Below are 57,671 nucleotides of genomic sequence, written 5' to 3'. Positions count from 1 at the left end.
CGGGCATCTTAATCTTTTCGTCGGCGAAAATCGCCACATGCGGCACGCCATCGGCACCAATCCAACCGCGGTACATGCCTTCGGTATTGAAGGGGAATGCCGCCTTGCCATCAGCAGACAACACGATGCCACCGCCATCGCCACCGAGCTCGGGAATGCGCTTGACGATGACTTCATCGCCGGCCTGTGCCGGCGTTTCCTTCAAGTACTTCATGCGTGCGCATATTTCATGCGCCACCGACAGACGGATGTAGTACTCGCCCCAGCCCGTGCCTGAAACCGCGCACTGGTCGCTGGCATAGGTGCCGGCACCGATGATCGGCGAATCACCCACACGCCCATAGCGTTTATTAGTCATGCCGCCGGTGGACGTGCCCGCTGCGAGCTTGCCCTGGTTGTCCAGCGCAACGGCACCGACGGTGCCGAAATGCTTGGCGGTTTCCAGGTCGGTGTGCGCCTGCCCTGCGGTTTCTTCCTTCAATGCACGCTGCAGCTGCTCCCAGCGCTTTTCGGTGCGGAAGTAGGACGGATCGACCAGCTCGATCTTCTGTTCGGCAGCGAACATCTCCGCGCCCTGCCCCACCATCATCACGTGCGGCGAATGCTCCATCACCGCGCGCGCGAGCAGGATCGGATTCTTCACCGTATGCACGCCAGCCACCGCACCGGCACGCAGCGTGGCGCCATCCATCAGCGAGGAATCCAGCTCGTTCTTGCCGTCATGCGTGAACACCGCTCCACGCCCGGCATTGAAGGTCGGGTCGTTCTCCAGCACGGTGATGGCGGCAGTCACCGCATCCAGCGCCGGCTTGCCCGCGACCAGTGCCTGATGGCCCTGACGCAGCGCCTCGGTCAAGGCCGCACGCGCCGCACGCTCCTCTGCAGCACTGAAGTCCTTGCGCTCGACGCCGGCCCCGCCGTGAATCACCAGCAAGGGAGAAACCTCGGCTGCAGCGGCAGCCCCCGAGGACAGCGACGCCAGGCCCAGCAGTACCGCAGAAGTCAGCTTCATGTTTCTTCACTCCCGAATGGAACCCGATTCTAGGCAGGTGCCAGCCGCTGTGAACAGTGACCGCAGCCACCCGTGCCCACAGCGCCGACACAACCGCAGCCGCAGCGCCGTCGAGAATGGCAACGGGTGCATGACAAGAAAAAAAAAGGGGCCAAAGCCCCTTTTCCTACGCAGCGTGCATCCTCATTCGGGATGCAGCTTCAACTCGCCAGCAACGACGCTGGCCATTGCAGTGAACGCGGCGTTGTCGACCTTGAACCCATCCAGATGCAGGCGGCTGCCTTCCCCTACCCCGGTTACCGGGATAGCACTGAATTCCAGCGGTTCGCCATTGCTGAGCCGGTCGGCCGTGCGCTGCGGCATCACCAACCATGCATAACCATCGTTCAAGGAATACACACGTCCACGGCCATCGGCCTCGACACATAGCGCCGTGTCCTCATCCACGCCGATGCCTACGATGTCGTCCCGCCCCTTGTCCTGCGCGGCGCGGGCCACAAACACGATCAAACGACCCAGCCGGTCACGCTTGGCGAAGTGGGTGTCGGTGACCACGTTGGACAGATAGGGCATGGTCAGGAAATCCCGGTCCATGGTCACCTCGCTGCCCATCGGATCGTTCAGCGCGGTCGGGGAATTGACGCTGCCACCGTCCAGCGCGCCATAGGCGTAGCCACCCAGGATGGCCAGCCCCGCGCTGGTACCGCCGATCGGCTTGCCGGCGCGGATGTGCTCATTGAGCGCGGTATTGAGTTCGGTGCCCTTCCAGAAGCGGATGTAACGCGCCTGGTCGCCACCGGCGATGAAGATTGCATCGGCAGCGCGCACCACCCGCAGCACGGCCGGATCGTCGGCGGCCTTGCGACTGTCGAACACCAGCGTCTGCACCGCAGTGACGCCACCGATGTCGTTGTAGAGCTCTTTCTGCATGTTGTCGTCACCGGAGGCGCGCAGGATCACCACGCGGCCATGCCCGGCACGTTCAACCCACCAATGGAATGCCTCGGGCACCCAGTCGCCGCCGCCCATCAACAGCATCGCCGGCTCGGTCTTGCCGGGACGCGGGGCAGCAAGATCACCCACTTCGTAATACGTGTAGCCGGGCGCGCCAGGACCGCGCGAATCCTGCGCATGGGCCGCACCTGCGGCAGCGATGGCCACCACTACCAGGGCCAGCCGCCCAAGCCAGGAACTCTTACGTTTCATCGCGCACTCCAGCCCACACATGTAACCGCTTCCAGCTGTAATGCCAGACTTTCCGGCAGTGGTCAAGCGTGTAAAAAAGGTGTTAGATGCTGTGGACCCATTCACATTTCAGACAGGGTTGGGCGGCATTCCCTGACAGCCGGATGGGCATCCCAGAACATTCATTAGAGAGCCGATTCATGCGTAAACACGCAATGGTGTGTTCAATCCAACTGGCCCTGTTGTCGATGGCCGCCCCTGCCCTGGCGCAGAACAGCCCCCAAGGCCAACCCCAGCAACTGGACACGGTGCAGGTCACCGGCTCACGCATTCCGCGCGCCCAGGTCGAAGGCCCGGCGCCGGTCACGGTGGTGACTGCTGAACAGATCAAGTCCGCCGGCTTCACCTCGGTGCCCGACGTACTGCGCTCACTGAGCCAGAACAGTGGCAGCACCCAAGGGCAGCAGAACACCACGGGCGCCCAATCCACACCGGGCGCACAGGCAGTGGACCTGCGCGGGCTCGGGCCGAATCACACCCTGGTGCTGGTCAACGGCCGCCGCATCGCCGACTTCCCGCTGCCGCTCAACGGCCGCAGCAACTTCACGGACGTCGGCAACATCCCGCTGGGCATGATCGATCGCATTGAAGTGCTGACCGGCAGCGCATCGGCCGTTTACGGCTCCGATGCCATGGCCGGCGTCATCAACTTCATCCTCAAAAAATCTACTGACGGCACCACCATCGATTACCGGTTTGGCGACACCAGCCGCGGCGGTGGCACCTCGCACAACCTGACCCTTACCACCGGCTTCGACCAAGGCGGCTTCAGCGGCATCGTCGGTGTTGAGCTGATCGATAAGCGTCCGCTCTGGGGCACCGACCGCAGCGTGCAGGATTCAACATTGGATTCACCTGCGGAAGAGCGCCGGTTGCCGCGTCTCATCGCCCAGCTGCAGAACTGGGACGACGATGAAAACATCGCACCGGACGACGGCTGCGCGGCAATGGCTGGCCTCAACGGCGGCACCACCGTGCTCGCCGAGAACGACCTCGGCCCGTATTGCGGCAGCGAGCGCGCAATTGCCTACCGCACCATCCAGAACGAGCGCAAAGGCTTCAATGCCTATGGCTCGTTCGAATACCGCTTCAATGACGCTCTGTCATGGTTTGCCGATGTCCAGCTCGGCCAGCAGAAGGTCAAGCTGCTGACCGGCACCAACAGCAACGATGTCGCCAGCGACCATATGGGCTGGGAATTCCATGACCCGAACTCGTCCGGCAACTACCGCAACAAGATCTTCTACAACGCCACCACCGAGCGTTACGAAAACTGGGCGCGTCAATTCACTCCGGAAGAAGTGGGTGGCCTGCGGAATCGCATGAACACCACCACCCAGAAGACCTTTGCGGTGACCACCGGCCTGAAGGGCATGATCGCCGAGGAATGGAACTGGGAGGCCGCTTACAACCACTCCCAGTACAAGGCTGACGTCAAAATGCCGCGCATCAAGGCGGCTGCGGCCAACCGCCTGTTCCTTGGCGAGCTGCAGGGCTATGACGATGACGGCATTGCGATCTACACCCCGGATCCGGCACGGCTGTTCACGCCACTGACCCAGGCCGAATTCGCCTCGATCGGGGCGATGTCCACCTTCCGTCCGGAAGCCAAGAACGACAATCTCAGCTTTACGGTAGACAACGCGTCGCTGTTCTCGATGCCTGCTGGCGATGTCGGCTTCGCAGGTGCCGTCGAGTACGGCAAGCAGTCCTATGAGATCAACCCCGATCCGCTTGCGCTCACCGAAGATGCCTACTATGGCCCGCGCTATGGTGATGGTCATGGCGATCGCGACCACTGGAGTGCTGCCGGCGAACTGCGCTTGCCATTGGCTTCGAGCCTGCAGGCAAGCGTAGCCGGGCGCTATGACCGCTACAGCTACGGCAACAAGAACCCGGGCAAATTCACCTACAGCGCCGGTCTGGAATGGCGTCCGTTGGATACCTTGCTGCTGCGCAGCTCCTACGGCACCGGCTTCCGCGCACCGGACATGCACTACCTGTTTGCCGGGAACGATTACTACCGCACCCGCTTCGCCACCGACTACTTCCAGTGCCGCACCGCCGAGCCCGGTGTCACTGACGGGTATTGCTATGACGACGGCAGCTATGACGGCAGCACGTTCGATGTCTACAGCGGCAACATGAATCTGGATGAGGAGACCAGCAAGTCGTTCTCGGCCGGCTTCGTCTGGTCGCCGGTGGCCAACTTCGACCTGGCAGTGGATTACTACAAGATCCGGATCGAGAACCAGGTACAGACGCAGGACCGCGAGGAACTGCGCATCACCGAAGCCAACTGCCGCCTGGGCAGCACCGACAGCGGCGCAGCGGTCGACATCAACTCGCCCACCTGCGTGGACGCCTTGGCACGCGTCATCCGCGACGGCGATGGCAACATCACCAGCGTGCGTTTCGGTCCGATCAACATTGCCAACGAGGAAACCTCGGGCATCGATGTGGCCGCCAACTACCGCCTGCAGACAGCAAACGCGGGTGATTTCAGCTTCACCGGCCAGTACAACTGGACGCACCGCCACACCCGCCAGCAGTTCCCGGGCGACCCGAAGGAAGACATGCTCGATGTCAGCTTCAGCGCCACCACGCTGCCACGGGTGAAGTCGAATCTCGGCGTCAGCTGGGACAAGGGTGCGTGGGGCGCCAGCCTGTTCGGCAGCTACCTGGGCCGTGTTGCCAATTACGACAACGATGCATGGACCGAGGCCACCTGGCGCTTCAACGCCGGTGCCCGCTACGACATCACCGACCATCTGCGGGTGTCGTTGTCGGTCAACAATCTGTTCGACAAGATGCCGCCGAAGGATCCGACCTGGTCGAACTACCCGTACTACGACACCTCCTGGTTCGACAGCATGGGCCGCAGCTACTACGTGCAGCTCACCTGGAAGCTGGGCGGCAAGGCGTTGTAAGGCCTGGTCGTATGTAGTGCCAACAAGGCCCGCCAATGGCGGGCCTTGTTGTTTGCGCGAAACAGGAATGTCACCTGCAGAGGCCTGCCGACGCCAGAGGCTTCCGTAGCCTGGGCAAGCCCAGCGCCCCCCCCCCCGGGGCCTTGCGCCCGGCCGCTGCACTGCCTTGCGATGTTCATCCCCCGGGTGCGCTGCGCTTACCCGGGCTACACGGATGATCCGAATCTGTCGACGACGACAGTTCTCCACAGCGGCTGTGTGCAATGGATGGAGAAGGTTGTGGACAACTCCGTGCAGGCCTTGCACTGCAATAGTTTCAAAGCCATGGTGAATTTTTGGCCAGCACACCGGGACGCGCAGAACAGCGCGTGTTTGTAGGAGCGGCGTGAGCTGCGAAGCACGTGGATTGTCAGCTTGCAAAGGCCATCGATACGTCGGCAATACCAGCTTCGGGGCGGGCGCCCCACCCACCAACCAAAGACGCGCCCCCCCTGGGGGTGTGCGGGGAGCACCCAACCCGCCTATGCCGGCCCGCCTTGTGGGAGCGGCGTCAGCCGCGAAGCAGGTAGATCATCAGATGGCATAGCTGCCTGCCGCTTCGGCAATGCCAGCTTCGCGGCTTACGCCGCTCCCACAAACAACTCTGCCAACCTGGCTTCTCCACAGCCGCTGTGTGCAATGGATGGAGAAGGCTGTGGACAACCGTGCGCAGGCCTTGCGCTGCAAGGCTTTCAAAATTGTGGTGAAATTTTGACCAGGCAGCAGATTGCAGATACAACAAGGCCCCGCAATGCGGGGCCTTGTGGCTGCAGCAACGTCGATGTAATCAGACGTTGAAGCGGAAATGCAGCACGTCGCCTTCCTTGACGATGTAATCCTTGCCTTCCAGACGCAGGCGACCGGCTTCCTTGGCGCCCTGCTCGCCCTTGAGGTTGATGAAGTCCTCATAGCTGATGGTTTCGGCGCGGATGAAGCCACGCTCGAAGTCGGTATGGATCACGCCAGCAGCCTGCGGCGCCGTCGAACCGGCGCGCAGCTGCCATGCGCGGACTTCCTTCACGCCTGCGGTGAAGTAGGTCTGCAAGCCGAGCAGCTTGTAGCCGGCACGGATCACGCGGTTCAGGCCAGGCTCTTCCAGGCCGAGATCCTTGAGGAACTCATCGCGGTCGGCGTCATCGAGCTGCGCCATTTCTTCTTCGATGGCCGCACACACCGGTACCACTTCGGCGCCTTCCGCCTCGGCGCGGGCACGCACCAGGTCCAGCAGCGGATTGTTCTCGAAGCCGTCCTCGGCGACGTTGGCGATGTACATCAGCGGCTTCAGCGTGATCAGGAACATGTCACGGATCAACGCCTTCTCATCGGCATCGAGGCCAGCCGAACGCGCCGACTTACCCTGGTCCAGCGCCGACGCCAGCTTTTCCAGCACCGGCTTGCGGGCCAGTGCTTCCTTGTCGTTGGCCTTGGCCGCGCGGGTAGCGCGATCCAGTGCCTTCAATACCGATTCCAGATCGGCCAGCGCCAGCTCGGTATCGATAGTCTCGATATCGGCGATCGGGTCGACCTTGTTGGAGACGTGGATGACGTTGCTGTCTTCGAAGCAGCGCACGACGTGGGCGATGGCATCGGTCTCGCGGATGTGGGCCAGGAACTTGTTGCCCAGGCCTTCACCCTTGGACGCACCAGCAACCAGGCCGGCGATGTCGACGAACTCCATCGTGGTCGGGATCACCCGCTCTGGCTTGACGATGGCTGCCAGCGCGTCAAGGCGCGGATCCGGCACCGGCACGACGCCGGTGTTCGGCTCGATCGTGCAGAACGGGAAGTTGGCCGCAGCGATACCCGCCTTGGTCAGCGCATTGAACAGGGTCGACTTGCCGACATTGGGCAGACCGACGATGCCGCATTTGATACCCATGCTTGAACTCCCGTGAATGGAAAATCGGGAATGGAGAATCGGAAGGGCGTACCGCCGTTCCACTCCCCATTCCCCATTTCCTGCTCACTTGATGGTGTGCAGACGCTTCATTGCTTCGCTGAAATCGCCAGCTACCGCCAGCGGCATTACATCGATGGCCGCATCGATGGCCTGTGCCATCAGCACGGCGTCGTCCGGCGACGGACGGCCCAGTACCCAACCCACCACGCGGTCCTTGTGACCGGGATGGCCGATGCCAAGACGCAGACGGTGGAACTTGCCGTGACCGAGCAGACGGATGGTGTCACGCAGGCCGTTCTGGCCGCCATGACCGCCATCGAACTTGAGCCGGGCCACGCCGGGCGGCATGTCCAGTTCGTCGTGTGCAATCAGGGTTTCTTCCGGCTCGATCTTCCAGAACCGCTGTGCGGCGGTGACCGATTTGCCGGCAAGATTCATGTAGGTGGCCGGCTTCAACAGCCATACCGGCTGCCCAGCAATCTCGACCTTGGCGACTTCGCCAAACAATTTGCTTTCCAGCGCCCAGCGCGCGCCCTGCCGCTCTGCCAGGGCCTCAACGAAATGAAACCCAGCGTTGTGCCGGGTTCGGGCGTGTTCGGGTCCGGGGTTGCCGAGACCAACGATCAATCGCAAGCCAGTCATCTGTCAGATACACCTGCTGCGCCCGCTCCGAAGAGCGGGCGCAACATAGCCGATTACTCGGCTGCTGCTTCTTCTGCAGCGGCGGTCTTGGCGATGACAACTGCGTCGTCATGGCCCTTGCCCAGCTTCAGTGCCGGAATTTCCACGCCAGCCGGCAGCTTCAGGCCCGACAGGTAGATGATGTCACCAGCCTTCAGCTCGCCCAGGTCGACTTCGATCGACTCCGGCAGGTCCTTCGGCAAGCAGGCAATCGCCACTTCCTTCAGTTCGTGGGTGACCAGAACGTCGGCAGCCTTGCCAGCCGGCGAGGTGTCTTCGTTGATGAAGGTCAGCGGCACCGAAGCGTGCAGCACTTCATTTTCGTTCACGCGCTGGAAATCCAGGTGCATGACCAGCTGCTTGTACGGGTGACGCTGCATGTCACGCAGCAGCACCTTGTGGATGGTGCCGTCGAGGTTCAGGTCGATGATGGAGGAGTAGAACCAATCGTTGAACTGGGCCAGCCAGATTTCATTGTGGTTGAACTCGACCTTCACCGGCTCCTTGTTACCGCCGTAAACGATACCCGGGACCACACCGGCATGACGCAGGCGGCGGCTCGCACCCTGACCTTGCACGTCACGACGGGCGACTTTGATTTCGTGGGACTTTGCCATGTTGACTACTCTAGGTTGTTGCACCGCCTCGCGGCGCTGCGTAAAGACTCTTCCGCGACCAGAAGAGCCTGTTGTGATCCCCGGACACGCCGGGGACCGGATCCATCAATCCACGTACATCGAGCTGACCGACTCACCGAAGGCGATGCGGCGCATCGTCTCGGCCAGCATTTCGGCCACGCTGATCTGGCGGATCTTGGGACAGACGCGGGCCACTTCGGAAAGCGGAATCGTGTCGGTCACCACCAGCTCGTCGAGCTGGGAGTTGTTCAGATTGTCCACCGCCGGGCCCGAGAGCACGGCGTGGGTGCAGTACGCGGCAACCTTGAGTGCGCCACGCGCCTTGAGGGCAGCAGCGGCAGCACACAGGGTGCCGGCGGTGTCGACGATATCGTCGACCATCACGCAGGTCTTGCCTTCAACGTCACCGATGATGTTCATCACGGTGGCAACGTTGGCACGCGGGCGACGCTTGTCGATGATGGCCAGGTCGGCATCATCCAGGCGCTTTGCCACGGCGCGGGCGCGTACCACGCCGCCTACGTCCGGGCTGACCACGATCAGGTTGTCGGTGCCGTAAACGCGCCAGATGTCTGCCAGCAACAGCGGCGAGGCATAGACGTTGTCGACCGGCATGTCGAAGAAACCCTGGATCTGATCGGCATGCAGGTCGACCGTGAGGATCTGGTCGGTATGCACGGCCGAGAACATCTTTGCAGCAACCTTGGCGGTGATCGGCACGCGCGAGGACCGCATGCGGCGATCCTGGCGGGCGTAGCCGAAGTACGGCACCACCGCGGTGACGGAGGCGGCGCTCGCGCGCTTGAGCGCGTCGATGATCACCAGCAGCTCCATCAGGTTTTCCGCACTCGGGGCGCCGGTGGACTGGACCACGAATACATCCTGCTTACGCACGTTTTCCTGGATCTCGACCTGAACTTCGCCGTCGGAGAACTTGGAAACCAGCGCCTTGCCCGGTCTTACCCCGAGTTCCTTGCAGATGCTCTGCGCAAGGTGTTTATTGGCATTGCCGGAAAAAACCAGCAGGTTCGGGGAATCTTGCATGACAGCTCTCTCGGGCGGGGGCGAGTAGCAAAGGAAACGTGATTGCTGCAGAGGTGGCGCATATCGGCTTGCTCGCACATCCGGTGCGCTTACAGCTGGAAGGAACGTGTGGCAGGGGCGGTAGGATTCGAACCTACGAATGCCAGGATCAAAACCTGGTGCCTTGGGCCTCTTGGCGACGCCCCTGCATCAAACAATTCCCGTCGTTTCCAGCGCATCAAGCAGTGGCGAGCGATCAACGCCCGCAGCTACCCATGCCCGCAGTTGCTCCGGCAATTCCGCCAACGCCTGCTCTGCAGCAACGCGCGTGGCAAATTCGACGAAACAACCGCTTCCCGACCCCGTGAGCCGTGCCCGACCAATACCTGACAGGGCCTGGAACGTTGCCTCGATGGCAGGTTCCTGACGCCGTAGTACCGGCTCGAACGCATTTCCGAGGACGGTCCCGGAAGCGAAGTCGGCTATTTTCACGGGCTTGGCATCCCGCGTCAAATGCTGCGAACGAAAAAGTTCAGCCGTGGGCACATGAACGCCCGGATCCACCAGCAAATACCATGCTTCCGGCAGTTCGATCGGGGTCAGCAATTCGCCCACGCCTTCGGCCCAGGCGCTGCGGCCGCGCACAAATACCGGCACATCGGCGCCCAGGCCCATGCCGATGGCAGCCAGTGCGTCCTCATCCAGACCCGTGCCCCACAAGGCATTGAGCACCACCAGCACGGTGGCCGCGTCCGAGGAGCCGCCTCCAAAGCCGCCACCGGCCGGAATGTGCTTCTCGACCCGGATATCGACGCCTTTGGCGCAATTTGAGGCATTTCTCAGCGCGATAGCTGCACGAACCACCAGATCATCGGCCTCGGCGACACCTGCCACCGATGGCCCGTCACGGCGTATTTGTCCGTCTTCACGCAGGCGCAGGCCAATGCGGTCGCCCCAATCCAGCAGGCGGAAGACGGTCTGCAATAAATGGTAGCCATCGGCGCGACGGCCGGTGATCTGCAGGAAGAGATTCAATTTGGCCGGGGCCGGCCAGTACGACCAGCCCGCAGCGTCAGCAACCACGGTCATGGTGCGCCCGCGCCCCATTCATCCACAATCAGACGAACCTTGGCATCGCCATTGACCGCCTCGATACGCCGCGGCAGCGAGGGGCGCCCCGGCTCGGCCGGGTACCAGTCCAGATAGTCGACCTGCCAGCCCTGCTGGCGCAGCACCCGCGGCCGGCCTTCGGCGTCGAAACCGAGGTGCTCCGGGGCCATTCCTGATGATGTCGGCAGGCCGCGCACCCATTCGGCCAGCTGCGCTACCGGGATTTCCCAGCCAGTGGCCTGAAGCAACAGCTCGCCGGCGTTATCAGCGCTGCGTGGACCGCCCTCCAGGCCTTCCAGCCGCACCGGCTGGCCGGGCTCGCCGCCACTGAGCTGCCAGCTCTGGCGGGTGACCGGCGCCGCAAGGCTGACCTGGTAGGCCGGCCCCTGCTGCAGCCAGTCAATCCGGCCGTTGCCGCCGTTGCGGCCCTTGCTGATCGCCACCCGGCCCTGGAATGACCAGTCCGGCTGCGCCATCAAGGCCGCCTGCCGCGCCTGCGATGCGGCCTGTGCCGCTGCCGATACCTGCGCAACCTCAGCCGCCACCGGCGTGGCTTGCCGCTTGGGCACCGAGCCACAGGCCGCAAGCGCCCCAACCATCACGAGCGCCAACGGCGCCCGCCACATCATCACGTTCATACACCCAACTTTTCGATCGCACGCTGCAGCGCGCGGTTATCCGGATCCAACTTGCGGGCTTCATCAAAAAAGCGCCGCGCTTCCTCTTTCTGCCCAAGCACCCACAGCACTTCGGCCACGTGTGCGGCAATTTCCGGATCCTTGTTCAAGGTCCAGGCGCGGCGCAGGTGCACCAGCGCTTCCTCGTTGCGGCCCAGCCGGTACAGCACCCAGCCATAGCTGTCGACGATGGCGGCATTATCCGGCTCGGCGACGCGTGCGCGGTCGATCAGCTCCAAGGCTTCCTGATAGCGATGGGTGCGATCGGCCAGGGTGTAACCCAGCGCATTAAGCGCGGCGACGTTCTCCGGCTCGGCAACCAGCACCTTGCGCAGGTCGGCTTCGGCGCGCGGCACGTCATCACTGCGCTCCCATGCCAGCGCGCGGGCATAAAGCAGCGCGCTGTCGTCCGGGAATGCCGCCAGGCCACGGCCCAGCACATCAAGCTCGGCCTGGGCATTGCCATCACGCAGCTGCAATTCGGACTGAAGCAGGTAGGCATCGCGGCGCACGTCGTCATCCAGAGAGGCATCGGCCTGGATGGCCTGCACTTCCTTTTCGGCCTTGGCCTTGTCGCCCATCAGATACAACGCATTGACTGCGCGCAGCTGCGCCTCGCCGCGATGCTCGCCACCGGGCACGCCGTGGTACCAGTCCACGGCTTCCTGATAGCGCTTCAGGTATTCGGCGATCTTGCCCAGCAACAGGCGCTGGTCCGGGTCCGGCTTGCTGGCCTTGGCCGAAATGTCCTGGTAAAGCGCCAGCAGCGCCACATCATCCTTCTGCTTGGCCAGCAGCGAGGCACGCATGCCCCAGCTCTGCAGGTTCTGCTCGCCTACCGACAGCACATGTTCGGCAGCCGTGGTGTCGCCCAAGACGTCATAGGCAATGGCCAGTGCGGCGCGCAGTTCATCATCTTTCTCGGCCTTCGGCTCGATGCCCTTGAGCAGGGCCAACGCCTCGTCCTTCTTGCCGGCCTGGTTGAGCTGCGAGGCATGCAGCAGCGCCACTCGCGGCTCGTCCGGGAAGCGCTTGACCACTTCGGCCACCATGCGCCGCGACAGCTCCGGGCGCTCCATCCGCAACGCCAGCCGGCCGAACTCCTGCCAGGCCTCCAGGTCATCGGGTATCGCATTGGCATCGACCAGCTGGCCCAGCACCTGCGCCGGCACCGCCGGGTCACGGCCGCCGGTAGCCAAGGCCAGCAGCGCATAGCGCCAGGCGCGTGGCTCGGGCGAACGCAGCACCGCCAGCAGTTCCTTGCGGGCAAGCTTGGCATCGCCATTGCGCATGGCCAGCGCGCCACGGGTGCCGCGCACCGCTACCGAACCGGGGTCACGCTGTGCCCACAACGCCAGCGCCTGCTCGGCACGGCCAGCGTCATCGGCAAGCATGGCGATACGGGTGGCGCGTTCGGCCAGCCCCACGTCGCCCTTGGCTTCCTGGGCGGCCTGCAGGTACCAGCGCGCGGCGTCGGGCAGCTTGCCGGCCTGCAGCGAGAATTCGCCGGCCAGCACCGGGGTCAGCGGCAGGCCTTCAGCCGCCAGGGGCGCCTGGACCGGCACAGCCGGGGCCGCCAGCACCGGAAAAACCGGCAGGGAAAGCAACAGAACGGTGCATATGCGATTGAATACGGGCATCTGGCGCAACCGGGCCGTAAAATGGCGGCCTTCAACAGCCAGCAGCTTATCGCAAGCAACTGAACAGATGACCCTGTGGGTGCTCGGACTGAATCACCAGACTGCGCCGGTAGAACTGCGCGAACGCGCTGCCTTTGGCGGAGACGCACTGCCGCGCGCGATGGATTCCCTGCGGCAGACGCCGCAGCTGGCTGAAGCCGTATTGCTGTCCACCTGCAACCGCACCGAACTGTATGCCGTTGCCGATGACAGCAAGGCGCTGAGCCATTGGCTGGAGCACCACGCCGGCAGCCTGCAGGGCTATCTGTACCAGCACAGCGATGGCGAGGCCGTGCGCCACCTGTTCCGGGTCGCCACCGGGCTGGATTCGATGGTGCTGGGCGAGCCGCAGATCCTGGGGCAGGTCAAGGATGCCTGGGCGCTGGCCCACGACAGCGGCGCAATCGGGCAACAATTGGACCGGTTGTTCCAGCAGACCTTCTCGGTGGCCAAGCGTGCCCGTACCGACACCCGCGTCGGCGCAAATCCAATTTCCGTGGCGTCCACCGCGGTGCGGCTGGCGCAGGACTCGTTCGCGCGCATGGATGAATCCACGGTGCTGCTGGTCGGCGCCGGTGAAACCATGGAACTGGTCGCCAAGCACCTGAGCGATGCAAAGGTGAAGCGGCTGCTGATCGCCAACCGCACCGTAGCCAATGCGCAGGATCTGGCCAGCCGCCACGGTGGCGTGGCATTGCCGCTGAGCGAGCTGGAACGCCACCTGGGCGAGGCCGATGTGGTGTTCTCGGCCACCGCCGCACGCGAGCCGGTGATCCTGCACCGGCAGGTCGCCACCGCGCTGCGCTCGCGCCGGCACAAGCCGATGCTGCTGTTCGACCTGGCGGTGCCGCGCGATATCGAGGCCGAGGTCGGCAAGCTGGCCGATGCCTACCTGTACACCGTGGACGACATGGAACGGGCGGTGGAAGAAAACCGCCGTGGCCGCCGTGAAGCCGCCGCCGAGGCCGAGTCCATCATCGACCTGCAGGTCACCCGCTATCTGGAAAACCTGCGCGCCACCCGCCTGCAGGCGCCGATCCGGCAGCTGCGTGCATTCGGCGAGGCCACCCGCGCCGAGCTGCTGGCCAAGGCCCGGCAGCAACTGGCCCATGGCAAACTGCCCGACGAAGTACTTGAGCAGCTGGCGCACGGCCTGACCAACCGCCTGCTGCATCCGCCTACCGCCGCCCTGCGCCAAGCCGCGCTGGAAGGCGATACCGACCTTACCCGCGCCGCCGAGCGCCTGTTCCCGGCAACGCCCGGGTATCAACACCCCGTAGCGAGGAATGATGACGCCGACCCTGCGCCGTAAGCTGCTGGCACTGGCCGAGCGCCGTGAAGAACTGGAACGCCTGCTTTCCGACCCGGATGTGGTCGCCGACAACGAGCGCTTCCGCAATTTTTCCCGCGAGTTCTCGCAACTGGAACCCATCGCCACCGCATTGGCGAACGAAACCCGTGCGCTGGAAGACCTGGCCTCGGCCGAAGCCATGCGCGCCGACCCGGAACTGCGCGAGCTGGCCGAGGAAGAAATCAGCGCCGCCCAGGCACGCCTGCAGGCCCTGGACGAAGAACTGGCATTGCTGCTGGTGCCGCGCGACCCGCGCGATGAAGGCAACCTGTTCCTGGAAGTGCGCGCCGGTACCGGCGGCGACGAGGCGGCCATCTTTGCCGGCGACCTGTTCCGCATGTACGCCCGCTACGCCGAGCGCCAGGGCTGGAAGGTCGAAATCGAATCCGACAATCCCGGCGAACACGGCGGCTACAAGGAAATCGTGGCGCGCGTGGTTGGCCGCGGCGCCTATTCCAAGCTGAAGTTCGAATCCGGCACCCACCGCGTGCAGCGCGTGCCAGCCACCGAATCACAGGGCCGTATCCACACCTCGGCGGCAACGGTGGCGATCATTCCCGAAGCCGATGATGTTGAAGATGTGGTGATCAACCCGGCCGACCTGCGCGTGGACACCTACCGTTCCTCCGGCGCCGGTGGCCAGCACGTCAATAAGACCGAATCGGCGATCCGCATCACCCATATTCCCAGCGGCGTGGTGGTGGAATGCCAGACCGAGCGCAGCCAGCACGCCAACCGCGACAAGGCGATGAAGCGTTTGAAGGCACAGCTGCTGGATGCCGAGCGCAGCAAACAGGCCGCGGCGCAGGCCGAGTCACGGCGCCTGCAGGTTGGCAGTGGCGACCGCAGCCAGCGCATCCGCACCTACAGCTTCCCGCAGGGCCGCATCACCGACCATCGCGTTGAAGGCCTGACCCTGTACGACCTGCCGAACATCATCGAAGGCGGGCTGGACGACCTGATCGCGCGCCTGCAGCACGAACATCAGGTGGATGAGCTGGCGCGGTTGGCTGAAGGGACGTAAGCGCTTTTCCCCCTCCCTTATGCGCAGCATAGGGGAGGGCTGGGGAGGGGTAGCTTTGGATCTGGCTGTTACCCGTAGATTTAGCCATTGCTTGCAGCACAGAGCAAAATCAACAGCAACCCCTCCCCAACCCTCCCCTGCGCTACGCGCAAGGGAGGGAGCAGAGCCAGAACCAGACCATGACCAACGCCCCAAGCGAACGCGACCAACTCCGCCTTGCCGTCAGCCGCCAACCCGGTGACTTCATCGCCTGGGTGATGCTGGCCGATGCCGAGCTGGGCATCGGCGATGTCGCTGCAGGGGAAGCCGCCGCCTCAACAGCGCTGCAGCTGCGCCCGCAACACCCCGAAGCCCTTGCCCGCCTCGGCCGCGCCCGCTGGATGCAAGGCAGGCACGACGACGCCGCTGCCCTGCTGCAGCGCGCCTGCCAACTTGCTCCGCAGCATCCGGGCATGGCCTTGTGGCTGGGTCACGTGCTGGAAGACGCCAACCAACCCGAAGCTGCGGCCGAGGCGTATCGTCGCGCCCATGCACTGGCACCCGACGAAGCCTATATGGCCGCGCAGCGCCTGAACTGGCAGCGCCGGCTGTGTGACTGGCGAGACCTTGATGCACTCTCACAGCAGGTGCGCGGCGCTGTCGCGCAGGGCAATCCGGCCGTGGAGCCGTTTGCCTTTCTCAGCGAAGACGGCAGCGCCGCCGAACAGTTGGCCTGTGCACGGCAACGCGCCAGTGTGCTGGCCCAGTCGATTCCGCGCCTGCCGGCAGCCCAGCTGCGTACCCACGGTGCGCTGCGCGTGGGTTTTCTTTCCAATGGTTTCGGCGCGCACCCGACCGGCCTGTTGACGGTGGCGCTGTTCGAGCAATTGCGCGCACATCCGCAACTGCAGATCCATCTATTCGCCCTCAACAGCGACGATGGCAGCGCCATCCGCCAACGCCTGCACGCTGCCGCAGACCAGCTCCACGATCTCAACGGGCAAGCACACGCCGCCATCGCCCAGCGCATCCGCACTGCAGGCATCGATGTGCTGTTCGATCTGCGCGGCTGGGGCGGCGGCGGCACCCCGGAAGTACTCGCCATGCGCCCTGCCCCGCTGCAGCTGAACTGGTTGGCCTACCCCGGCACCTCCGGCGCACCGTGGATCGATTACATCGTGGCCGATGCGTTCGTGCTGCCGCCCGCGCTGGAGCCGGCCTTCAGTGAAAAAGTGCTGCGTCTGCCCCGTGCCTTCCAGCCCTCGGACAACACCCGCACGCTGCAAGCGGAGCCGTCGCGCAGTGACTGCGGCCTGCCCGACAGCGGCGTGGTGTTCTGCTGTTTCAACAACAGCTACAAGCTCAACCCGCGCAGCGTGGAACGGCTGCTGCAGATCCTTATCGGCGTGCCCGGCAGCGTGCTGTGGCTGTTGTCCGGCCCGGGCTTGGCCGACCAGCGCCTGCGCGAGGTCGCGCGCCAGCGCGGCGTGGATCCGGCGCGGCTGATCTTCATGGCCAAGCTGCCGCATCCGCATTATCTGGCCCGCTACCAACACGCCGACCTGTTCCTGGATACACACCCCTACAACGCGCACACCACGGCCTCCGACGCGCTCTGGGCAGGCTGCCCGGTACTGACCGCGCCCGGCAGCACCTTTGCCGCACGGGTAGCCGGCAGCCTCAATCATCACCTCGGGCTGGACGAGTTGAACCTCGCCGATGACCAGGCCTTCGTTGCCAGCGCAATTGCGTTGGGGAACGACGCAGACGCCCTGCAGAATCTACGCCAGCGGCTGGCCCATGCGCGCCAGCATTCCAATCTGTTCGACATGGCCGGCTTTGCCGCCGACCTTGCACAGCTGCTGCAGCAGCTTGCCAGCCGGCATGGCTGGCGCGGTGCAGACGCGGGCTGACATCTGCATGCGGTAGGCTCGGCGCATCCACAAGGAATGACCATGGGCAAGCTCAAGCGCAAAGAGTACGAAGCGTTGCTGGAACCAATGCAACTGGAACTGGCCAACATGGCGCGCTGGGCCCAGCATTGCGGGCAGCGGATACTGGTGCTGTTCGAAGGGCGCGACACCGCCGGCAAGGGCGGCGTCATCCAGGACATCGCCAAGCATGTGAACCCGCGTCAATGCCGGGTAGTGGCGCTGCCCAAGCCCAGCGAGCGCGAAGACGGCCAATGGTATTTCCAACGGCATATCGCGCACCTGCCTGCCGCAGGCGAAATCGTGTTGATGGACCGCAGCTGGTACAACCGCGCGGGCGTGGAGAAAGTGATGGGGTACTGCACCGATGCGCAGTACAAGGCCTTCCTCAAGCAGACCCCGGCATTTGAAAAACTGTTGGTGGACGATGGCATCCTGCTGTTCAAGTACTGGTTGTGCGTGGACCAGGAACAGCAGGAGAAGCGTTTTGCCGAGCGCCGCGACGACCCGCTCAAGGGCTGGAAGCTGTCGCCGATCGACCTGAAATCACGCCAGGAATATGCCGCCTACACCCAGGCCCGCGAGGCCATGCTGGAGGCCACCCACAACGGGCATGCACCGTGGACGCTGGTGGATTTCAATGACCAGAAGCGCGGCCGTTTGACAGTGATTCGCGACCTGCTCGATCGCCTGCCCGACACCCACATCGAGGAGCCGCTGATCGAGCTGCCACCGTTGCCGGGCAAACCGAAAAAAGAGAAGTACGGAGCGGTGAAGCCGATCCCGGCATTCGTGCAGGATGAGGACATCGCCAAGCCAAAGCGCGCCTCAAGTTCCTTGTAGGAGTTGCGGTAATACCGAGCCATGCTCGGCAGAAGCACTACAAATCATCCCGCAGCGCTGCGGTAGTGCCGAGCCATGCTCGGCAGGGGCACTACCGACCATCCTGTGAACGCTGCGGAAGCAGCGTCAGCCGGGAAGCTGGCAACGCGGGAAGATCAAAGGCTCACCCCTCCCCAACCCTCCCCTTCGCTACGCGAAAGGGAGGGAGCTGTTCTCGGCGATCTGCCAGAGGGAGGGAGCTGTTCTTGACGATCTGCCAGAGGGAGAGAGCAGCCCTCAACGACCTGCCAAAGGGAGGGAGCTGCTCTCAACGATCTTCCAGGCGGCAGCGAAAGCTGCTTTCACCCCCTCCCTTTCGCGCAGCGAAGGGGAGGGTTGGGGAGGGGTAAGCTCTGGCAAGCAATGTCGCCACACCAGGCCACCCTGCCAATGCTCAACACCATCCTGCGCCGCACATTTCTCGCTTTCATCTGCGCAACAGCGGTAGCTGCAGCTCCCATTGCGTTCATGCTGTATCGCGACTGGCGCTTCGCTTATTCCTTCCATGTCGCCGCTGGCGTCGCCCCGCCGCCTTACCAGCCCGGCATCCTGGTCTTCGGCACTGTCCCGCAATGGCTGTCGCTGGCAGCCGCACTCCTTGTGCTGTGCGGCCTCGCGGCAACCCTATGGACGTGGCTTGAACATGGAACGCGGCGGCGCAGGCAGCCATAGCTGCCCAGCAACAGCTGACTTACACCGCCTTGCCACCGGCAGCCACGATTGCCTGCTCGATCTCATGGGCATTCACCGGCCCCAGGAACTGCTTGGCGACCTTGCCGTCCGGTCCGATCAGGTACGTCATCGGCAAGCCACGCGGGGTGGCGAAATCCTTCGGCGGGCTGAAGGTGTCGATGATGGCGATTGGATAGGCCACCGGATGCTCCTTCAGGAAGGCCTGCATCTCGTCCAGCTCGATGTCTTCATACGCCAACCCCACCACTTCGACGTTGCTGCGCATGGCGTGCAAGGCCGACAACTCCGGCATTTCCTGCAGGCAGGGAGCGCACCAGGTGGCCCAGAAATTGACCACCACCCACTGCCCACGGTGACTGGCCAGGTCATAGGTCTTGCCGTCCACCGTCGGCACCTGCAGCTGCGGTATTTCAGCCGTCTGCTGGACCACGCTGGGCTGCTCGGGGGCTGGCGCAGCAGGCGCCTCGGGCGCGGACGGCGCCGCAGCAACCGGCGCCGGGTCCGGCTTGCAGGCTGTCAGCGCCAGTACCAGCAGCACGGACGGAAGGTATTTGGCGGTCATCGGCTATCTCCACGCTCTACATAAATGTCGTCCACACGGCGCTTGAGCAGTTCGCGCAACGGTAGACGTAGTTGATCCAGGGCACTGCAGGCCGCTTGCCCGAGGCTGTCCTCGCGCATCGGCAGGTATTCCTCGGCCACCGGAATGCGCAGCTGCGAGCTTTCATACAGGTCATGCAGGCTGATGCTGTCCAGGTCGCGCGCCAGCAGCCATTCGCCGCGTTCATCACGGCGCAGCACACCGATGCTTTCCATCTGCTCCAGCAGCTGCTGCAACAGGGAGTCGGTGAGCATGGGTTCCTGCAGCAGAATCTGGTCTTCATCCAGGCCCCGACCCTGCTGCCGCGCCTCGCGGAAACGCCCCAACAGCCGCAGCAGCCCATACAGTTCACATCCCTGCGGCAACCGCAACGCCGCCGGTTGATAGCGGAACGCGGCCACTGACGAGGCCAGCGATGCGCCCAGCAATACCGAAACCCAGCTCAGGTAGATCCACAGCAGCAGGATCGGCACGAACGCCACCGTGCCGTAGAGCTTCTGATAGGACTGGAAGCTGCCCAGGTACAGGCCCATGCCCCACTTCACCAGCTCCAGCATCAACACCGCCAGCAATGCGCCGGGAATGGCGTGCCGCCATTTCACCGTGTGGTGCGGCACCACCCGGTAGATCAGCACCACACAGAAGAACTCGATCAATACCGGCGCCAGGCGCAGGCCCAGATCGGCCAGCCAGCGGCCTTCGGTGGTGCCGAATAGCGGCAAGGACAGGACCTTCGCCGATACCGCCAGGGACGCGGCGGCCAGTAGGGCGCCCAGCGTCAACACCGTCCAATAAACCAGGAAGCGGGTCAGCTGCGGCCGCGCCGAGGCTACCCGCCAGATTCGGTTGAAGGTCTGCTCCACGCTGTTGAGGGTGATCAGCAGCGATACCACCAAGGCCAGGAAACCGGCGGCGGTCAGCTGCCCGGCACTGGCCGAGAACTGCCGCAGATAGCCCTCGGCCGCGCGCGCCGCCGACGGTACGAAGTTGGAGAACACGTAGTCGCTGAGCGCCTCGCTCCAGCGGTCGAACATCGGGAACGCAGACAGCACACCGAATACCACGATCGCCAGCGGCACCAGCGCGAATACCGTGGTGTAGGCCAGCGAGCCGGCCGCCTGGAACAGGCGGTCATCGATGAAGCGCTTCCACAGGAAGCGCCCGAAACTGGCGTTGCGCGCCCGGTCACGCAGGCGCTCCATCCATAGATTGAGTGAATCCAAAGGTTCCATCTGGCAAGGGTACCCGATGCAAAGCGCGGCCCGCATCGTTGATACTGCCGGCTCCTGCAAGATTGAGTGAACGGTGCGATGGCGGAAATTCTGGTGCTTTACTACAGCCGTGGCGGCTCGGTGGCGCGGCTGGCGCGGCAGATCGCCCGCGGTATCGGCGAGGTGCCGGGCATGAGCGCCCGCCTGCGTACCGTGCCGCCAGTGGCCGCAGTCACCCAGACCACTGCCCCGCCCGTCCCCGAAGACGGCGCCCCTTATGTGGAAATAGCCGATCTGGCCGAATGCGATGGCATCGTGCTGGGCAGCCCTACCCGCTTCGGCAACATGGCCGCGCCGGTCAAGCATTTCCTCGATGGCCTGGGCGCGGAATGGGTCAATGGCACCTTAGCTGGCAAGCCGGCGGCGGTATTCACCTCCACCGCCTCGATGCACGGGGGCCAGGAATCGACGCTGCTGTCGATGCACCTGCCGCTGCTGCACCACGGTTGCCTGATCGTCGGCATCCCCTTCACCGAACCGGCATTGAGCCATACCACCAGTGGCGGCACCCCTTATGGCGCCAGCCACGTGGCCGGCACCCAGGCCGACTCCCAGCTCACCGACGACGAAGCCCAGCTGGCAAGAGCACTGGGGCATCGGGTAGCCGATATCGCCCGGCGGCTGGGCCGATGAACCGGCGCACGCGCGATCTGGTCCTCGCCGCCTCACTGGCACTGCTGGCCGGGCTGTATGCGTGGTGGTTCCGCGCAGACCGCCATCTGCTGGCGGTGGCGCTGGTGTTCGTGGCGCCGCCGGCACTGCTGTTGCTGGGGGTATTGGCACAGCGCGCGGCCGCGCGTTTCTGGGCCGGGGTATTCGCCCTGTTCTGGTTCAGCCATGGCGTGATGAGTGCCTGGAGCCACCGCGACACCGCCCTCTACGCCTGGATCGAAATCGCCCTGGCACTGCTGATCGTGGCCCTGGTCAGCGTACCCGGCATGCGCGCCCGCTTTGCCGCCAAAAAGGCCGGCTAAACCCACTGTAGGGCCGAGCCATGCTCGGCTGGAGCTTTCTCGGCCCCCCTCCCCTGTAGAGCCGAGCCATGTTCGGCTGAGGCTTGCCGAGCAACCCTCCCATGTAGAGCCGAGCCACGCTCGGCTGGAGCTTTCCCGGCAAACCTCCCGTGTAGAGCCGAGCCATGCTCGGCTGGGGCTTTCCCGGCGATGTGTCACCAGCCTCTGTGGGAGCGGCATCAGCGGCGAAGCCACTGATCCTGCAGGTTGCGGGCCAGTCTTCGGCTTTGGCTGTACTGGCTTCGCGGCTTACGCCGCTCCTACAGACGGCTCTGCGGTAGTGCCCAACTGCGGTGAGGCCCCAGCCGAGCATGGCTCGGCTCTACCAATGACCAATGACCAATGACGCCTCGGCTTGATGCCAGGCAATGACATGGCCCGGCGCTGCCGACCGCATTATCATCTGCAACATCGCGGCCTGTGCCGCTGGCAGTCACCGCAAGGATTTACCGCAATGATGGAAGAACTCCTGATCGTCACCACCGGTGGCACGATCGACAAGATCTACTTCGACGACAAGTCCGACTACCAGATCGGCGACCCGCAGATCGGCATGATTCTGCGCGAGCTGGGGGTTACCTTCCGTTTCAACGTGATCCCGATCCTGCGCAAGGACTCGCTGCATATCAGCGACGACGACCGCGAGCTGATCCGCGCCACCATCGCCGCACAGCCAACCCGCCACGTGCTGGTCACCCACGGTACCGATTCGATGGTAGCCACCGGCAAGGTGCTGGCCACCATCCCCGGCAAGACCATCGTGATGACCGGCGCGCTTAGCCCGGCACGTTTCCGTGGTTCCGATGCCGAGTTCAACATCGGCTGCGCGATCGGCGCGGTGCAGTCGCTGCCGGAAGGTGTCTACATCGCCATGAACGGCCGCATCTGGAACCCGGAGCAGGTCCGCAAGAACGTGGACGCCAACCGCTTCGAATCGCTGTAAGTGGCCAAAAGCACCCGCGCTACCGCCGCGTTGGACAAGGCAGGCATCGCCCATGGCGTGCATGCCTATGACTACTCGGCCGATGTCGACAGCAAGGGGCTGGCGGCAGCGCAGGCGCTGGGCATCGCCCCGGCGCGCATGTTCAAGACCCTGATGGCGTGGGTGGACAAGCAGCCGCTGATCGCGGTGATTCCCTCCGACCAGCGCCTGTCATTGAAAAAGCTTGCCGCCCATTGTGGCGGCAAGCACGCACAGATGATGGAAGTACCCGAGGCCGAGAAGCGCAGCGGTTACAAGGTAGGCGGCATCAGCCCGTTCGCACAGCAGCGTCCGGCCACGGTGGTGTTCGCCGCCAGCGCCCAACAGCAGCAAACGCTGTACATCAATGCCGGCCAGCGTGGCCTGCTGTTGGATATCGCCCCAGCCGACGCCTTGCAGGTATTGCAGGCGCGCTGTGCGGATATCTGCGAAGACTGAGCAGCGGCCCCCGCCACTGCCCCTGCCGCGAACACCAGCGCACGTGCAGCAACCCGCTCCGCTCCGGTTTGCCTCCGGCGGCTTGATCTAGAACGTGATCGACCAGCCATTCAGACGCCCGCTGTCACCACTGGCCTTGTCATGCACACGCAGCGTCCACGTACCATTCAATGGCTCAGTGGAAAGATCGACCTCGAAGGTCTGCTTGATGTCATCGGCACTGCCACCTTCATAGTTGCTAAGCAGGTAGGCGCTGCCGTCCGGTGCAATCAACTCCACTTTCAGATCGCCGCGCCAACTGTGGTTGATATCCACCTGCACCGCTGTGGCAGCTGGTGCGTTGGCACTGCGGCCGGCGACGGTGATGGCACTGTCCAGCGTGCCGTTGTCCAGGATGTCCATGAGCTCACTGCTGCGATAGGTCTGGGCAGGAACCAGGCCCCAGCTTGCCTTCAGGCTGACCTCCGAATACCTGCTGTATCCACTCACCATCACATGGTAGGTACCTGCAACCGGAGCGGGAAAACTGCAGCTCTCACCATTGCCGCCACGGAACGGGCGGCAATCGAACACCGAACTGTTCGGCCGGCTGCCGGCCCTGACATACAGGTCAGCATCACCCGCGCCGCCGCTGATGCTGATCAGCAGGTTGGACGCCCCTGACGGAAGCTGCGCCGTGTAATAGCGGTTGCTGCCCTTGCTGCCGCTGACGCCGGTCACCGCAACGCCATTGTCCAGCGCAGTATCTGGCTCAGGTTCGGGCTCAGGCGGCAGCGTAGCGCTCATTGCCGCTGTCACTGCGGCCTGTGCATTGACGATACCGGCACCAATCGGCCTGTCCGGCGTCCGTGGAAACGGCGTGGCGGTAGCCTTGATCAAGGCTTCAAGTTGCGCCGGTGTCTTTGCAGGATCCGATACCTGCTGCACCAGCGCCACCACACCGGCCACATGCGGTGCCGCCATCGAGGTCCCACCGCTGTAACCATAGCTTTCAACCGAGGGCGCCGTGCTGCCGCTGTTGAACGTTGAAACAATAGTGCTGCCTGGCGCGGCCACATCCACCAACGGGCCAAAATTGGATTGCTGGGTGCTGCTCCAGATCGAGCGTTTGCCGTCGCTGTCGCTGGCACCCACCGCGATCACATTGTCGCAGTTGGCCGGTGCCGAATTGCTCGCATTGACGTTGCCATTGCCGGCGGCGATGACCAGGGTTGCGCCGTTGGCCAGCGCGCTGTTGATCGCCGTCTGGAACGTGGTGCCACAGGCGCCTCCGCCGCCCAGGCTCAGATTGATCACCTCGGCCGGGTTTGCATTGGTGGGCACGCCGTCCACCTCCCCGCCCGACGCCCAGACAATCGCATCGGCGATATCGGACGTATAGCCGCCGCAGCGGCCCAGTACGCGTACCGGCACGATGCGGGCGGCCGGTGCGACACCGGCAACGCCCTTGCCATTGTTGGCAACCGCCGCAATCGTGCCGGCCACGTGGGTACCGTGCCAACTGGAGCTCCACGCATCGTGGCTGCCGCCACACTGCTTGGCTTCCACCCAATCACCCGGATCGCGCGCATCCGCATCACGCTCATCCCCATCGTTGGCCATCGCCGCATCGCTGATGAAGTCGTAGCCCGGCAGGACATTGGCAAGCAGGTCGCTGTGCTCGGCGATGCCGGTGTCCAATACCGCCACCACCACGCCTGCACCGGTGGCGTCTTCCCAAGCCGGCACCAGATTGATGCCAAAGCTACCGGCAAGACCCCACTGCTCTGCGAAACGCGGATCATCCGGGGCTGCGCTGATGCCGAGACGACGGTCGATCTCGACGTACTCGACGTTGCGATCTGCCGCCAGCCTGCGCATCAACACTTCGCTCTCGACGTGATCCAGCGGCACTTCGGAACGCACCAGCTCCGCGCCGCCAGCCAAGCGGCGCAGGTGTTGCAGGGCTACCGGCCTGCCAGCACGCAGCGGCAAAGCACGCGAGGCAGCATCCAGAACGTTCGGCAGCACGGCTGTAGCAGCTTGAGTACTTTCCTGACGAAGCTTGACGATGAATTGCTGGTGCGTCGGCGCTGCGTACAGACCCGCCCGCTGCACATCGCCGGCAACCGCTGGCGGGCATAGAAACAGGCAGGACCACAACGCACTGCCAACCGCTGCAACGCCACGACGAAGCACACACTGCGATATCGAAGACATGATTCGGCCCTTCTGCAGAGGAGGACGCCGCCAATGCGGCATCTGTGCCGGGCAGACGTCGCCGTGTGGACAGCAACGCTCGCCAGGAGGGAACTGCGCGGGCCTGCCCGCTGTCATTGGCCCGTCCGCAGACACTAGGCATTCGCCGTTGCCACTCCCATCGGAGTAACCCTGAAACCTCTGTATCCGACGGCCTCGAAGCGGCAGCCATCCGCGAGAAAGCACCCATCAGTCATGGATGATTCTGCGTTCGCCTTGTCCTCAAGTTAGCGGCGCGCTGCAGGTCCGCGCCGAACGCTCTTCCCGCCATTGGCTGGCACCGCCGGTACGCACAGCTGCAACGCCGCACCCCAAACCGGCGAACATGAGAAGGCCCCGGCACTATCGCCGGGGCCTTGAGCTTGCACGGCGCAGCGATGGCATCTTCCTGATGCCCATCACCACGCAACTTCCCTCTGCTCGATCAGAAGGTGACCGACCAGCTGTTGATGCGGCCGGTGTCGCCGCTGGCCTTGTCGTTGACGCGCAATTTCCAGCTGCCGTTGAGGGCTTCGCTGGACAGGTTCACGTTGAAGGTCTGCTTGATGTCATCGGCGCTGCCGCCGGCATAGTTGCTCAGCACATAGACGCTGCCATCGGGCGCCACCAGATCCACCTTCAGGTCGCCCTTCCAGGTGTGGCTGATATCCACCGCCACCGGTGTGGACGCCGCTGCATTGCCAGTGCGGCCGGAGACCGCAATCGCGCTTTCCACCGTAGCGTTGTCGAGGATGTTGACCACGCCTGTATTGCTGTAGGTCTGCACACCACCACTGCCACCGCCGGTACTCCAGCTGGCCTGCAGGCTGAGGCCGGAGAACGCCGAGTACGCGGACAACATCACGTGGTAGGTGCCTGCCACCGGTGTTGCGAAGCTGCAGCTCTCAGCGTTGCCGGTCTTGTAGGGGCGGCAGTCGTAGGTGGAGGTGGTCGGCTGGCTGCCGGCGCGCACGTACATGTCCGCATCACCGCTGCCACCAGAGCTGGCAACCACCAGATTGGTGGCCCCGGCCGGCACCTGCACGGTGAAGAACTGGGTGCTGCTGGCCGCGCCGGCAAGTCCGGTGATCGGCACGCCGTTGTTCAACACCGTGCCGCCCGGGTTCGGGTTGCCACCGCCGTTGGCCGCATCCACCACCGCCTTGGCATTGAGGATGCCGGGGCCGATGGTTTGCGAAGGCGTGGACGGGAAGGCGGTGACATTGGCCTTGATCAAGGCTTCCACCTGCGCCGGTGTCTTCGGCGTGGTTGCCACCGCCTGCAGCAGTGCCACAACGCCTGCCACATGCGGGGTCGCCATCGAGGTGCCGTTGTAGGCGGCGTAGCTCTCCGAACCGGGCGTGGTGGTGCCACTGTTGAGCGTGGACAGGATGTTGGAACCCGGCGCGGCGATATCGATCAGGGCACCGTAGTTGGAGAAGCTCGAACGTGCGCCGGTGCTGGTGATCGATGCCACCGCGATTACATTGTTGCAGTTGGCCGGCGAGGCGTTGGAGACATTGGTGTTGTCGTTGCCGGCAGCAATGACCAGCGTGGTGCCACGGCTGACCGCGCCATTGATCGCCGCCTGCGTGGTGCTGCCGCAGGCGCCGGAGCCGCCCAGACTGAGATTGATCACCTCGGCCGGATTGGCATTGGCCGGCACGCCGCTGACGCTGCCGCCGGACGCCCAGACAATGGCATCGGCGATATCCGAGTCATAACCACCGCAGGTACCCAGCACGCGCACGGGCACGATCTTGGCGCCGTACGCCACGCCAGCAACGCCCTTGGCATTGTTGGTGACCGCGGCGATGGTGCCGGCCACATGCGTGCCGTGCCAGCTGGAGTTCTGCGCGGCATGGATGCCGCCGCATTGGTTGGCGGTGATCCAGTCACCCGGGTCACTGGGGTCGTTGTCGCGGCCATTGCCATCGTTGGACACGGTGGTGTCGTTGATGAAGTCATAGCCGGGCAGCAGGTTGGCGGCCAGGTCGCTGTGGCTGGTGATGCCGGTGTCCAGCACCGCCACCACCGAGCCGGCGCCATTGGTTACATCCCAGGCCTGGTTGGCCTTGATGCCATAGGTGCCGGAATAACCCCATTGTTCGCCGTAGCGGGTGTCGTTGGGGGTCAGGCTGATGGTGTTGAGGCGGTCGACCTCGACGTATTCGACGTTGGGGTCGGCCGCCAGCTTGCGCATCAGCGTTTCAGCATCGGCACGGTCGAGCCTGGCGTCGGCGCGGACCACATCCGCGCCCACCGCAAGCCGCCGCATATGCTGCACGCCGATGCTCTTGCCGGCGCGTGCCGGCAGCGCGCGAGCGGCCGAGGCCAGGGTTTTCTGCAGGGCTGCATCGCCGGCGGCCTGGCGGCTGTCCTGACGGTATTTGACGATGAAGCGCTGATGCGTCGGCGCGGAATCCAGCCCGGCCAGATGCACATCACCGGCCCAGGCCGGCGCACACAGAAGCAGGGAAGACAGCGAAGCAGTGCCAACGACTACCAACCCACGAGCAAACGCACGGTGTGATCTGGATGACATTGTTGAACCCTTCTGCATTGGAGGATGCCGCGAACGCGGCGCCGTCCCACCCGGGCGTGTGGCGATTTCGATAGCGCTGGTTGCCCGGGTAGAACTACCCGAACCAGTCCCCTGTTACCGATCCGTGGGCGGACAGTAAATGGCGGCTGAACCGATGACAAGAGGGTTACAACAGAAACCGTTGTTCCGTCACGTTTACGTACGTGATTGATTCGTAAAGAATATTTACAAATCCCTTGGTACCACTGGCTGCAGCGCCGGGCGTCCGGACAAAGAAAAACCCGCTGCGACATTCGCCGCAGCGGGTTTGATCAGCAACCGAACCTGGCCGCTCAGGCGTCCAGGCGCACCAGCCAACCGTGACGGTCCGGCTGACGGCCGTACTGGATGTCGGTCAGTTCCTTGCGCAGCGACATGGTGACTTCACCGGCCGGCGCGTTGAGGTCGCCCACCGAGAAATCTTCGCCCTTGAGCTGGCCGATCGGGGTGATCACCGCAGCGGTACCGCAGGCAAACACCTCGGTGATTTCGCCCGAGCTCACGCCCTGCTTCCACTCATCGATGGTGACCTGGCGCTCTTCCACGTTCATGCCACGGTCGCGGGCCAGCTGCAGCAGCGACTCGCGGGTGATGCCTTCCAGGATGCTGCCCGACAGCGCCGGGGTAACCAGCTTGTTTTCCTTGCCGTAGACCAGGAACACGTTCATGCCGCCCAGTTCTTCCAGGTACTTGCCTTCGACCGGGTCAAGGAACAGCACCTGCGAACAACCCTGCGCCTGCGCCTGCTGCTGCGGCAACAGCGAAGCGGCGTAGTTGCCACCACACTTGGCCGCACCGGTGCCGCCCTTGGCAGCGCGCGCGTAGTCGGTGGACAACCAGATCGCCACCGGCGCCACGCCCTTGGCGAAGTACGGGCCAGCCGGGCTGGCGATCACGTAGTAAGTAGCCTTGTGCGCACCGCGCACGCCGAGGAAGGCTTCATCGCCAATCATGAACGGACGGAAGTACAGGCTGGCCTCATCGGCATCGGACACCCAGTCCTTGTCCAGCGCGACCAGCTGCTTGAGCGACTCGACGAAGATGTCAGCCGGCAGTTCCGGCAGCACCAGACGCCGCGCCGAACGCTGCAGACGCGCCGCATTGGCTTGCGGACGGAAGGTCCACACCGAGCCATCGGCGTGACGGTAGGCCTTGATGCCTTCGAAGATTTCCTGGCCGTAATGCAGCACGGCAGCAGCCGGATCCAGCGAAATCGGGCCATACGGCGTTACCGCCGCGTCGTGCCAACCGGTGTCCTTGTCCCAGCGTACGGCCACCATGTGGTCGGTGAAGTGCAGACCAAAGCCCGGCTTTTCCAGGATTTTGGCGCGCTCCTCGGCGCTACGCGGATGATCCGAACGGGTGACATCGAAGCTCAACGAAGACTGGGACACCGGATAATTCCTTCCAGATTGCGGGATGGGACAGCCCCGGGGCCACAGCGGCGCAGGGGGTGCAGCACAAACCGTTACCGGCAGCGCCGGCACGGGCTTACAGCATGCCAGTTTCCAGGCGCGCCGCCTCGGACATCATGTGACGCCCCCATGGCGGATCGAACACCAGATCGACGTCGGCCTGGGCCACGGTCGGAATCATTTCCAGCTTGCTGCGCACGTCATCGACCAGGATCTCACCCATGCCACAGCCGGGTGCGGTCAAGGTCATCTTGACGTCAACTTCGCGCTGGCCGTCGTCCAGGTGCTTGATATCCACTTCGTAGATAAGCCCAAGATCGACGATGTTGAACGGAATTTCCGGGTCGAAACAAGTGCGCAATTGCTCCCACACCAGCTTCTCGACGTCTTCGTCGCCGGCGTCGTCGGGCAGTTCCAGCCCCGGCGGTGGCTCCTTACCGATGGCATCGCCGTCCTTGCCGGCGATACGGAAGAGATTGCCTTCGACAAACACCGTATAGCTGCCACCCAGCGCCTGGGTGATATAGCCATAACTGCCGGCCGGTAGGGTCACGCTATCGCCCTGCGGCACCATCACGGCCGGGCAATCACGCTCAAAATGGACAGGTTCGCTGCTACGGGAATACATGTAGATCGATATGGGGACGCGGTGGCTACCCGCAATGCCCCCATTTTATCCGACTGGGCGTACTCGCCGCTGAAACGCTATGCTGCGGAATCTGTTCGGGAATACCCATGTCGCCAGTTTCCACGCCAGCCAGCCCCACCCGCCACTGGCTCTGGCCCATTTTATTGTTGCTGGGAAGCATCACCCTCACCATCGCCTGGCTGCTGGTCGCCTTGAGCACCGGCACCCAGGCCGGCTGGATGGCGATATTCGCTGCGCTGGAAGCCGCTTGGATGCTGCGTCTGGGGACTTTCCGCCCCGGCGTGGCGCGCATCACCCTGACCATCTTCACAACCCTGCTGATCACCCTGGTGGCCAACTGGGGCATCGCTGCGGCCTACGTGGGCGGACCAATGGGCCTGACCCCATGGGAATCGGCGCTGCGCATGGGGCCCCATTTCGCCTGGACGCTGCTGTCGCTGGCCAACGGCCTGGGCGAGCTGATCTGGCTGGGCATCGCGCTGCTGGTGGGCTGGCGCTCGGCGCGCTGAATCCCGGTTGCGCACAGCCTTGCCCCGAGTTTGCGGGCAAGTGAAACAAAATGTGCGTTTTTGCACATTGGGCGCAGTCTGATCCGCACAATACTCACGGTTAAAAATTTGTAATTTCGTGACTCCCTCGCACCATTCTGCGGAGAGTCATACGTGAGTATCCAGCCACTGAGTCAAGCTGTTCGCCGCGCCCTGCTACCCATTTCGACGGCGGCCCTTGCATTGGGAGCAACGGGCAGCGCCCTCGCCCAGGAGACTGCTCCGAAGGAAGAGGCCACCAACCTGGACCGGATCCAGGTCACCGGCTCGCGCATCAAGCGCGCCGACCTGGAAACCTCCAGCCCTGTATTCACCATTGACCGCCAAAGCATCGAAAGCTCCGGCGCAGCCACGGTGGGCGAATTCCTGCAGCGCACCCCGGCCATCGCCGGTGCCGCAACCAATCCCCAGGTCAACAACGGTGGCGGCGCAGGCGCTGCGACGGTCGACCTGCGCGGACTGGGCGTGAACCGCTCGCTGGTGCTGGTGGACGGCAAGCGCTGGATCGGCACCATCTCCAACGCCAATGGCGCGGTGGACGTGAACTCCATCCCGATGGCGCTGATTGAACGCGTGGAAGTTCTGAAGGATGGCGCCTCGGCCATCTATGGCTCCGATGCGATCGGCGGCGTGGTCAACTTCATCCTGCGCAAGGATTTCGAAGGCGTGGAAGCCAGCGCGTTCTACGGCATTTCCTCGCGCGGTGATGCCGATACACAGCGCTTCGATGCCACCTTCGGCCTGGCCGGTGAAAAGGGCCACCTGATGCTGGGCGCCAGCTATGACAAGGAAGACTCGGTCAGCGCTGCCGACCGCAGCTATTCCAGCCAGCCTTACCAGTTGTATGCCGGTGAAAAGGGGATTGGCGGTACCAGCCGCATCCTGACCGGCCGCTATGTGGTGCCGCGTGATGTCGCCATTGCCCGCGGCACTACCTTGGATGCGAACTGCGCCCAACCCAGTGCTACCAACCCCAACCCCAACGTCGTGTTGACCCGCATCGACGGGCAACCGGGTACCTCGGCGTCGAACTTCCGCTGCTTCAACGGCAATACCGACACCTACAACTTCCAGTCCGATGGCAACCTCAACCTGACCCCGCAGGAACGCACATCGTTGTTCATGAGCGGCAACTACCAGCTCACCGACAACATCGAAGCCTTCATGCTCGGTTCGTGGATGCGCACCGAGTCGTCGTTCTTCATCGCCCCGCTGCCGTTCGACGGCCGCGCCGATGTCGATGACGTGATGATCAGCAAGGACAGCCTCTACAACCCGTTCGGCGTGGACATCACCGATGCGCGCCTGCGCCTGCGTGATTTCATCCCCACCCGCACCACGCGTTTCGAAACCGAGACCTACCAGATCACCGCTGGCCTGCGCGGCGTGTTCGGCGACAGCACCTGGAGCTGGGATGCGTCCTATGGTTACGGCCGTACACCGCAGTCCTCCACCGTGCGCGGCTATCTGATCGGCCAGGGCCTGAACGATGCGCTGGGCCCGTCGATGATCGACCCGGCTACCGGCAACCCGATCTGCGTGCGCACACCCGGCAATGCGGCAACTGCCATCAACGATTGCATCCCGGTCAATTTCATGGGGCCGGCGCCGGACCCGAACACGCCGACCGGGCAGGCACAGCTGGCCGCATTGGAGTTGATCAACCCGACCATCCACAGCACCAGCGAAAATGACCTGAAGGTCTTCAACGCCAACGTCACTGGCGACCTGTTCACCATGCCCGCAGGCGCGGTCTCGCTGGCTGTCGGCGTGGAGCGCCGCGTCGAGTCGGCCAGTTCCAGCGCCGACTTCCTGACCATCATCCCGCCGGGCAAGACGGTTTGCCGCATCACCCAGGAAGCCTGTACCGGCGGCGACATCGACGGCAAATTCGACGTCAACGAAATCTATGCCGAGGCCCTGATCCCGCTGTTGGCCGACGCCCCGTTCGCGGAGAAGCTCAACGTATCGCTGGGCACCCGCTATTCGGACTACTCCAACTTCGGCGGCACCACCAACTCCAAGATCGGCGTGGAGTGGAAGCCGTTCTCCGACCTGCTGATCCGTGCCACCTATGCCGATGTCTTCCGCGCCCCGACCATCGGCGACCTGTACTCACCCACGGTGCCCAGCGCCAACACCTATGCCGACCCGTGCAATGGCTATGAAGGCGGCAACCCGGTGGCCTGCGCCGGCGTACCCGCCGACGGCTCCTTCCAGCAGAGCGGCAACCAGGTGACGTCGTTCCAGGTCTCGGACCCGAACCTGCAGCCGGAAGAAGGCGACGTGCTGACCTACGGTTTTGTCTACAGCCCCAGCTGGCTGGAGGGCTTCAGCGTCACTGCCGATTACTGGCGAGTGAAGTTGAACGATTTCATCGTCAACCTGCCGGAGAACATGCTGCTCAACCAATGCTTCAACTTCGGCCGCTTCTGCGACACCTTCATCCGCGACGCCAATGGTGACGTTGCGCAGATGACCAACCTGATCGGCAACTATGGCTCGATGAAGACCTCCGGCATGGACCTGGGCTTCCGCTATCAGCTGCCGGAAGGCGCATGGGGCAAGCTGGTGTGGAACCTGGACACCACCTATCTGGCGCAATACGACGTGCAGTTGGTGTCAGGCGACCCGACCAGTGATGTCGGCGCGTTCCCGGGTATCCCGACCAGCACCGGCCTGGCCGGCACCTTCGTCGACAACGCCTCCTCGGGCTTCGGCAACATGGCCCGCTGGCGCGCGCTCAACGATCTGACCTGGTCACGCGGCAACCTGAGTGCCAGCCTGACCACGCGCTATGTGCACCATGTCTACGAAGCGCCGGATGTGGCCGACGTGAAGGATCCGGGTTACGTCGCCAAGCGGCGGGTGCCGTCCTACACCCAGACCGATCTGCAGATCGGTTACCGCTTCGAGGACCTGAAGAACAGTTCCATCCAGATCGGCGTGCGCAACCTTACTGACCGCCAGCCGCCGTTGATCTATTCTGGCTTCAACGCCTCGACGGACATGCGGACCTACGATGCAATCGGCCGTTTCTACTGGATGCGCTGGACTGCCCGCTTCTGAGCCCGCACCAGCAACAGGCACATCCGCCGCGGCCAGTGCCGCGGCGGATGTTCATGGCAATGATCTGCGCCACTACATACGCAGCTATGACCACAGTTTGCCGGCAGAAATGTGCGGCAAACTGATCGCGTCCTTCAACGCGCTCTCACGCTTCCAGCAACCCAACGGGCGCGGAGTAAGGCCGGGACTGGACGAGAGTGCATGGACCGAGATGGACCTGAGCCGGCTCTCCGATGCCGGGTTTCTCGCATTCTTCCGGCAGCTGGTGAGCACCGCGCTGCAGCGTTACAACGCCGATGTCGGCCTGCCGGTGGCCATCCCCGACAGCCCCCTGCTCAGCCCGTTGATCATGAAGCGCTACCGCGCCGGCAGCGATGAGAAGTTCCAGACCCACTTCGATTCGATCAACGAGGTCTGCGACCGCTACCTGGTGTTCCTGTGGTACCTCAACGACGTGCAGACCGGCGGTGAAACCTGGTTCCCCGGCCTGCAGACAGGGGTGACGCCGCGCACCGGAAGGCTGCTCATGTTTCCGCCGTACTGGATGTATGCCCACCAGGGGAAGGCCTGCCCGGAGCAGGACAAGTACATCCTCTCCACCTACCTGAGATTCCCCCAGCGTCAGTCCAGCGTGTAGCCATAACGCTGCACCCAGGGTGCAAGGAGGGCCAGCGTCTGCGGGCTGAAATGCGCGCGGTAGCTGCGCCACCTGCCCACGGCACCGGCGTTCAACGGCTGCACGACCTGCGAGTAACTGGGGGTGTTGATGCGGCGGCTTCGGGTGCTGGCGTGCTCGGCGAAGGCTAGTTGCTGCTCCTGCATCGGCTGCGACAGGAACGCCATCAATGCGGACAGCTGCCCCGGCAGATCGGCAACCATGTCCTCATAGCGCAGCACATGTACATGCGCCGGCACCAATGTGCGCTGCTGCTCCCACCATTCCATGATGGCCACGTAGGTACGTGCGCTGGCGTCCAGCGAGGTGAAAGCCATCGCCCCACCATTGCTGCCGAATGCCTGCATATGGCAGCTGAGCACGCAGTCGCAGGGATGCCGCAGCAGCAACAACCACTGCGCCTGCGGGAACAGGCGTGCCACATAAGGCAAGCGCGTCATCGTCAGGGGATATTTGTCGACCAGGCGCCCGCGCGGCAGCAGGTGACGACGAACCTCATCCCAATAGCGCTGGTTCGCCGCAGCCTTGGCGGCCGGCGTGAGTGCATCCAACGCCGCACCGAAATCATCGTCCTGCCACCCGGGCGAAGCCCGCAGCTGCGCTATTGCCACTTCAAGTGCAGGCCGTTCGTCCAGCACATCCAGATCCGTGTGCGCATCCAGTATCCGCTCCAGCAGCGTCGTTCCGGAACGGGGAAAGCCCACCAGGAAGATCGGATCGCGCGGCAGCGCAGGATCGGCCTGCGCCTGTGCCCAGGCTTGCGGTGCAGGCCGCAACAGCCGCTGCTGCAACCAGTCCAGCACCGGCGGCGCAGCAGCACCGGACAAGCGTTGTTGGAACGCCCTGCCCGCTGCGTCGTGGGCAGCCGCCAATGCCAGCATCGCTGGCTCGGCCTGGCGCAACTGATCATGGTTGCGTGCCAACTCGAACTGCAGCTGCGCCTGCATCGCCGGCGCAAGGTCCCGTTGCAATCCATCGCCCAGCCGCAGGATTGCCAGCGGCTGCTGGTGCTGTCTACGCAGTACCCGCGCAGCCGCCAATTCGAACATTCCGCCGCTGCTGCGTGCGTATTCCGCAGGCACGGCCCGCAGTTGCTGATCCGCTTCCTCCACCCGGTTCAGGCGTTCCAGCAACAGCGCGAATTGAACCCGCGACTCAGCGGACTCCGGTGACTCGGCGATCACCTGTCGGTACAACTGCTGCGCGCCGTCATCGTTGCCCGCCTGCGCCAACAACCAGGCCAGAGCCTGGCGTTCGTCAAGGCGCAACGAACCGGCGTGCACCGCCTCAAGACAGAGCGCGAGTTCCTCGAAGCGCTCCAGTTCCGCCAGACTTTGGGCGTAGGCCAGGCGCACGTCGATCGCATCGGGCTCACGCGACAGCGCTGCGCCCAGGTACCGGTTGGCATCTGCAAACCGCGCCTGCCCCAGCAGTGCCAAGCCATAGCCCAGCAGCCAGGCGACATCGTCGGCCCCCAGCGCATGGGCACGTTCAAAGGCGACACCGGCGGCGGCGGCATCCACGCTTTCAAGGCAGGCATTGCCGAGGTTCATCCAGGTGCTCAGCGAATCAGGCTGCAGCGCGGCCGCCCTGCAAAACCAGGTACGCGCTTCCTGCACTCTTGCCTGCCCGGCCAAGGCCATGCCGAGCACTTCCATTGCCGGCGCGAAATCTGGCGCCCGCTCGAGCAAACGACGCATCGCAGCTTCAGCCGCGTCTGGCCTGCCCTGGTGAAGATCCTTCACAGCGTTTTCAAGCTCAACCTGCATCCACGCCCCCGATGGTTACAAGTAGATCCATCCAGACCACGCTGAAATCTTCATTTCGGGTAATCCAAGCGCAAATGCTCGCATGTATTGGCATTGCGGCAGCACGCAGCATAGGACGTGTTCGGGGACTTGGTAAGTCACTCTTCTCTCTGCACAGGTCAGACCTACTCAGCCCAAACGCAGTGGGCACGATGGTCGGCCCCGAACCTACCCGGCAGATGCCGGGTTTTTTTTGGCCGCGGCGAAACGCATCTACGGTCATTCTGAAATTTTCATTCTCGTTGCCAGATTCCAACTGTCATGCGATGTTTTCATCGTGTTTTGGGCACAGCTGTTCAACTGAATTCTCGACCTTCCTTTCAATTCGATCGACCGATCGGACGGTGAAGACGAAGTGAAGATCCAACACCATTGCGTCCATGGTTCCCATGCACTGGTTCTGTCCAGTCAGCACGCCGCAAGCGTGCACGCCACAAGCTGCTCCGGGCGCGGCGCCCGCGTACTGGTTCCCGCAGGCTGGATAAGCGTCACCCTGGTGCTGACCGGCCTGTTGGAAGTCAGCAGCGGCGATGCTCCCTGGCAACTCATGGCCCACCATCTGCAGCTATGGCTGGAAGGCGAACTGCGCCTCACCAGCCGCAGCCCTGCCTGGTGGCTGTGCATCACCGCACCTGCAGCGCTGTGGGAACGGCTGCCGTGCTCACCGCCAAACAACAACCATCTCATCCCTCGGGAAGTGAACTGCGACCGGGAGCTCGCAAGCGCCGTGCTGCACATGGCGCGCAAGCGCTGCTTCAATAACAGCGATGCAACCGCAGTCCAGGACGGGATGTTGCTGCTGCGGGACACGCTGGTGGAGCGGCAGCAACCCTTGCATGGCCAACTCAACCGCTGCAGTGGCCGCACCGCGCTGCGGCGCCATCAGACCCTGCTGCGGCTGCTGCGTGTGCAACACCTGATCCGCTGCAACAGTGATGGGCGATTGGATCTCAATCGCTTGGCGGCCATTGCCAATTACTCGCCCCCGCACCTCATCCGCATCTATCGCGAAGTCTTCGACGAAACACCGTTCGAATATGCCAACCGCCTGCGCCTGCAGCGCGCGTGGGAGCTGGTGCGCACCACGGATCTTTCCATCTGCGAGATAGCCGGCGCGTTGGGCTTCGAAACAGAAAGCGCGTTCTGCCGCTCCTTTAAACAATCCTTCGCCTGTACCGCCAGCCAAGCTCGTCGCGGCGGTGCAGCCAACACCGGTGCAACAGAGGCATCACGGTCAGCGCCAATGCATGACCTGCGGGCTGAACTTGCGACCCAATGAGATGCTGCTCAAGCGCCTGCAGGGCCGCGATGAAAAACCATGTGCAGGTGTGAGCCACCACAACTGAAGCAAGCAGGCGCCTGATCCGTCTGCTTGCCGCTGCGGCTGCGTATGCGGGTCCGGCTGCGACACGCACCGTTCACCGCGCCGCTCTGGCCGCCCTTCCGAACGGAATCCCATAAGGCTGTCGCACCAGCGCCAGTTTGGTCGGGCAGCGATCCGGACTGGACCCGGCTTTCCGCAGGCCAGCCCGCCACAGCGTGAGCCGATGCCTGGATAGCGACCCGTTCAACCTGGCCGGGTGCCGCCGGCTCGCGTGGCGTTTTCGCATACGCCTCAACGCTGATGTACATCAACACTCATTTTCATATCCCCAATTCAGCAAGGTTGCAGCCCACTTGAGCACCTTGGTGATGCGTACAGGTGAGGTATTTGGCCGCTGCCTGCGTCTGAACTGAGTAGAGCTTCACAAAAAGCTCTCACGACGGCCGGGAAAGGTCCCGGCTACAGCGCGTACAGCCGCCGCGTGCGGCTTGGCGCCCGTCGCCCGTTCACGCAGGCACTTGGGGGAAGACGCAGTGGGCATCAGACATCATTCGATTCAAGGTTCGCAGTCGCTGGACCTGACCATGCAACGGCCGGACTGCATTCACGCCATCAGCGGCCGCGGCAAAGGCGGCCGCCTGTTGATTCCCGCTGGCTGGATCAGCACCACGCTGGTGCTGGAGGGCAGCCTGGAGTTGAGCAGTGGCGATCTGCCGTGGTTGCTCGGCACACGCCAACTGCAGCTCTGGGTAGATGGCAGCGTCCGCCTGAACTGCCGCGAGCAGGCATGGTGGTTGTGCATCGCCGCCCCTGCCGCGCTTTGGCAGAAGCCACCGAAGAGCACCGCCTCCATCATCAACTGCCTGATCCCACGTGAGCAGGGCTGTGACAGCAAACTGGCGCGTGCACTGGTGCACCTCTGCCGGCCCCGCTGGTTCCAGCAGGGCAGCGATTCACCCGACCCCACCTATAAGCTGGGGCTGCTGCGTGACGCCCTGATCGAACGCCAGCAGGCCCAGCATCTGCAGCTTGAACGCTGCAGTGGCCGCACCGTGCTGCGCCGCCATCAGACCCTGTTGCGGCTGCTGCGCGTGCAGCACCTGATCCGCTGCACCATCGACACCCGGCTGGATCTGGTCAGTCTGGCCGCAGTGGCCAATTATTCGCCCACCCATCTCATCCGCATCTATCGCGATGTGTTTGGTGAAACCCCCAGCGAATACGCGGCGCGGCTGCGCAACAAGCGCGCATTGGACATGGTCTGCAACACCGATCTGTCGGTCTGCGAGATCGCCGAATCGCTGGGTTTTGAAAGTGAAAGCGCATTCTGCCGCGCGTTCAAGCACGCCTTCGGTTGCACCACCACCGCAGCGCGCCGGGGTCAGCACACACAGCACGGCGCGTTGCTGGCCGCCTGCCCGGCCCCGGCCGGCAGCACCCGGCTCGTTGCCGCAGCTGCGATGGAATGGGCGGTAGCCTCCTGACCACCGCCCATGGCACTCAGTGCCCGCCGTCCAGCGCCTTGAGTTCGCTGACCAGGGCGCTGGCCGCTTCGGCGCCATCGCCGTACAACATGCGCGTGTTGTCGGCGTAGAACAGCGCGTTCTCGATGCCGGCAAAGCCGGTACCCTTGCCGCGCTTGATGACGATGGTGTTCCTGGAATTGACCACATCCAGAATCGGCATGCCGTAGATCGGGCTGGTCGGGTCGGTCTTGGCGACCGGGTTGACCACGTCGTTGGCGCCGATCACCAGTGATACGTCGGTGGTGGCGAACTCGGGATTGATGTCGTCCATGTCGGCGATCAGGTCGTAGGGCACGCCCGCTTCGGCCAGCAGCACGTTCATATGGCCCGGCATGCGCCCGGCCACCGGGTGGATAGCGAATTTCACCTTGACCCCACGCTCGATCAGACGCTGCGCCAGCTCCCAGATCTTGTGCTGGGCCTGGGCAACCGCCATGCCGTAGCCGGGCACGATCACCACGCGCTCGGCGAACGCCATCATCGCTGCGACATCGGCGGCCTCGATCGGCTTCTGCGTGCCGCTGATTTCCGCGCCTTGCCCGCCACCGCCGAAGTTGGAGAACAGCACGCCGCTGATCGGCCGGTTCATCGCCTTGGCCATCAAGCGGGTCAGCAGGATGCCGGCCGCACCGACCATCATGCCGGCGATGATCAAGGCCTCGTTGCCGAGCACATAACCTTCAAATGCCACTGCAAGACCGGTGAACGCGTTGTACAGCGAAATCACCACCGGCATGTCGGCACCACCAATCGGCAGTGTCATCAATACGCCCAGAGCCAGCGCCACCACGAAGAAGCTGATGATCGCCAGCGGCTGCAGGCTGATTGCCGCCCATGCGCCGAGCACCACCATCGCCACGGCAACCAGCAGGTTGAACACCTGCTGCCCGGGGAAGGTGACGCGCTTGTCCAGGCGCCCATCGAGCTTGGCCCAAGCGATGATCGAGCCGGACAACGACACCGCACCGATCGCCGAGCCGATCACGGCCAAAGCCAGCACGGTGTTCGACGGCAAGCGTGCCGACAGATCGGCAATGGCCTGTGCGCTCCAATGGCTGGTATCGCGGTTGGCCAGCTCGGAGAAGCGCAACAACTCCACCGCGCCAATCGCCGCCGCCGAACCGCCGCCCATACCGTTGTACAGCGCCACCATCTGCGGCATGTCGGTGATGGCCACCTTCTTGGCCGACACCCAGGCCAGGCCAGTACCCAGCACCAGTGCCACCGCGATCAGCGCGAGGTTGTGCAGCCCCGGCAGGAAGAACGTGGCTGCGGTTGCAATCAACATGCCCGCGCCGGCCCATTGGATACCGCTGCGTGCGGTCTTGGGCGAGGCCATGCGCTGCAGGCCCAGCAGGAACAGCGTCGCGGCAACCAGATAACTCGTATTGACCAGGATCGATATGCTCATGCACCGGCCTCCAGAGCCGTGTCGATGGGGCGAGGAGACTGCTTGTCGAGGCGATGGTGTTCGCGCATCTCGATGGCGGTTTTCAACAGGCCGATCATGCCCAGGCCGAATGCCACCAGACCCAGTGCCAACTGCGACAGCGCGGTGTTCGTGGCCAGCACGGTGCCCACCAGTCCCAGCACGATAGGCAACAGCGCCTGTGCGCTGATCAACCACAGCATCAGTCCGCCTTTGCGCGGGTCTTGCCATACCTTCTTCGACATCTTGTTCTGGGTTTTGGCCGGATCCTGCAGCGAGGACATGCCTACGCCGACGCCCGCATACAACAGGGCGCTGTTATAGGCATCGAGCGCCCCCTCCATGCCATTGAACAGCGGACGCGCGGCATAGCCGAATGCCACCAACAAGGCCGGATACTGCAGGTAACTGAGCCACTGGAAGACCTGCCGGGCGCTGATCGAGGGTGCCCTGGCAACACCGGAAGGAGAACTCACTTGCCCTTCCCTTCAGGTTTCTTCGAGCTTTTGAACATGTCCAGCATGCGCTCGGTCACCACGTAGCCACCGGCCGCGTTGCCCGCACCCAGCGCCACCGCGATGAAACCGATGATCTTCTCCAGCGTGGTGTCGGCATGGCCGAGCACCACCATCGCGCCGATCAGCACGATGCCGTGAATGAAGTTGGAACCGGACATCAAGGGCGTGTGCAGGATCACCGGCACCCGCGAAATGATCACGTGGCCGGCAATCGCTGCCAGCATGAAGATATACAACGCTACGAACCCGTCGCTCATTGCTTGGTCTCTCCGAGGCTGTAAGCGCCTGTCCGGCATCATAACCATGAGGCCGAAGCCGGCGCGACCGCTGCGTTGTCAACCGATTGGGCGCCCGTGCGTTATCACTCCCAGACACGACCACGACCGGGACGCTACCCTGTGCTGGTGACCAGCCCACCCCTGATGCCGCCTGTTGCTGTACCTGCCTCGCTGGACGCCTTTCTGGCTGGCATCGGCCCGCGCGCATTCCGCTTCGCCGAGGCTGGCCTGCGCCAGCGCGATGACGCCCTGGACGCGGTCCAGGACGCCATGGAGCGGATGCTGGGCTACCGCGAGCGGCCTGCCGAGGAATGGACGCCGCTGTTCTGGAGCATCCTGCGCCGGCGCATCATCGACCTGCAGCGGCGCCGCAGCTTCCGGCTGAAGTTCTGGGCACCGCAGGAAGATCATGACCAGGACAGCGCCATCGACTGGGCCGATGAAACCCCAGGCCCTGCGCAGACACATGAACAGCAGCACGATTACGCGCGGCTGGTACAGGCGCTGCGCCAGTTGCCGGCCCGCCAGCGCGAAGCGTTCAGCCTGCGCGTGCTGCAGGAACTGGATGTCGCCACCACCGCCAAGGCCATGGGCTGCTCGGAAGGCTCGGTAAAAACCCACCTGTCGCGCGCGCGCGACGCATTGCAGAAACAACTGGAGGCCACGCGGTGAACCGCATGCCCGATTCCCACCAAGATTTCGATCGCCACGCCAGGCAGTTGCAGCAGCAGGCCGATGCGGCCTTGTCCACGGCCACCTTGGCGCGGTTGCGGCAGGCCCGTCAGCAGGCCAGCATGGCAGGTGCGCCTTCGACATGGCGCCGCCATCGCTGGTGGCTGGCCACGGCCTGCTCGCTGCTGCTGGCCGTGCCGATAGCGCTGCAGTTCAACACCAGCACGCCGCCCGCTGCGCCGGTGCTTGCCAGCAACGGCAGTGACGCGGGCGATGACACCCTGCTGTTCGACGAAAGCCCCGAGCTGTACCTGTGGTTGGGCTCTGACAACCTGGCGATGGAATGAACATCATGAAGACCACACTCTCCGGCCTGTTGTTGCCGCTGCTGTTGATCTGCGCCAGCGCCCCGGCGCTGGCGCAACAGCCGTTGCCCGAGTGGGACCAGCTCACCCCGGCCCAACGCGAAACCCTGATCGCGCCAATGCGCGATCGCTGGAATGCCTCGCCCGAGCGCCGCCAGCGCACGTATGAACACGCCCGCAGCTGGCAGCAGATGACGCCGGAACAACGCGAGCAGGCACGCCGCGGCATGCATCGGTTCGAAAACATGTCGCCGGGCCAGCGCCGCGACGCGCAGGCTTTGTTCGACAAGATGCGCGGCATGGACAAGGACCAGCGCCAGCAACTACGCGAACAATGGAACAAGATGAGCCCGGAACAGCGCCGGCAATGGGTGGAAGCCAACCCACCAGCACCCCGCTCCCCGCGCTGAACCGTAGTGCCGAGCCATGCTCGGCAGAGGCTTCCCCAGCGCCTCCTCAGCGCTGTGGGAGCGGCGTAAGCCGCGAAGCTGGCGATGTTTGAACAGCCTAAAAGCCAACCCCTCCCCAACCCTTCCCTACGCCTTCGGCGCAAGGGAGGGAGCGTAGTGCCGAGCAACGCTCGGCGGGGGCTTTCCCTGCCACTATCAACGTAGTGCCGAGCCATGCTCGGCAGAAGCTTTCCTCGTGCCTCCTCAACACTGTGGGAGCGGCGTAAGCCGCGAAGCTGGCGACGCTTGAACGGCCTAAAAGCCAACCCCTCCCCAACCCTCCCCTACGCCTTCGGCGCAAGGGAGGGGGCGTAGTGCCAAGCCATGCTCGGTAGAGGCTTCCCCGGCGCACCATCAGCGTAGTGCCGAGCCATGCTCGGCAGAGGCTTTCCCTGCCCACTATCAGCGTAGTGCCGAGCCATGCTCGGCAGAGGCTTTCCCTGCAATGCCAGCGCCTTTGTAGGAGCGGCGTAAGCCGCGAAGCTGACATAAAGAAATTGCAGACACGGTCGCATCCCGCTGGACCATCGGCTTCGCGGCTTACGTCGCTCCCATATGGTCCAGCCGGAAGCTTCAGCGGAGCATGGCTCCGCTCTCGCCTGATCGGTCAGACCGGTGGAATCTCACCACCGGCCGGACGCTGCGGCCACACGGTCTTGGCCAACAACTCGTCGTTCCAGTCGAACGAGAGCTTGCCATCCTTCAGGAACAAGACCACGAAGTTGTACACATTGCGCGCGAACATCTCACTGGCGTGTACTGCGCCCATGCTGGCCAGATTCAGTGGGCCGGCAACGGTCACGCCGCCCACCTCGATGGTTTGACCTGGGACGGTCGATTCGCAGTTGCCGCCGGTTTCGGCAGCCAGGTCGACGATCACGCTGCCCGGGCGCATGCCCGCCACCATTGCGGCGTTGACGATCTTCGGCGCCGGCCGCCCAGGTACCGCGGCGGTGCAGATGACGACATCCACACCCTTCAAATGCTCGGCAAGGCGGCGCTGCTGCTCGGCCCGCTCGTCCTCGGTCAGCTGCCGGGCATAACCGCCCTCGCCCGCCGCGCTGACGCCCAGATCCAGGAATTTGCCGCCCAGCGACTCGATCTGTTCGCGGGTTTCCGGACGCACATCGAAGCCTTCCACTGCCGCGCCCAGGCGCTTGGCGGTAGCCACTGACTGCAGACCGGCAACACCGGCACCAACAATCAACACCTTCGACGGACGAATGGTGCCGGCAGCGGTGGTGAGCATCGGGAAGAAGCGCGGTGCCAGCTGTGCGGCGATCAGGGTCGCCTTGTAGCCGGCCATGCCCGCCTGTGAGCTGAGCACGTCCATCGCCTGCGCACGGGTGGTGCGCGGCAACCGTTCCAGCGGGAATGTCTGCAGCTGCCGCGCCTGCAAGGCCGCCGCACGCGCCGGATCGGCTTCGGGCTGCACGCCGCCGACCAGTACCGCGCCGGGTTTGAGCCGGCCGATGGTCGTCACCGACGGTGCCTGCACGCACAGCAGCAGGTCCGCGTTTTCCAACGCATCACCCAGCTGTGCACCTGCATCCACATAGGCCTGATCGGGGAAGCCCGCGGCCGTACCCGCGCCAGCCTGCAGGTGTACCTGCGCGCCGGCGGCAACAAGCTTCTTCACCGTTTCCGGCGTGGCGGCAACGCGCCGCTCGCCCTCGGCAGTTTCTTTCAATACCCAGACATCTACGGCCATTCCAGTCCTCGATGCGCAACGGATCAACCGCCGGATCGTAGCAAAGCCGGTGCCCTGTGCGGCAGGCCATCGCCTGCCCAACCGCAATCAGTTGGGTACGCCCTGCGGCTCCAGGCGATCAATCACGCCCTGCATGGCACTGTCGAAGGCACCGTCGTCCACATGCGGACGCAGCCGTTCCAGCCGCACCATTACCGCCAGTTCCTCCGGCGAGGCCACACAGAAGCGGATGCCACGACGGTTGACGAACAGCAGGCGCGAGGAAATCGGGCTCACCCAGGACAGCTTGCCGGCCTGCATCTTGCCGTCCTTGTCGATGAAGTCCAGCCAGGTGCCGATTTCCATCCGGCGGAAGCGCTCGGCATCACCGTCGTCGAAATCCTCGGCCTTGGTGGCGGTGCCAAACTCAATGGCCGGGGTTTCCGGGGCCGGCGCTGTCGGCAAGGCAATCTGCGGCAACTCGGGCAGTGCGCGTTCAAGCTCTGGACGCAGCTCGGCAATGGACTGCAGGGTGTCGTGCAGGGCGTCGATGGCGGTGGTGCCGCCTTCGCCGTGCAGGCCGACGCTGGCAAATACCTTGCGCAGGCCCGGCTGGCTGGACTGCAGCCACAGCTTGCCGACGATATGGCGGCGCGCCTCGGCGACCTCTTCCAGCACGTCGTCGGCCAGTTTCAGGGCCTCCGTCACGCCTTCACCTTCGTCGCCTTCGCGCAGCAGGGTTAGCGTGAGGTGGTGGTTCCACGGCTGGCGCAGGAAGTCCTCAATGGCCTTGGGCAGGACCACCCCGGCAACCCGCTTGTCCAGCTCGGCGCTGGCGCGGTTGCGGGCGACTTCCAGCTTCTCCTGCCCGCGCTGGGTTTCGGCGGCGCGGCGCTCGGTGATTTCGATACGGCGACGATGCTGGGCCAGGAAGTCGCGGAACTCTTCCTCCAGCGTGAGGAAGATCGCCAGGTTCTCGTTGAACTCGGCGGTCAACCTTTCAATGATTTCCTCGACCTTGCCCATCAGCGCGCGCTCGGCCTGGCTTTCGCCGGCATTGCCCTCGCAGGCCTCGGCCAGCGAGTTGAGCAGCTTGCGCGCCGGATGGGTCTTCTGCACGAACATGCGGCGGTCGAGCATGGCGACCTTGACGAAGGGCACCACCAGACGACCGATCAGCTCACGCGAGCGGCCTTCCAGATCGCGCTCGTCGAGCATCACGTCAAACAGCATGCCGACCAGGTCGATCGCATCTTCGTCCTGTGGGTCCAGGTGCGCCTGCTCGGGGTCAACCCCAAGCCGCGTGGCACCGGACAGCACTTCACTCTTCAGGCGCTGTGCCAGCGACTCGCCATCCTCGCCCACCGCCGCGCGCAGGGTTGCGCTCGGCGTGGCCTGCAGCAGCGACAGTACCGACATCATCTCGCGCTGGTTCAACGAACGATGCTGGCCGGCTGCGCCGCCCGGCGACGCGTCCGCCGAAGAAGCACCTTCACGGGTCTGCCGGCTTTGCGCCAGCAGCTCGTGCAGCGCTTCGAGCACCATGTTCTGCGGATTGCCATAGGCCTGTTCGGCTTCAAAACCGGCAGCTGCCTGCGCCGCTTCGTGGCCGGCAATGCTGCCGCGGCGCTGTGTCCAGCGCTCGGAGAAACGCCGCGCCCACATCGGCGCATGGCCTGGGTCGAAGCCTTCCTCTTCCGCTGCGGCCAGCGCTGCCTGCTCGGCAGGTGAGCGCTGCGGGGTGGGACGGCGCGGCGCGGCGATCTCGGGCGCGGCACCGGCCTGGGCCAGGCGCTCGTCCACCGATTCGTACAGCTTGCCGACACCGGCGGCGAACTCGCGCTCGCACAATTTGAACAGCACCAGCCGCACTTCAGCGGTCAGGTCACAGGTATAGAACGCCTCGTGCACGGCAACACCGATGTGCTCGGGGCCGATCGGGTTGCTATCGGCATCCAGCGCCGCCACCCCGGCCACCCAGGCCAGACGGTGATCGATGCGCAGCAATACCTGCTTCCAGTCACGCAGCAGCACGGTGGCGAAATTACGCACCGCCAGCCGCGATTCCAGAATGTGCTCGGGCACCAGGCTCAGGCCGCCCTCGTTCTGGCCGGCCAACACTGCTTCAGCCGACTGCGGGGTACCCGCATCCAATGCGGCCCAGGCCTGCTGCAGGTGCGCGTCAAAGCGGCGGGAGATCTCCTCGCGGCGGCGGCGCAGCTCGCGCATGCCATCCAGGAAGGCCAGCTGCGAGGAGCCGGCCGTCTCGGCGCGGTCGAACAAAACATCGTCAAACCCTGCCAATACCTTGGCAAAGGCCTGCGAAAGCTGCGGCAACGAGGCCTCGCGGGCCATGCCAAGCAGCTTCTGGTTGCGACCGGGCTGACCGGCGGGATGCGGATTGGACATCATGCGCAAAGGCTCCACACCCTCACAGGCGCTGATCTTCTGTTAAACGAATTAGGAAATGCAGACACGGCCCCCGAAACCGCACGCGCATGGTAGGCGGAGAAGATGAACAGGGTCAGTGATGCAGTCCGCACTTCCTTCCTCATGAGCCCTTCCCCGCAATAGCAGCAATGCTAAGCGTGTCGGCGATTATTAGCGACCCATACCTTGTTAAGGGCACACAACGCAGCGCACAAAACCGACCCCGGTACGCGCTAAACGGCTGGTACATGGGCGGCGTCTATAATCAGTGGCCGCCTCAGCCCCTGTGAACCATGTCCGACAACTGCTTCCTGCAAGCGCTGGATCAGCGCCATTCGGTGCCCTCCCTGCAACTGGGCGAGCCTGCGCCGGACCCCGCAACGCAGCTGCGCATGCTGCAATCGGCGGTGCGCGTGCCCGACCACGGCAAGATGGTGCCGTTCCGCTTTCTGCGCCTGCAGGGTGAGGCACGGCACGCGCTGGGCGCGTTCCTGGCCCAACGCAGCCGCCAGCGCGACCCCAACGCGGCCGAAGCCGCAGTTGAGAAGGACCGCCAGCGCTTTTCCCATGCGCCGCTGATCATCACGGTGATCGCGCGGCTGCAGGACAACCCCAAAGTGCCAGCCCAGGAACAGCTGCTCACCGCCGGCTGCGTCTGTTTTGCCCTGCTGCAGGCCGCCCAGGGCTGTGGCTTCGGTGCGCAATGGCTGACTGCCTGGATGGCCAACGACCCGGAAGTCGCCCGTCACCTGGGCCTGGCCGACAACGAGCGGATCGTCGGCTTCATTCATATCGGCACGCCGAAGATCGCCGTCCCCGACCGCGACCGGCCCGACCCGGCCAGCCTGCTGCAGGACTGGCAGCCGTGAGTGCTCCGCTGCAACCGCTGTATCTGGTTGATGCCAGCCTGTACGTGTTTCGCGCCTGGCATTCCATCCCGGATGAATTCCAGGATGCCCAGGGCTGGCCGGTAAACGCAGTTCACGGTTTTGCCCGCTTCCTGCTGGACCTGCTCGAACGCGAACGCCCGCAGCATATTGCCGTGGCCTTCGACGAAGCGCTGGACAGCTGCTTCCGCCACGCGATCTACCCACTCTACAAGGCCAACCGCGACCCGGCCCCGGATGCGCTGCGGCGCCAGTTCGCCCACTGCAAGGCGCTGTGCGCCGCGCTGGGCCTGGAAGTGCTGGCCGACCGCGAATACGAGGCCGACGACCTGATCGGCAGCGCCCTGCATGCCAGCCGCGGCCGCCTGCGCGGCGTCATCGTCTCGGCCGACAAGGATTTGTCGCAACTGCTGCTGGAACATGACGAGCAGTGGGATTACGCCCGTAACCAGCGCTGGGGCGCCGACGGCGTCAAGGCGCGCCAAGGTGTGCACGCGCATCAGGTTGCCGACTATCTGGCCTTGAGCGGCGATGCGGTGGACAACATTCCCGGTGTTTCCGGCATTGGCGCCAAGTCGGCGGCGGTGCTGCTGGCCCATTTCGGCAGCATGGATGCCCTGCTCGAACGCATCGACGAGGTGCCCTTCCTGCGCCTGCGCGGCGCCGCCACCATCGCGGTACGGCTGCGCGAGCAGCGCGAAAAGGCGCTGTTGTTCCGCCAGCTCACTACCGTTGCCCTGAACGCGCCGCTGCACAATGCCGCCGGGGGCTTCCTGCGCAACAGCGGCGACGGCGACATGCTCGGCGGGCTGTGCGAGGCACTGCGCCTGGGCCCGATGACCCGGCGCCGGCTGATGACAGCGGCCGGCCTGCAATCCCCTTCCACTCCTGCCAACGAGTTCGCATGAGCCACAACACCGCCGAACCCCGCGTCGTCTACGAAGGCAAATACCAGCGCATGCTGGTGCGCGGCACCTGGGAATACAGCGAGCGCACCCATGCCGGTGGCCTGGCCGCGATCATCATCGCGGTCACCCCGGACGACGAGGTGCTGTTCGTCGAGCAGTTCCGTGTGCCGTTGCAGGCACGCACCATTGAAATGCCGGCCGGCCTGGTCGGTGACGTCGATGCCGGCGAATCCATCGAGGTTTCGGCCATACGCGAGCTGGAAGAAGAAACCGGCTGGACCGCCGACCATGCCGAAGTGTTGATGATAGGCCCCACCTCGTCCGGCGCCAGCAACGAGAAGATCGCCTTCGTCCGGGCCACCGGCCTGCGCAAGGTCGGTGCCGGCGGCGGCGATGCCAGCGAAGACATCACCGTGCACACCATCCCCCGTGAGCGCGCGGCCGCCTGGCTGGTGGAAAAAATGGGCGAAGGCTACGAACTGGATGCCAAGTTGTGGGCCGGCCTGTGGATGATCGAGCACCATCTGGATGGGCGCCCGCGTGGCTGATTCAGGCTTGCACAGCATTACCCCGCTGCTCGGCGCCGATGATCCGGCGGTGTTCACTGTGCACAACCCGCAAGGCACTTCACCGTTCCTGCTGCTGGCCGACCATGCCGGCCAGCGCGTGCCGCAATCGCTGGCTGCGCTAGGCTTGCCGCAGGCCGAACTGGACCGCCATATCGGCTGGGACATCGGTATTGCCGGCACTACCCGCGCGCTTTCCCAGCGCTTGGATGCCTGGGCCATCGAGCAGACCTATTCGCGCTTGCTGATCGACTGCAACCGGCCGTTGGTGTCGCCAACACTGATTCCCGAAATCAGCGATGGCACGCCGGTGCCGGCCAATCTGGGCCTGGACCAGCTGCAACGGCAGCAGCGCATCGACGCCATCCATGCGCCCTATCACGCCCGTATCGATAGCGAGCTGGACCGACGCCGCGACGCCGGCGTACCGACCCTGCTGGTGATGATGCACAGCTTTACCCCGGCCATGAACGGTATGCAGCGGCCGTGGCACGCCGGTGTGCTCTACCACCAGGACACCCGCTTCGCCGATGCGCTGCTGCAGGCATTGCGCGAGGAAGGCGATCTGGTGGTTGGCGACAACCAGCCGTATTCGGTAAACAGCAGCAGCGACTATGCGGTGCCAGTGCATGGCGAAGGCCGTGGATTGGTACATGTGGAACTGGAAATCCGCCAGGACCTGATTGCCGATGCCGCAGGCCAGCAGGCCTGGGCGGAGCGGTTGGAGCGCGTGTTCCGCAGCCTGCAGCCGAGGCTGCTCGCCCTGCAGGAACCTTGAGCAGCCTTGTGGGAGCGGCGTAAGCCGCGAAGCTGGTGGCCGGTCGGACACAGCGTTTGCAGGGCCCCTGCCGAGCATGGCTCGGCACTACAGCTGCCGCTCTTTTGTGGGAGCGGCGTAAGCCGCGAAGCTGGTGGCCGGTCGGACACAGCGTTTGTAGGGCCCCTGCCGAGCATGGCTCGGCACTACAGCTGCCGCTCTTTTTGTAGGAGCGGCGTAAGCCGCGAAGCTGGTGGACGGCCCGATGGAGCGCTTGTAGGGCGCCTGCCGAGCATGGCTCGGCACTACCGGAAGCGTTGCGTTGTCCACATAGGCTGTGCCCTGAGGGTTACACAAGCTGTGGATAAGGTTGCGCAACCTTTGTGCGACGGACCTTTGCAGCCACTGGTCATTTTTTGATCAAGCAGAGCCCCTGTAGTGCCGAGCCATGCTCGGCAGGGGCTTTATCAGCAAACCAACAACTGCGGGAACCGCACCGGGTGGCCTCAAACAATCCGCCGCGACGCTGGCGACAAAGTCAGGCGCGCATTTCTGCCATCTGATCGTCTACCAGCTTCGCGGCTGATGCCGCTCCCACAATCTGAGGGCTCAGCGGTAACGCCCCTGCCGAGCATGGCTCGCACTACAGGGGCGTGCTTATCAACCGGCGAAGCCGTCGGTGGCGCGTACCAGTGCGTCCACGTTCTCGGCTTCGAATGCCGAGTGGCCCGAGGCCGGGCTGATCTGCAGCTGCGCCTTCGGCCAAGCCTTGTGCAGTTCCCAGGCATTGGCCAGCGGGCACACCACGTCGTAGCGACCGTGCACGATCACGCCGGGGATGTCGGCGATCTTGTGCGCGTCGCGCAGCAGCTGGTTTTCCTCTTCGAAGAAGCCGCCGTTGACGAAGTAATGGTTCTCGATGCGGGCAAAGGCCAGCGCGAACTGCGGGTCTTCGTGGCTGTTGATGAAGTCGTCATCCACGTGCAGGAAGCTGGTGGCACCTTCCCATACGCTCCACGCTTTGGCGGCCGCCAGCCGGGTGGCCTCGTCTTCGCTGGTCAGGCGGCGATGGAAGGCCGAGATCAGGTCGTGGCGTTCAACCTGCGGGATCGGCTTGAGGTAATGCTCCCAGGCATCCGGGAACAGGCGGTTGGCGCCTTCCTGGTAGAACCACTCCAGCTCCCAGCGGCGCAGCATGAAGATGCCGCGCAGCACCAGTTCGGTGACGCGCTGCGGGTGGGTTTCGGCATAGGCCAACGCAAGGGTGGAACCCCAGCTGCCGCCGAACACCTGCCATTTGTCGACGCCGAGCTTTTCGCGCAGCTTTTCAATGTCGGCGACCAGATCCCAGGTGGTGTTGTCCACCAGATCGGCATGCGGGGTGGAACGGCCCGAGCCGCGCTGATCGAACAGGATGATGCGGTACTTGGCCGGGTCGTGGAACTGACGCATCTTGTCGCTGCAACCGCCACCGGGGCCGCCGTGCAGCATCACCACCGGCTTGCCGTCCGGGTTGCCGCATTGTTCGAAGTACAGCGTGTGGCGATCGTCGACCTTGAGCGTGCCGGTATCGTAGGGCTCGATGGCGGGATAGAGCGTGCGCATGGCAGCCTCGCAGGGAACAGGACGGTTAGTTTAGCGCAGCGTTGTTGCTGTCTTGTCTGCGCTGCAATGCCACTTCAGGGCGTTTCGTAGGTCGCGGGGGTGATGCCATCCAGCAACCAGATGCCGTCGAAGCGTTGCCGCGCTTCGGGCAGGCTCAGCTCATCGGCGTAGTCCATGCCCCAGAGCCGGCTGGCCGGATCGTCCTCGCCGGGCAAGCGGCCTGCATGCAGATCGATGAACACCGCAGCGGCTGCGGCAGTTGCGGTCAAGCGCGACTCCAGTTGCGACGGCCGTGCTTGGACCTTGCGAACCTGCTGATCGATGTAGTCGAGGTAGCTCCCCTGCGCGCCGGCGTAATGCAGCACATAGGCCTGAGCCTGCAGCGCCCCTGGCAAGGCGCGGGTTACGTTGTCCACCGGCGGAAAACCACGCGGATGACCATCACGGTAGCCGCCGAGTTTGTTCAGGTGGGCGTAGTGCCCCCAGACGACCGCTTTGCGCCCCGGGTAGGCCTGCTCCAGCAGCCATTGCAGGTTGCCGGCCATGACCGGATCGTGTTCATCGAACGCACGCAGCTGCCAAGCCACTTCCGCCATGCGTTGCAGGCTGGCGTTGATGCGGCGCCAGAAGCCATCGCTGTTGAAAACATCGCCGCCATGCTCGGCATCCGGGGCTGGCAGCAGCTGCAGCAACCATTGCGAATCATCGAGGAATACCTGGCGCGCGCCGGCATCAGCCGTTGCCAACTGGCCATCCAGCAATCGCTGCACTTGTTGGAGGTGGTGTTGCAGACGTTGCTTCTGCGCCTCGTCCAGCGGCCGAAGCAGTAATCGCTCACGCAACTGCGTTACCAGTTGCCGACGCGAGAACGTCCCGCTCAAGCGGCCATCGAAGCCAGCCAGCTGCATCGCACCCGGCGCATCGCGTTGCGCGTCCAGATAGTCGTACAGCGGCCACACCTCGGCGCTGTTGGCATACATGTAGAAGATGTTGCCCGCTGCGTTGGCACGCAACGGCAGCCTTGATTGCCAAAGACGGGTGACATCGAACAGCCCGCTTTCCAGCACCAGCAGGTCGAAGCCTTTGCGCTCGTGCAGGTAGCGCACGGTGTGCACCTTGCTTTCGTAGATATTGCCTTCGCCATGCGTGAGTTCGTCGAGCATGACGATGCGTTTGTCGCCGATGGCCTCACCCAACGGTGCCAGATCGGCATAGTCGTCCTGGGTTGGCGTGCTGGCTCGCACTGGATGGACGGGGGCTTGTCTGCTGGCAGCCGACGTTGGGGTGCAGGCCAGTGATGTGGCCAGTAGTGCAGCAGTGAGCGCGGTACGGATCATCGGCATCCCCGGTTTGGAAACGGCGATGCTACGGAGGTTCAGGGGTGCGTCATACGGACAGAAAATGGCCTGAATGACGCACTGGAATGACACTTTATGGCGCTGCTTTGGCCTTTGGCTTATTGGCTTGATGCCGTCATTCCCGCTTTTGCGGGACTGACGAGCTGAAGCAGAAGCGAGAGCCGACAGCGATAGCAACGGCGAGCGCCAAAGCAGAAAACTCAACCTCAACTAGGCCAACGCCCCAGCGTCACCCGATCGCGCTGTTCCAGATCCTGCACCGTCTGCGCTTCCACAAACCCGGCCTGCTCCAACAGCGCGCGGATCGCCTCGCCCTGGTCCCAGCCGTGCTCCAGCAGCAACCAGCCGCCCGGCACCAGGTGTTCGTGTGCGCCGGCGACAATCTCGCGGATCGCATCCAGCCCATCAGCGCCCGAGGCCAGTGCCGGTGGCGGCTCGAAGCGCAGGTCGCCCTGCACCAGATGCGGGTCACCCGCGGCGATGTACGGCGGGTTGCTGACGATCATGTCGAAGCGGTCCGCACCCAGCGCCGTATACCAGTGCCCGCGCCGGAACCAGACATTCTCCAGGCCATGCGCCTGTGCGTTCTTCACCGCCACCGCCAGCGTCGGGCCCAGCACATCGGTCGCCATCACCGTGGCCAACGGGCGCTCGCTGGCGATGGACAGGGCAATCGCACCGCTGCCGGTGCCCATATCGGCTACGCGCACCATGTCGTCGGCTGGCAGCCGGGCCAGCGCCTGCTCGACCAGCAGCTCCGTCTCCGGGCGCGGGATCAGGGTGGCGGTATTGACCTGCAGGTCCAGGGTCCAGAAGCCGCGACGGCCGGTCAGGTAAGCCAGCGGGTGTCCCTCGGCACGCCGCGTCAGCAGTACCTCGAAGCGTTGCCGGGCGTCGGCGTCCACGTCGTCGGTGGCATGGGCGAACAACCAGGCCCGTTCCACACCCAGCACGTGGATCAGCAACTGCTCGGCCTCATGGCGGGCATCTTGGCCCGGCAGGCGCGCAGCGGCCTCCCGCAACAGCTCGGCAACCTTCAACGTGGACACTTCATTACCTCTTCGCAGCAAGTTTCTGGACGGCGAGGATAGTCAGCGCGCCCGCCCCTGCCTACCGCCATGATCTTTGCCCAAGGATTAATCCCATCTATGTCGGGCCGTTCAGGCAGGCGTCCGATGGCTTGGAAAGCCGGCAAAGCACCCGATATCAGGCCTTGAGGCAGACATACGGCGTCGATTGATAGCTTTTACCTATTGATACGATGCATCCAATTCATTTGTCTTATTAGTTTCTGCCTATTAGTCTTGCTCCATCGATTCACCCAGCCCTACCACCAAGAGGAAACTTCATGTCCCTTATCAACACCCAGGTCCAGCCGTTCAAGGTCAATGCTTTCCACAACGGCAAGTTCATTGAAGTCACCGAAGAGTCGCTGAAGGGCAAGTGGTCGGTCCTGATCTTCATGCCGGCCGCGTTCACCTTCAACTGCCCGACCGAGATTGAAGACGCCGCCGAGAACTATGCCGAGTTCCAGAAGGCCGGTACCGAGGTCTACATCGTGACCACCGATACCCATTTCTCGCACAAGGTGTGGCACGAAACCTCGCCGGCCGTGGGCAAGGCCAAGTTCCCGCTGATCGGCGACCCGACCCACCAGCTGACCAACGCATTCGGCGTGCACATCCCGGAAGAAGGCCTGGCCCTGCGTGGCACCTTCGTGATCAACCCGGAAGGCGTGATCAAGACCATGGAAGTGCATTCCAACGAGATCGCCCGTGACGTCTCCGAGACCCTGCGCAAGCTGAAGGCTGCCCAGTTCACCGCCGCCAACCCGAACCAGGTTTGCCCGGCCAAGTGGAAGGAAGGCGAGAAGACCCTGGCTCCGTCGCTGGACCTGGTCGGCAAGATCTAAAGCCGTACCGCACTCCCACCCCGCTTCACGGCGGGTGTGGGGGTGAACCGCAGACTGTTTGACGCCAGCCAGCACGGCGCCAGCCAGCCGAGCAAGCAGGCTGCGGTTCACCCCTACTTTCCAAGGCGACCTGCCCCCACGCAGTGACGTCACTCCCCAGTATTGCCTCGACGTTTTGCCTCGATAGGAGATTGTCCATGTTGGATGCCAACCTGCAGACCCAGCTCAAGACCTACCTGGAACGGGTTACCCGACCGATCCACATCACCGCGCACGCCGATGACGGCGAAAAGTCGCAGGAGATGATGGAGCTGCTCAACACGCTGGTCACCCTGTCGGACAAGATCACGCTGGACGTGCGCCGTGACGGCCAGGGCCGCGTGCCTTCCTTCGATCTGGACAGCCCGGGCCAGAACATCGGCCTGACCTTCGCCGGCCTGCCAATGGGCCACGAGTTCACTTCCTTCGTGCTGGCCCTGCTGCAGGTCGGCGGCCATCCGTCCAAGGAATCGGCCGAGCTGCTGGAGCAGATCCGCGACCTGAAGGGCGAGTACCGCTTTGAAACCTATTTCTCGCTGTCCTGCCAGAACTGCCCGGACGTGGTGCAGGCGCTGAACCTGGCAGCGGTGCTGAACCCCAACATCACCCACGTCGCCATCGACGGCGCCCTGTTCCAGGACGAGGTCGAGCAGCGCCAGGTGATGTCGGTGCCGACCGTCTACCTCAACGGCGAAGTGTTCGACCAGGGCCGCATGAGCCTGGAGCAGATCGTGGCCAAGCTGGACACCGGCGCCGCTGCCCGCGACGCGGAGAAGATCAAGGCCAAGGATGCATTCGACGTGCTGGTGGTGGGCGGTGGCCCGGCCGGTGCCGCGGCGGCGATCTATGCCGCACGCAAGGGCATCCGCACCGCTGTTGCTGCCGAGCGTTTCGGCGGCCAGGTGCTGGACACCATGGCGATCGAGAACTTCATCTCGGTGCAGCACACCGAAGGCCCGAAGCTGGCTGCCGCACTGGAAGCCCACGTACGTGAGTACGAGGTCGACATCATGAACCTGCAGCGCGCTACCAAGCTGGTGCCGGCCGGTGCCGATGGTCTGGTCGAAGTGCAGCTGGAGAACGGCGCCTCGCTGAAGTCCAAGACGGTGATCCTGTCCACCGGCGCCCGTTGGCGGCAAATGAACGTGCCGGGCGAGAACGAGTACCGCAACAAGGGCGTGGCCTATTGCCCGCATTGCGACGGCCCGCTGTTCAAGGGCAAGCGCGTGGCGGTGATCGGCGGCGGCAACTCCGGCGTGGAAGCGGCCATCGACCTGGCCGGCATCGTCAGCCACGTCACCGTGTTCGAGTTCGACAGCAAGCTGCGCGCCGACCAGGTGCTGCAGGCCAAGCTCAACAGCCTGCCCAACGTGAAGGTGGTGCTCAACGCACAGACCACCGAAGTGCTGGGCGACGGCCAGAAGGTCAATGGGCTGGTCTATACCGACCGCGCCGGTGGCGATTCGCACCGGGTCGAGCTGGAAGGCATCTTCGTGCAGATCGGCCTGCTGCCGAACACCGAGTGGCTGCGTGGCACGGTGGAGCTCAGCGATCGCGGCGAGATCATCATCGATGACCGCGGCCAGACCAATGTGCCGGGCGTGTTTGCTGCCGGTGACTGCACCACGGTGCCGTACAAGCAGATCATCATCGCCATGGGCGCCGGTTCGACCGCCGCACTCAGTGCCTTCGATCACCTGATCCGCTCGCCGGTGCTGCAGCCGGCAGCGGTAGAGGCTGAAATCGCCTGATGCTTGAAGCCCCTCTCCTGCGGGAGAGGGGTTGGGGTGAGGGTAAGACCTTCTGCAATCTTGGAAAACCTGGGCCTGGCCCAACCCTCATCCGCCCCTTCGGGGCACCTTCTCCCGATAGGAGAAGGAAACACCCGGGAGCCCGACATGAATCTTCGTGACCTGAAATACCTGGTGGCGTTGGCCGAGCACAAGCACTTCGGCCGGGCGGCGGCGGCGAGCTTCGTCAGCCAGCCCACACTGTCCACCCAGATCAAGAAGCTGGAAGAAGAACTGGGTGTACCGCTGGTTGAGCGGGCGCCGCGCAAGGTGATGCTGACCCCGGCCGGGCGCGAAGCCGCCGCGCGCGCGCGCAACATCGTGGCCGAAGTGGAACAGATGAAGGAAGCTGCGCGCCGTGCGCGCGATCCGGAAGCCGGCACCGTGCGTCTGGGCATTTTCCCCACGCTGGGCCCGTATCTGCTGCCACATGTGGTGCCGGCCATCCGCCAGCGCTTCCCGCAACTGGAAATGCTGCTGGTCGAGGAAAAGAGCGACGTGCTGCTGGCGCAGCTGCGCAATGGCCAGCTCGACGCGGTGGTACTGGCCTTGCCGGTGGCCGACGATCAGCTGCATACCGAGTTCCTGTTCGAAGAGCCTTTCGTACTGGCCGCGCCGGAAGGCCACCCGCTGACCGCGCACGCCTCCCTGACCCTGGACGACCTGTCCGACCAGCGCCTGCTGCTGTTGCAGGACGGCCATTGCCTGCGCGACCAGGCGCTGGATGTCTGTCATATGGCCGGTGCACTGGAGAAATCCGAGTTCCAGGCCACCAGCCTGGAGACCCTGCGGCAGATGGTGGCGGCCAACGTCGGCGTCACCCTGCTGCCGATGCTGGCGGTCAAGCCGCCGGTGGCGCGCTCGGAGAACGTCAGATTGATCCCGTTTTCGGGCAACCCGCAGCCGAACCGGCGGATCGGCATGATCTGGCGCCGCAGCTCGGCCATGGGTGCCTTCCTGGAACAGTTCGCACAACTGTTCAAACAGTTGCCGGCGGGCTTGCTGGAGGCGCCGGCGGAGGCTGCTCGGGTTCAGGCTTAAAAGCTTACCCCTCCCCGGCCCTCCCCTGCGCTGCGCGCAAGGGAGGGAGCCAAGCCTTGCCC

47 protein-coding genes, 1 tRNA gene and 4 pseudogenes (1 of these 52 running past the window's edge) are annotated in these 57,671 nt (G+C 64.2%); 25 read left to right on the top strand and 27 right to left on the bottom strand.

The annotated features are described in order from the left end of the window. Window positions 1–1,012 carry the 5' portion of an isoaspartyl peptidase/L-asparaginase family protein gene (locus tag ACVOKO_RS10300; RefSeq protein WP_346498827.1) on the bottom strand. Its footprint begins 8 nt before the window's first position, so the window shows 1,012 of its 1,020 coding nt (coding positions 1–1,012); its start codon is at window positions 1,010–1,012; the stop codon falls past the left edge of the window. Between the two features lie 183 nt (window positions 1,013–1,195). Continuing rightward, window positions 1,196–2,239 carry a cyanophycinase gene (locus ACVOKO_RS10295; protein WP_430980757.1) on the bottom strand — a complete coding sequence of 348 codons (1,044 nt, stop codon included), beginning with the start codon at window positions 2,237–2,239 and terminating at the stop codon, window positions 1,196–1,198. Window positions 2,240–2,397: 158 nt separating this feature from the next. On the opposite strand from ACVOKO_RS10295, the gene ACVOKO_RS10290 reads away from it, so the two are divergent. Further along, on the top strand, window positions 2,398–5,187 hold the full coding sequence (locus ACVOKO_RS10290) for a TonB-dependent receptor plug domain-containing protein (protein ID WP_346498825.1): 2,790 nt from the start codon (window positions 2,398–2,400) through the stop codon (window positions 5,185–5,187). An 826-nt stretch (window positions 5,188–6,013) separates the two neighbouring features. Here the strand turns inward: ACVOKO_RS10290 and ychF are convergent. The 8 genes from ychF to ACVOKO_RS10250 all read right to left on the bottom strand — a co-directional run bounded on the left by ychF (window position 6,014) and on the right by ACVOKO_RS10250 (window position 12,895). Next, the gene (gene ychF / locus ACVOKO_RS10285) at window positions 6,014–7,105 is read right to left on the bottom strand and encodes a redox-regulated ATPase YchF (protein WP_346498824.1); all 1,092 of its coding nucleotides are present in this window, start codon (window positions 7,103–7,105) and stop codon (window positions 6,014–6,016) included. Between the two features lie 84 nt (window positions 7,106–7,189). Continuing rightward, on the bottom strand, window positions 7,190–7,768 hold the full coding sequence (gene pth / locus ACVOKO_RS10280; RefSeq protein ID WP_346498823.1) for an aminoacyl-tRNA hydrolase: 579 nt from the start codon (window positions 7,766–7,768) through the stop codon (window positions 7,190–7,192). A 53-nt stretch (window positions 7,769–7,821) separates the two neighbouring features. Further along, a complete protein-coding gene (locus ACVOKO_RS10275) occupies window positions 7,822–8,424 on the bottom strand; it encodes a 50S ribosomal protein L25/general stress protein Ctc (protein WP_346498822.1) in 603 nt (200 codons plus the stop codon). Window positions 8,425–8,529: 105 nt separating this feature from the next. Next, window positions 8,530–9,489 (bottom strand): ribose-phosphate diphosphokinase, encoded by a 960-nt coding sequence (locus tag ACVOKO_RS10270; protein ID WP_346498821.1) that lies wholly within the window; start codon window positions 9,487–9,489, stop codon window positions 8,530–8,532. 109 nt (window positions 9,490–9,598) lie between these two features. Then, window positions 9,599–9,675, bottom strand: a tRNA-Gln gene (locus ACVOKO_RS10265). A gap of 3 nt (window positions 9,676–9,678) precedes the next feature. Further along, a complete protein-coding gene (gene ispE / locus ACVOKO_RS10260) occupies window positions 9,679–10,557 on the bottom strand; it encodes a 4-(cytidine 5'-diphospho)-2-C-methyl-D-erythritol kinase (RefSeq protein ID WP_346498820.1) in 879 nt (292 codons plus the stop codon). Next, window positions 10,554–11,216 carry a lipoprotein insertase outer membrane protein LolB gene (lolB, locus tag ACVOKO_RS10255; protein ID WP_346498819.1) on the bottom strand — a complete coding sequence of 221 codons (663 nt, stop codon included), beginning with the start codon at window positions 11,214–11,216 and terminating at the stop codon, window positions 10,554–10,556. Before lolB ends, ispE begins: the two co-directional genes overlap by 4 nt. Next, entirely contained in the window at window positions 11,213–12,895 is a 1,683-nt protein-coding gene (locus tag ACVOKO_RS10250) for a tetratricopeptide repeat protein (RefSeq protein ID WP_346498818.1), read from the bottom strand. The genes lolB and ACVOKO_RS10250 overlap by 4 nt, the downstream gene beginning before the upstream one ends. Window positions 12,896–12,962: 67 nt before the next feature. Between ACVOKO_RS10250 and hemA the strand changes: the two genes are divergently transcribed. The 5 genes from hemA to ACVOKO_RS10225 all read left to right on the top strand — a co-directional run bounded on the left by hemA (window position 12,963) and on the right by ACVOKO_RS10225 (window position 18,773). Next, window positions 12,963–14,246, top strand: coding sequence for a glutamyl-tRNA reductase (hemA, locus tag ACVOKO_RS10245; protein ID WP_346498817.1), 1,284 nt, complete (start codon window positions 12,963–12,965; stop codon window positions 14,244–14,246). Next, a complete protein-coding gene (gene prfA, locus ACVOKO_RS10240) occupies window positions 14,224–15,309 on the top strand; it encodes a peptide chain release factor 1 (protein WP_346498838.1) in 1,086 nt (361 codons plus the stop codon). Before hemA ends, prfA begins: the two co-directional genes overlap by 23 nt. Before the next feature lie 179 nt (window positions 15,310–15,488). Beyond that, the gene (locus ACVOKO_RS10235; RefSeq protein ID WP_346498816.1) at window positions 15,489–17,201 is read left to right on the top strand and encodes an O-linked N-acetylglucosamine transferase, SPINDLY family protein; all 1,713 of its coding nucleotides are present in this window, start codon (window positions 15,489–15,491) and stop codon (window positions 17,199–17,201) included. 42 nt (window positions 17,202–17,243) lie between these two features. Then, a complete protein-coding gene (gene ppk2 / locus ACVOKO_RS10230) occupies window positions 17,244–18,062 on the top strand; it encodes a polyphosphate kinase 2 (protein ID WP_346498815.1) in 819 nt (272 codons plus the stop codon). A 429-nt stretch (window positions 18,063–18,491) separates the two neighbouring features. After that, window positions 18,492–18,773: a hypothetical protein gene (locus ACVOKO_RS10225; RefSeq protein WP_346498814.1), complete on the top strand. Its 282-nt coding sequence runs from the start codon at window positions 18,492–18,494 to the stop codon at window positions 18,771–18,773. Window positions 18,774–18,792: 19 nt separating this feature from the next. On the opposite strand, the gene ACVOKO_RS10220 is transcribed toward ACVOKO_RS10225, so the two are convergent. Both ACVOKO_RS10220 and ACVOKO_RS10215 read right to left on the bottom strand, forming a co-directional pair. Further along, window positions 18,793–19,356 (bottom strand): TlpA family protein disulfide reductase, encoded by a 564-nt coding sequence (locus ACVOKO_RS10220; protein WP_346498813.1) that lies wholly within the window; start codon window positions 19,354–19,356, stop codon window positions 18,793–18,795. Further along, complete coding sequence (locus ACVOKO_RS10215; RefSeq protein ID WP_346498812.1) at window positions 19,353–20,627, bottom strand: YihY family inner membrane protein; 1,275 nt, start codon at window positions 20,625–20,627, stop codon at window positions 19,353–19,355. The genes ACVOKO_RS10220 and ACVOKO_RS10215 overlap by 4 nt, the downstream gene beginning before the upstream one ends. 78 nt (window positions 20,628–20,705) lie before the next feature. Between ACVOKO_RS10215 and wrbA the strand changes: the two genes are divergently transcribed. The 4 genes from wrbA to ybaK all read left to right on the top strand — a co-directional run bounded on the left by wrbA (window position 20,706) and on the right by ybaK (window position 23,099). Next, the gene (gene wrbA / locus ACVOKO_RS10210; protein ID WP_346498811.1) at window positions 20,706–21,299 is read left to right on the top strand and encodes an NAD(P)H:quinone oxidoreductase; all 594 of its coding nucleotides are present in this window, start codon (window positions 20,706–20,708) and stop codon (window positions 21,297–21,299) included. Continuing rightward, entirely contained in the window at window positions 21,296–21,640 is a 345-nt protein-coding gene (locus ACVOKO_RS10205) for a DUF2069 domain-containing protein (protein WP_346498810.1), read from the top strand. The genes wrbA and ACVOKO_RS10205 overlap by 4 nt, the downstream gene beginning before the upstream one ends. 496 nt (window positions 21,641–22,136) lie before the next feature. Continuing rightward, the gene (locus tag ACVOKO_RS10200; RefSeq protein ID WP_057628731.1) at window positions 22,137–22,622 is read left to right on the top strand and encodes an asparaginase domain-containing protein; all 486 of its coding nucleotides are present in this window, start codon (window positions 22,137–22,139) and stop codon (window positions 22,620–22,622) included. Then, a complete protein-coding gene (gene ybaK / locus ACVOKO_RS10195; protein WP_346498809.1) occupies window positions 22,623–23,099 on the top strand; it encodes a Cys-tRNA(Pro) deacylase in 477 nt (158 codons plus the stop codon). A gap of 87 nt (window positions 23,100–23,186) precedes the next feature. Here ybaK and ACVOKO_RS10190 read toward each other — a convergent pair. The 6 genes and pseudogenes from ACVOKO_RS10190 to sufT form a co-directional block, all read right to left on the bottom strand. Continuing rightward, window positions 23,187–23,414, bottom strand: a pseudogene (locus tag ACVOKO_RS10190) (proprotein convertase P-domain-containing protein); the annotation flags it as partial. Between the two features lie 126 nt (window positions 23,415–23,540). Beyond that, window positions 23,541–25,298: pseudogene (locus tag ACVOKO_RS10185) on the bottom strand (S8 family peptidase); the annotation flags it as partial. 463 nt (window positions 25,299–25,761) lie between these two features. Then, window positions 25,762–25,983 (bottom strand): annotated as a pseudogene (locus ACVOKO_RS10180) (proprotein convertase P-domain-containing protein); the annotation flags it as partial. A 144-nt stretch (window positions 25,984–26,127) separates the two neighbouring features. Then, a pseudogene (locus ACVOKO_RS10175) lies at window positions 26,128–27,861 on the bottom strand (S8 family peptidase); the annotation flags it as partial. A gap of 332 nt (window positions 27,862–28,193) precedes the next feature. Continuing rightward, window positions 28,194–29,294: a branched-chain amino acid aminotransferase gene (locus ACVOKO_RS10170; protein ID WP_346498808.1), complete on the bottom strand. Its 1,101-nt coding sequence runs from the start codon at window positions 29,292–29,294 to the stop codon at window positions 28,194–28,196. 97 nt (window positions 29,295–29,391) lie between these two features. Then, window positions 29,392–29,943 (bottom strand): putative Fe-S cluster assembly protein SufT, encoded by a 552-nt coding sequence (sufT, locus tag ACVOKO_RS10165; RefSeq protein WP_346498807.1) that lies wholly within the window; start codon window positions 29,941–29,943, stop codon window positions 29,392–29,394. 107 nt (window positions 29,944–30,050) lie between these two features. Between sufT and ACVOKO_RS10160 the strand changes: the two genes are divergently transcribed. From ACVOKO_RS10160 to ACVOKO_RS10150, 3 genes are all read left to right on the top strand, one after another. Then, window positions 30,051–30,473 (top strand): hypothetical protein, encoded by a 423-nt coding sequence (locus ACVOKO_RS10160; RefSeq protein WP_346498806.1) that lies wholly within the window; start codon window positions 30,051–30,053, stop codon window positions 30,471–30,473. Between the two features lie 153 nt (window positions 30,474–30,626). Beyond that, window positions 30,627–33,581 carry a TonB-dependent receptor plug domain-containing protein gene (locus ACVOKO_RS10155; RefSeq protein WP_346498805.1) on the top strand — a complete coding sequence of 985 codons (2,955 nt, stop codon included), beginning with the start codon at window positions 30,627–30,629 and terminating at the stop codon, window positions 33,579–33,581. 109 nt (window positions 33,582–33,690) lie between these two features. Beyond that, the gene (locus tag ACVOKO_RS10150) at window positions 33,691–34,218 is read left to right on the top strand and encodes a 2OG-Fe(II) oxygenase (RefSeq protein WP_346498804.1); all 528 of its coding nucleotides are present in this window, start codon (window positions 33,691–33,693) and stop codon (window positions 34,216–34,218) included. Here the strand turns inward: ACVOKO_RS10150 and ACVOKO_RS10145 are convergent. Further along, on the bottom strand, window positions 34,203–35,957 hold the full coding sequence (locus tag ACVOKO_RS10145; protein WP_346498803.1) for a tetratricopeptide repeat-containing sulfotransferase family protein: 1,755 nt from the start codon (window positions 35,955–35,957) through the stop codon (window positions 34,203–34,205). The two genes, ACVOKO_RS10150 and ACVOKO_RS10145, sit on opposite strands and share 16 nt — an antisense overlap. Before the next feature lie 844 nt (window positions 35,958–36,801). On the opposite strand from ACVOKO_RS10145, the gene ACVOKO_RS10140 reads away from it, so the two are divergent. Next, window positions 36,802–37,344: a helix-turn-helix domain-containing protein gene (locus ACVOKO_RS10140; protein ID WP_346498802.1), complete on the top strand. Its 543-nt coding sequence runs from the start codon at window positions 36,802–36,804 to the stop codon at window positions 37,342–37,344. Window positions 37,345–37,922: 578 nt separating this feature from the next. Continuing rightward, a complete protein-coding gene (locus ACVOKO_RS10135; protein ID WP_346498801.1) occupies window positions 37,923–38,873 on the top strand; it encodes a helix-turn-helix domain-containing protein in 951 nt (316 codons plus the stop codon). Between the two features lie 16 nt (window positions 38,874–38,889). Here ACVOKO_RS10135 and ACVOKO_RS10130 read toward each other — a convergent pair whose 3' ends face one another. Genes ACVOKO_RS10130 through ACVOKO_RS10120 form a run of 3 tightly spaced genes read right to left on the bottom strand, consistent with a single transcriptional unit; the run spans window position 38,890 to window position 41,119 of the window. Beyond that, complete coding sequence (locus ACVOKO_RS10130) at window positions 38,890–40,326, bottom strand: NAD(P)(+) transhydrogenase (Re/Si-specific) subunit beta (protein ID WP_346498800.1); 1,437 nt, start codon at window positions 40,324–40,326, stop codon at window positions 38,890–38,892. Next, window positions 40,323–40,820 (bottom strand): hypothetical protein, encoded by a 498-nt coding sequence (locus ACVOKO_RS10125; protein ID WP_346498799.1) that lies wholly within the window; start codon window positions 40,818–40,820, stop codon window positions 40,323–40,325. The genes ACVOKO_RS10130 and ACVOKO_RS10125 overlap by 4 nt, the downstream gene beginning before the upstream one ends. Further along, window positions 40,817–41,119, bottom strand: a complete 303-nt coding sequence (locus ACVOKO_RS10120; protein ID WP_057628719.1) for an NAD(P) transhydrogenase subunit alpha part 2 — start codon at window positions 41,117–41,119, stop codon at window positions 40,817–40,819. Before ACVOKO_RS10120 ends, ACVOKO_RS10125 begins: the two co-directional genes overlap by 4 nt. Before the next feature lie 141 nt (window positions 41,120–41,260). Between ACVOKO_RS10120 and ACVOKO_RS10115 the strand changes: the two genes are divergently transcribed. The 3 genes from ACVOKO_RS10115 to ACVOKO_RS10105 are packed head-to-tail and all read left to right on the top strand — an operon-like array spanning window position 41,261 to window position 42,587. Next, entirely contained in the window at window positions 41,261–41,812 is a 552-nt protein-coding gene (locus tag ACVOKO_RS10115) for an RNA polymerase sigma factor (RefSeq protein WP_430980756.1), read from the top strand. A 5-nt stretch (window positions 41,813–41,817) separates the two neighbouring features. Further along, window positions 41,818–42,159, top strand: coding sequence for a hypothetical protein (locus ACVOKO_RS10110; protein WP_346498797.1), 342 nt, complete (start codon window positions 41,818–41,820; stop codon window positions 42,157–42,159). A 5-nt stretch (window positions 42,160–42,164) separates the two neighbouring features. Beyond that, the gene (locus ACVOKO_RS10105) at window positions 42,165–42,587 is read left to right on the top strand and encodes a DUF3106 domain-containing protein (protein ID WP_346498796.1); all 423 of its coding nucleotides are present in this window, start codon (window positions 42,165–42,167) and stop codon (window positions 42,585–42,587) included. 646 nt (window positions 42,588–43,233) lie between these two features. Here the strand turns inward: ACVOKO_RS10105 and ACVOKO_RS10100 are convergent. Beyond that, the gene (locus ACVOKO_RS10100; protein WP_346498795.1) at window positions 43,234–44,337 is read right to left on the bottom strand and encodes an NAD(P) transhydrogenase subunit alpha; all 1,104 of its coding nucleotides are present in this window, start codon (window positions 44,335–44,337) and stop codon (window positions 43,234–43,236) included. Between the two features lie 87 nt (window positions 44,338–44,424). Then, window positions 44,425–46,728 carry a DUF1631 domain-containing protein gene (locus tag ACVOKO_RS10095; protein WP_346498794.1) on the bottom strand — a complete coding sequence of 768 codons (2,304 nt, stop codon included), beginning with the start codon at window positions 46,726–46,728 and terminating at the stop codon, window positions 44,425–44,427. Window positions 46,729–47,039: 311 nt separating this feature from the next. Here ACVOKO_RS10095 and ACVOKO_RS10090 point away from each other — a divergent pair, with 311 nt between their 5' ends. The 4 genes from ACVOKO_RS10090 to ACVOKO_RS10075 are packed head-to-tail and all read left to right on the top strand — an operon-like array spanning window position 47,040 to window position 49,885. Beyond that, window positions 47,040–47,615, top strand: coding sequence for a nitroreductase family protein (locus ACVOKO_RS10090; RefSeq protein ID WP_346498793.1), 576 nt, complete (start codon window positions 47,040–47,042; stop codon window positions 47,613–47,615). Beyond that, on the top strand, window positions 47,603–48,541 hold the full coding sequence (locus ACVOKO_RS10085) for a 5'-3' exonuclease (protein ID WP_346498837.1): 939 nt from the start codon (window positions 47,603–47,605) through the stop codon (window positions 48,539–48,541). Before ACVOKO_RS10090 ends, ACVOKO_RS10085 begins: the two co-directional genes overlap by 13 nt. Continuing rightward, window positions 48,538–49,089, top strand: a complete 552-nt coding sequence (locus ACVOKO_RS10080) for an NUDIX hydrolase (RefSeq protein ID WP_346498792.1) — start codon at window positions 48,538–48,540, stop codon at window positions 49,087–49,089. The genes ACVOKO_RS10085 and ACVOKO_RS10080 overlap by 4 nt, the downstream gene beginning before the upstream one ends. After that, entirely contained in the window at window positions 49,082–49,885 is an 804-nt protein-coding gene (locus ACVOKO_RS10075; RefSeq protein WP_346498791.1) for an N-formylglutamate amidohydrolase, read from the top strand. Before ACVOKO_RS10080 ends, ACVOKO_RS10075 begins: the two co-directional genes overlap by 8 nt. 639 nt (window positions 49,886–50,524) lie before the next feature. Here the strand turns inward: ACVOKO_RS10075 and pip are convergent. From pip to prmC, 3 genes are all read right to left on the bottom strand, one after another. Then, the gene (gene pip, locus ACVOKO_RS10070) at window positions 50,525–51,469 is read right to left on the bottom strand and encodes a prolyl aminopeptidase (protein WP_346498790.1); all 945 of its coding nucleotides are present in this window, start codon (window positions 51,467–51,469) and stop codon (window positions 50,525–50,527) included. A gap of 74 nt (window positions 51,470–51,543) precedes the next feature. Continuing rightward, window positions 51,544–52,806, bottom strand: coding sequence for an erythromycin esterase family protein (locus ACVOKO_RS10065; protein WP_346498789.1), 1,263 nt, complete (start codon window positions 52,804–52,806; stop codon window positions 51,544–51,546). 227 nt (window positions 52,807–53,033) lie between these two features. Next, window positions 53,034–53,876: a peptide chain release factor N(5)-glutamine methyltransferase gene (prmC, locus tag ACVOKO_RS10060; protein WP_346498788.1), complete on the bottom strand. Its 843-nt coding sequence runs from the start codon at window positions 53,874–53,876 to the stop codon at window positions 53,034–53,036. 299 nt (window positions 53,877–54,175) lie between these two features. On the opposite strand from prmC, the gene ahpC reads away from it, so the two are divergent. The 3 genes from ahpC to ACVOKO_RS10045 all read left to right on the top strand — a co-directional run bounded on the left by ahpC (window position 54,176) and on the right by ACVOKO_RS10045 (window position 57,609). Further along, window positions 54,176–54,739 (top strand): alkyl hydroperoxide reductase subunit C, encoded by a 564-nt coding sequence (gene ahpC / locus ACVOKO_RS10055; protein ID WP_057628729.1) that lies wholly within the window; start codon window positions 54,176–54,178, stop codon window positions 54,737–54,739. 197 nt (window positions 54,740–54,936) lie between these two features. Continuing rightward, a complete protein-coding gene (gene ahpF / locus ACVOKO_RS10050) occupies window positions 54,937–56,529 on the top strand; it encodes an alkyl hydroperoxide reductase subunit F (RefSeq protein ID WP_346498787.1) in 1,593 nt (530 codons plus the stop codon). Between the two features lie 147 nt (window positions 56,530–56,676). Beyond that, window positions 56,677–57,609 (top strand): LysR substrate-binding domain-containing protein, encoded by a 933-nt coding sequence (locus ACVOKO_RS10045; RefSeq protein ID WP_346498786.1) that lies wholly within the window; start codon window positions 56,677–56,679, stop codon window positions 57,607–57,609. Window positions 57,610–57,671: the final 62 nt, after the last annotated feature.

It is taken from the genome of Stenotrophomonas sp. STEN240, from assembly GCF_056756175.1.
The sequence above is the reverse complement of the archived record's forward strand: the minus strand, read 5'-3'. Positions and strand labels throughout refer to the sequence as shown.

Coding starts and splice junctions, on each gene's coding strand:
- ACVOKO_RS10295 (WP_430980757.1), bottom strand. CDS start 2,239: ATGTGTGGGCTGGAGTGCGCGATGAAACGTAAGAGTTCCTGGCTTGGG.
- ACVOKO_RS10290 (WP_346498825.1), top strand. CDS start 2,398: ATGCGTAAACACGCAATGGTGTGTTCAATCCAACTGGCCCTGTTGTCG.
- ychF (WP_346498824.1), bottom strand. CDS start 7,105: ATGGGTATCAAATGCGGCATCGTCGGTCTGCCCAATGTCGGCAAGTCG.
- pth (WP_346498823.1), bottom strand. CDS start 7,768: ATGACTGGCTTGCGATTGATCGTTGGTCTCGGCAACCCCGGACCCGAA.
- ACVOKO_RS10275 (WP_346498822.1), bottom strand. CDS start 8,424: ATGGCAAAGTCCCACGAAATCAAAGTCGCCCGTCGTGACGTGCAAGGT.
- ACVOKO_RS10270 (WP_346498821.1), bottom strand. CDS start 9,489: ATGCAAGATTCCCCGAACCTGCTGGTTTTTTCCGGCAATGCCAATAAA.
- ispE (WP_346498820.1), bottom strand. CDS start 10,557: ATGACCGTGGTTGCTGACGCTGCGGGCTGGTCGTACTGGCCGGCCCCG.
- lolB (WP_346498819.1), bottom strand. CDS start 11,216: ATGAACGTGATGATGTGGCGGGCGCCGTTGGCGCTCGTGATGGTTGGG.
- ACVOKO_RS10250 (WP_346498818.1), bottom strand. CDS start 12,895: ATGCCCGTATTCAATCGCATATGCACCGTTCTGTTGCTTTCCCTGCCG.
- hemA (WP_346498817.1), top strand. CDS start 12,963: ATGACCCTGTGGGTGCTCGGACTGAATCACCAGACTGCGCCGGTAGAA.
- prfA (WP_346498838.1), top strand. CDS start 14,224: ATGACGCCGACCCTGCGCCGTAAGCTGCTGGCACTGGCCGAGCGCCGT.
- ACVOKO_RS10235 (WP_346498816.1), top strand. CDS start 15,489: ATGACCAACGCCCCAAGCGAACGCGACCAACTCCGCCTTGCCGTCAGC.
- ppk2 (WP_346498815.1), top strand. CDS start 17,244: ATGGGCAAGCTCAAGCGCAAAGAGTACGAAGCGTTGCTGGAACCAATG.
- ACVOKO_RS10225 (WP_346498814.1), top strand. CDS start 18,492: ATGCTCAACACCATCCTGCGCCGCACATTTCTCGCTTTCATCTGCGCA.
- ACVOKO_RS10220 (WP_346498813.1), bottom strand. CDS start 19,356: ATGACCGCCAAATACCTTCCGTCCGTGCTGCTGGTACTGGCGCTGACA.
- ACVOKO_RS10215 (WP_346498812.1), bottom strand. CDS start 20,627: ATGGAACCTTTGGATTCACTCAATCTATGGATGGAGCGCCTGCGTGAC.
- wrbA (WP_346498811.1), top strand. CDS start 20,706: ATGGCGGAAATTCTGGTGCTTTACTACAGCCGTGGCGGCTCGGTGGCG.
- ACVOKO_RS10205 (WP_346498810.1), top strand. CDS start 21,296: ATGAACCGGCGCACGCGCGATCTGGTCCTCGCCGCCTCACTGGCACTG.
- ACVOKO_RS10200 (WP_057628731.1), top strand. CDS start 22,137: ATGGAAGAACTCCTGATCGTCACCACCGGTGGCACGATCGACAAGATC.
- sufT (WP_346498807.1), bottom strand. CDS start 29,943: ATGTATTCCCGTAGCAGCGAACCTGTCCATTTTGAGCGTGATTGCCCG.
- ACVOKO_RS10160 (WP_346498806.1), top strand. CDS start 30,051: ATGTCGCCAGTTTCCACGCCAGCCAGCCCCACCCGCCACTGGCTCTGG.
- ACVOKO_RS10150 (WP_346498804.1), top strand. CDS start 33,691: ATGTGCGGCAAACTGATCGCGTCCTTCAACGCGCTCTCACGCTTCCAG.
- ACVOKO_RS10145 (WP_346498803.1), bottom strand. CDS start 35,957: ATGCGTCGTTTGCTCGAGCGGGCGCCAGATTTCGCGCCGGCAATGGAA.
- ACVOKO_RS10140 (WP_346498802.1), top strand. CDS start 36,802: ATGGCGCGCAAGCGCTGCTTCAATAACAGCGATGCAACCGCAGTCCAG.
- ACVOKO_RS10130 (WP_346498800.1), bottom strand. CDS start 40,326: ATGAGCATATCGATCCTGGTCAATACGAGTTATCTGGTTGCCGCGACG.
- ACVOKO_RS10120 (WP_057628719.1), bottom strand. CDS start 41,119: ATGAGCGACGGGTTCGTAGCGTTGTATATCTTCATGCTGGCAGCGATT.
- ACVOKO_RS10110 (WP_346498797.1), top strand. CDS start 41,818: ATGCCCGATTCCCACCAAGATTTCGATCGCCACGCCAGGCAGTTGCAG.
- ACVOKO_RS10105 (WP_346498796.1), top strand. CDS start 42,165: ATGAAGACCACACTCTCCGGCCTGTTGTTGCCGCTGCTGTTGATCTGC.
- ACVOKO_RS10100 (WP_346498795.1), bottom strand. CDS start 44,337: ATGGCCGTAGATGTCTGGGTATTGAAAGAAACTGCCGAGGGCGAGCGG.
- ACVOKO_RS10095 (WP_346498794.1), bottom strand. CDS start 46,728: ATGATGTCCAATCCGCATCCCGCCGGTCAGCCCGGTCGCAACCAGAAG.
- ACVOKO_RS10090 (WP_346498793.1), top strand. CDS start 47,040: ATGTCCGACAACTGCTTCCTGCAAGCGCTGGATCAGCGCCATTCGGTG.
- ACVOKO_RS10080 (WP_346498792.1), top strand. CDS start 48,538: ATGAGCCACAACACCGCCGAACCCCGCGTCGTCTACGAAGGCAAATAC.
- pip (WP_346498790.1), bottom strand. CDS start 51,469: ATGCGCACGCTCTATCCCGCCATCGAGCCCTACGATACCGGCACGCTC.
- ACVOKO_RS10065 (WP_346498789.1), bottom strand. CDS start 52,806: ATGATCCGTACCGCGCTCACTGCTGCACTACTGGCCACATCACTGGCC.
- ahpC (WP_057628729.1), top strand. CDS start 54,176: ATGTCCCTTATCAACACCCAGGTCCAGCCGTTCAAGGTCAATGCTTTC.
- ahpF (WP_346498787.1), top strand. CDS start 54,937: ATGTTGGATGCCAACCTGCAGACCCAGCTCAAGACCTACCTGGAACGG.
- ACVOKO_RS10045 (WP_346498786.1), top strand. CDS start 56,677: ATGAATCTTCGTGACCTGAAATACCTGGTGGCGTTGGCCGAGCACAAG.